Consider the following 55,361-nt stretch of genomic DNA (forward strand, 5'->3'; position numbering starts at 1 on the left):
AGTACCGGCGCCGTCCGCGTCCGCGCCGCCCAGCGCAGCCACACCGGCAGCCACCCCATCGCGTAGTGGGCGGCGGGGCGGCGGCGCCCCTCGTAGTGGTGGTGCAGGAACTCCGCCTTGTACGTGGCCATGTCGACCTCGACCGGGCAGTCGGAGCGGCAGCCCTTGCAGGACAGGCACAGGTCGAGGGCGTCCCTGACCTCCGTCGACCGCCAGCCGTCCGTCACCAGTTCCCCGGCGAGCATCTCGTGCAGGAGACGGGCCCGCCCGCGCGTCGAGTGCTGCTCGTCCCCCGTGGCGCGGAAGGACGGACACATCACGCCCGCCCCCGGCACCGACGTCGTACGGCACTTGGCAACCCCGACACAGCGGCGCACGGCCGCCGAGAAGTCGCCGCCGTCGGCCGGGTAGCCGAACTCCACGTCGACGGGCTCGCGCGGCAGGACGGAGAAGCGCAGGTTGGTGTCGAGCGGGGCCGGGCGGACCAGCATGCCGGGGTTGAGGAGGTCGTCCGGGTCCCAGACGGCCTTCGCGCGCTCGAAGAGCGCCACCGTCTCCTCCCCGTACATCCTCGGCAGCAGCTCCGCGCGCGCCTGCCCGTCCCCGTGCTCCCCGGACAGCGAACCCCCGTGCGCCACGACCACGTCCGCCAGCTCCTCGGAGAAGCGACGGAAGCGTGCGACTCCGGCGTCCGTCAGCAGGTCGAAGTCGATGCGTACGTGGATGCAGCCGTCGCCGAAGTGCCCGTACGGGGTGCCGCGCAGGCCGTGGGCGGTCAGCAGGGCGCGGAAGTCCCGCAGATAGCCGCCCAGCCGGGCCGGCGGCACCGCGCAGTCCTCCCACCCCGGCCACGCCTCCGAGCCTCCCCCAGACTCCGTCCGGGAGGTGCCCCCAGGCATCCGCGTCGCCGTACCGCTCGCGTCCTCCCGGACGCGCCACAGCGTCCGCTGTCCGGCCGGGTCGGTCACCACCAGCGCGTCGACGACGTCCGCCGCCCGTACGACCGCCTCCGCACGCGCGCGTGCCTCCGCTTCCGTGTCGCCGCCGGTCTCCACGAAGAGCCAGGCACCGCCCCTCGGCAGTCCCTCCGTGGACGGCACCAGGTCGACCGCCATGCCCTCCACCGTCAGCGGGCCCAGCGGCAGCAGCCCGGCCGCCGCCTCCGCCGCACCGGCCTCGTCGGCGTAGCCCAGCACCGCCAGCGCACGCGCCCGCGGAGACTCGACCAGCCGTACGACCGCCTCGGTCAGTACGCCCAGCGTGCCCTCCGAGCCGCAGAAGGAACGGGCCACGTCCGCGCCGTGCTCCGGGAGCAGGGCGTCCAGCGCGTAGCCGGAGATGCGGCGCGGGAGGTCGGGGAAGCCGGTGCGCAGGCGGGCCAGGTCGCCGTCGACGAGGTCGCGCAGGCCCTCCGGCGCGCCGGCCCACTCCTGCCCGAGCCGCAGCCGCCGCCCCCGCGCGGTGAGCACGGACAGCTCGCGCACGCTGTCCGCCGTCGTGCCCCAGGCCACCGAGTGGGAGCCGCAGGAGTTGTTGCCGATCATTCCGCCGAGCGTGCAGCGGCTGTGGGTGGACGGGTCGGGCCCGAAGCGCAGGCCGTGCGGCGCGGCGGCGTCCTGGAGGCGGTCCAGGACCAGCCCCGGCTGGACGACGGCCGTACGCGCCTCCGGGTCGAGCGCGACCAGCCGGTTCATGTGCCGGGTGAAGTCCAGCACCACGCCCGTGCCCGTCGCCTGCCCGGCGATCGACGTACCGCCGCCCCGCGCCACGACCGGCACCTCGCGCTCCCGGCACACCTCCAGTACGGCGGCCACGTCGTCGGCGTCCCTGGGCGCGACCACCCCGAGCGGGACCCTCCGGTAGTTCGAGGCGTCCATGGTGGTCAGCGCCCGCGAGGTGACGTCGAACCCGACCTCGCCGCGGACGGTCCTGCGCAGTGCTGCCTCCAGATCGGTCATGCCTCCAGCATGGGCGCTCGTAGCTCCGTACAGGTCCGCACGGCGGAGATCTCGTCTCATCGGACGGACATGTCTTCGTCCCGTTTGGCCGAGGCGATACCCTCCGGCTCGTGGCTGAGATCCAGATTCCTGCTGACATGAAGCCCGCGGACGGTCGTTTCGGCGCGGGTCCCTCCAAGGTGCGGGTGGAGGCGCTGGACGCCCTGGCCGCCACCGGTACGTCCCTGCTCGGCACCTCCCACCGCCAGGCGCCCGTCAAGAACCTGGTCGGCAAGGTCCGCGAGGGCATCCGCGAGCTGTTCCGGCTCCCCGACGGCTACGAGGTGATCCTCGGCAACGGCGGGTCCACCGCGTTCTGGGACGTCGCGACCCACGGCCTGATCGAGAACCGGTCGCAGCACCTGAGCTTCGGCGAGTTCTCCTCCAAGTTCGCCAAGGCCGCGAAGCTCGCGCCCTGGCTGGCCGAGCCGACCGTCGTCTCCTCCGACCCCGGCACCCACCCCGAGGCGCACGCCGAGGCCGGCGTGGACGTGTACGGCCTCACGCACAACGAGACCTCGACCGGCGTCGCCATGCCCATCAAGCGCGTGGCCGGTGCCGACGAGGGCGCCCTCGTCCTGGTGGACGCGACGTCCGGCGCGGGCGGCCTCCCGGTGGACGTCTCCGAGACCGACGTCTACTACTTCGCCCCGCAGAAGTCCTTCGCCTCCGACGGCGGCCTGTGGATCGGCGTGTTCTCCCCGGCCGCGATCGAGCGCGCCGAGCGCGTGCACGCGTCCGGCCGCCACGTCCCGGAGTTCTTCTCGCTGCCGACGGCGATCGACAACTCCCGCAAGAACCAGACGTACAACACCCCGGCGCTGGCCACCCTCTTCCTCCTCGGCGAGCAGCTGGACTGGATGAACGGCCAGGGCGGCCTGGACTTCACCACCGCCCGCACCAAGGACTCCTCGACCCGCCTGTACACCTGGGCCGACGAGTCCAAGTACGCCACCCCGTTCGTCTCCGACCCGGCCAAGCGCTCGCAGGTCATCGGCACGATCGACTTCTCCGACGACATCGACGCCGCCGCGGTCGCCAAGGTGCTGCGCGCCAACGGCATCGTCGACACCGAGCCGTACCGCAAGCTCGGCCGCAACCAGCTGCGCGTCGCGATGTTCCCGGCGATCGACCCGGCGGACGTCGAGGCGCTGACGAAGTGCGTGGACCACGTCATCGAGAAGCTGTAGTCGCGACCACCGCTCCGACGACGGAGGGCGCCCGGCGGATCATCCACCGGGCGCCCTTCGCGCATCGGCGGGACCTCTGCTCCCCGTCGAACGGCTCCTGGCCGTAACGCCCTCGGAAACGACCGACCCGCGAAGGACAGGGCTACTGTCAGACCGCCGTGGGAGGCTTCGTCGATGGAGTCTTCAAAGGTGATCGAGACACTGTGGGACCGGATCCAGGCCCGTGACTGGGCGGGTGTGGCCGCGTTGATCGCGGAGGACGTCGTGGTCGAGTGGCCGATCAGCCTCGAACGCATCGTCGGCCGGGACAACTTCGTCGCGGTGAACCGTGAATATCCGGAGGGCTGGTCGATTCGGGTGCTCAAGGTGGTGGCCGAGGGCGACGAAGTCGTCTCCGAGGTCGAAGTGCCGCACGACAGTCTCGGCGTCTTCCGCGCGGCATCGTTCTGGACCGTCCGTGACGGGCGGGTCGTCCGTGGAACGGAGTACTGGACGAGCCTGGGAGCGGACCCGCGGCCTGAATGGCGGGCGTCCCTCGTCGAACCGATGTAGCGCCGAACGGAGGGCGCCCGGCGGTACGGAGCGGTCGTTCCGGCAGCGTCGAGTCGCTCGGTCACCACCTCGAACACCCCGCGCTGCCTCGGGCCGGGCTTGAAGCTGACACCGTGTGAGGACCTAGCGTTGCCGCCGTGGACGACGGGACGTGGTGGACGGTCGGCGAGCTGGCACAGGCGACCGGGGTGTCGGTGCGGGTGCTGCGGCACTGGGACGCGTTGGGGGTGGTGTCTCCCGAACGTACGCCGAGCGGCCACCGTCGTTACGGCCCCGCGCACGTCACGCGTCTGTACCGGGCGACGGCCCTGCGCCGGACCGGCCTGGGGCTCCGGCAGATCGCCGCGTTGCTGGCCCAGGAGGATCCGGACCCGGCGGCGACACTGCGCGCCCACCTCGACGACGTCGAGGAGGACCTCCGACGGCGAAGCCAACTCCGCGACCGGCTCCGGGCCGCGCTCGAGAGTCCGGAGCCGGACCAGTTGACGAAGGTGATCGAGACCATGACGATGTTCGAGCAGTACGTGCACGGCTACCGTTCCGAGGAGAGCACGCGCCTCGCGGACCAGGCGGACGCCCTCGCCGAGCTGTTGCACGCAGGCATCCGCTTCCGGCCCGGCGAACGGGTCCTGGAGATGGGGTGCGGCGTGGGTGCCCAGACGGTCGCCCTGGCTTCGCGGAGCCCGCACGCGCACTTCGTGTCGGCCGACATCGCCCCCGAGTCGCTGAAGTCGGCCTCGCGCCGCGTCGCCGCCGCGGGCCTGGCGAATGTCGAGTTCGCCGAGAAGGACGTGTTCGCCCTCCCCGAACGGGAGGGCGGCTTCGCCGAGGCGTCCTTCGACCACGTCTTCGTGTGCTTCCTGCTCGAGCACCTGCCCTCGCCGGCCGACGCGCTGCGCCGGCTGCGTCGCCTCGTGCGGCCCGGCGGCACGGTCACGGTGATCGAGGGCGACCACGGCTCGGCCTATTTCCACCCGGACGACGAAGCCGCGCGCGCGGCCATCGCATGCCAGGTCACGCTGCAACGCCATGCCGGCGGCGACGCCCTCATCGGGCGGCGGCTCTTCCCTCTGTTGCACGAGGCGGAGTGGTCGGACATCGCGGTCACCCCTCGCACCGTCTACGTCGACGGCAGCCGGCCGGACCTCGCCGAGAGCTTCACCAGACGCACCTTCACCGCGATGGTCTCCGGTGTCCGGGAGCCCGCCGTCGCGGCGGGGCTGACCGACCCGGACACCTTCGACGCGGGCATCGCCGCCCTGCGGCGCACGGCCGAACCCGACGGAGTGTTCTGCTACACGTTCTTCAAGGCGGTCGCACACCGCCCGACCTGACCGTGGCTCGCACAGGCCCGCCCCTCAGGCCGGCCCCGCCCCGAGGGCGCGGCGGACCGCGTCGGCGCGGTCGCGGATGTGGGCCTTGGCGAACAGGTTGTTGATGTGGGTCTTGACCGTGGCCTCGCTGATGAAGAGCTTCTCCGCGATGCCCCGGTTGGACAGGCCCTGGCCGATCAGGGCGAGGACCTCGCGTTCGCGGGGTGTGAGGTCGTCCGGCAGGGGCTGCCGGGCCGCCTCGCCCGGAGCGGGCGCCGCCGCCCTCGTCCTGGCCGTGGCGAGCAGACGGTTCTGGACCTCGCGGTCGAGTACGGACTGGCCCGCGCCCGCGGCCCGGATCGCCCGGGTGATGTCCTGGCGTCCCGCGTTCTTGGTCAGGTAGCCGCGGGCTCCCGCGCCGAGCGCGCCCAGGATCGAGTCGTCGTCGGCGAAGGTGGTCAGGACGACCACCGCCACCTCCGGGTACTCCTCGGTCAGGCGGCGGGTGGTCTCGATGCCGTCCAGCACGGGCATGCGCAGGTCCATCAGCACCACGTCGACGGGGCCCGCGGCCACCGCCGCCAGGACCTCGGTGCCGTCCGCGGCCGCCGCCACGACGTCGATGTCCCCGGCCAGCCCGAGCACCGCCGCGAGCGGCTCCCGCACGGCGGCCTGGTCGTCGGCGACGACCACCTTCAACCGCGCTGCTCCGTCCGTCTGTTCGCTCATCCCGGAATCACTGCCTCCACCTGCCAGCCGCCCTGGTCCTGCCCCTCGGTGACCGGCCCCGCGCCGACGCTCCCGCCCAGCAGGGCGACGCGCTCGCGCATGCCGATCAACCCCATTCCGCTGCCGACGCCCGGGGTCACCGCGCGGGTGGCGGGCCGGTTGCGGATCCTCAGTGTGATCGACGACGCGGTGAACGTCAGGTCCACCCCGACGTCCCCGCCGGGAGCGTGCCGGGCCGCGTTGGTCAACGCCTCCTGGGCGATCCTCAGCAGGTTCTGGGTGACCTGGGCCGGCACCTCGCGGACGGTGCCGGTGACGGTGACGGCGTCGTGGTGGCCCGCCGACTCGACCATCGCGGTCAGGCTCTCCAGCAGCGGCAGCGCGTCCTCCCGCAGCGCGTGCACGGTCCACTGCGCCTGCTTCAGGCTCTCCTTGACCAGACCGTGCGCCTTGGCGTTGGCCTCCCGGACCTTCTCCAGGTCCCCCGTCTCGAGCAGGGCGTCGGCCAGTTCCAGCTGCATGTTGATGCCGGCGAGGGAGTGCGCGAGGACGTCGTGCACGTCCCGCGCGATCCGGCCGCGCTCGGTGAGGACGGCGGTCCTCGCCTCCGCGCGGGCGGCGCGTTCCGCCGACTCGGCGGCCGAGAGCGCCGACCGTACGGCCTGGCGCTGGGTGCGGTTGAGGATGCCGACCACGACCGGGGCGCCCGTGGTGAGGCCGAGCACCCAGGGCAGCTCCGGGTTCCCCGGGCCGAGGTGGAAGTACAGGACACCGGCGCAGAGCAGGGAGCACGCCCCCGCGAGGGCGAGGGCCCGCCCGGTGCCGAGCCGGTATCCGACGTGTCCGGCGACGAAGTAGGCGAACAGGTAAGTCGTCCCGCTGTCGCCGACCCCGAGCAGGGCGGCCGCCGCGACGATGCCGGACGAGAGCCAGGCGAGCGCCAGCCGTGGGGGAACCCTGCTCTCGGGCACTCCCCTGGCCAGCAGTGCCGCGGAGTTGACCACGAAGAGGACGGCGACCGCCAGGCCCTGGCCGCCGAGTCCCATGGGCCGGATCGTCACGGCTCCCACGGCGACGACCGCGAGGCTCAGGCCCCACTGCACCCGCGGGTCCTGACCGGGGACCGGACGCGGGTCCGCCCCCGGGTGCGGGGGCGGAGGGTTCTCGGTGGCGGACACCGGCAGAACATAGCGCACGGTCAGGCCGTACGGTCGAGGACGGGCGCCGCGGAGGCGGCCGAAGCCCCGGTCACGGCCCGGGTGCGGCTGCGCACGTAGATCGTGGCCACCCGCGTGACCACCTCGGTGACCGCCATCAGGACGAACGCCGCCACCCAGGCCTGGTCGCTCGTGATGTGGTGGTCGATGCTGAACCGGGCGACGTCGTCGGCGCCGCCGCCGTGCTCGACCCAGACCTGGAAGCCCATGCGGGCGCCCATGCCCAGCACCCAGAGGACCGCCGACACGGCGCCCGCCTTGATCATGAGGTGCCCGTCGAGGGGCCGGATCCGGGTGTAGACGCCACCCGCGACGCCGAGCGCGGCGCCCACGGCCGTGAGGGCCGCGATCAGGACGAGGTCGTTGCCCGCGGTCGGAACGGAGTCCAGGTACGAGTACGCCACGACGGCCACGATCCCCAGCGGGATCAGGAAGGTCCCGCGGTCGAGCCGGCCTTCCCGCAGCTGACGGAAGACGACCAGAACGAGGGCGATGTCGGTGATCCACTCAGTCGTTGTCATGCCCTCAAGGCTCCTGCGGCCAGGGCCGCGACACCTGGACCCACGGGTGGAGCCGGGGGTGGAGATCCACCGCTCCCGCGGTCTCCACCCCCGGCCCGGACGCCCTGGGCGCTCCTACCGGCTCAGTCGCTGGAACCTGCGTACCGCCAGCGGCAGGAAGACCATCGTCAGCACCACCGGCCACACGCCCGCCATCAGCAGCGCGTGCTGCTCCACCCACGAGTCGCCGCCGCCGACCGGTGTGCCGAACAGCTCGCGGGCGGCCGCCGCCGTGGAGGAGATCGGGTTCCACGCGGCCACCCAGCCCAGCCAGTCGGGCATGAGCTGCGGGGCGACGAAGATGCTGGAGATCATCGTCAGCGGGAACGCCACCGCGAACAGGCCGCCGGCCGCCTCCGGGTTGGGCACCAGCAGGCCGAGCCACACCCCGAGCCAGATCAGCGCGAACCGCAGCCACAGCAGCAGCCCGAACGCGGCCAGGAATCCCCAGCCGCCGTCCGGACGCCAGCCCATGGCCAGCGCCGTCAGCACCAGGATCGTCAACTCGGCGCAGGCGACGACGAGATCGGTCACCCCGCGCCCGGCCACCACCGCCGAGGACGCCATCGGCATGGAGCGGAACCGGTCGACGACGCCCTTGGTGGAGTCGTACACGACCACGGTCGCCGTGTTGATGAAGCCGAACGCCATGGTCATCACGAACATGCCCGGCATCAGGAAGTCCTTGTAGTCCCCGCCGCCCGGCACGGTCATCGCGCTGCCGAAGACATAGCCGTAGAGGAGGACGGACAGGATCGGGAAGCCCAGCTGCCAGGCGATGTTGACGGGCTGGCGCTGGTAGTGGGTCAGGCCGCGGCGGACGATGTTGCCGCAGTCGGCGAGGAGCCAGTAGAGGCGGCCGTGCTCGGGCGGGGCCGTCGCCGGGCCGGTGGCGCTGTCGACCTCGAGGGTGCTCATGCGGGCACCGCCTCCTTCTCCTTCTCCGCGTGCCGCGCGGGCTCCGCGCTCGTGCGGTGGCCGGTCAGGCGCAGGAACACGTCGTCGAGGCTCGGCCGGCGCAGGCCGATGTCCTCGACGGCGACACCCTCGTCCTGAAGGGTGCGCGCCACCTCGGTCAGGGCCGCCACCCGGTCGGCGACCGGGGCGTGCACGCGCAGCGCCTCCTCCTCCACCTCCGGTTCGCCCTTGCAGACCCGGGCGACCGTCCTCACCACCCCGGGGATCTCGGCCCGGTCGGCGACCACGACCTCGATCCGGTCGCCGCCGACCCGGTTCTTCAGCCCGTCCGGGGTGTCGTCGGCGATGGCCCGGCCCCGGTCGATGACGGTGATGCGGGAGGCCAGCTTGTCGGCCTCCTCCAGGTACTGCGTGGTCAGCAGGACCGTCGTCCCGTCCGCCACCAGCGCGCGGACCGACTCCCAGACCTCGCCGCGGCTGCGCGGGTCCAGGCCCGTCGTCGGCTCGTCCAGGAACAGGACGGACGGCGCGAGGATCATCGACGCGGCGAGGTCCAGGCGCCGGCGCATGCCGCCGCTGTACTTGCCCACGCCCCGGTCGGCGGCGTCGGTCAGGTCGAACCGCTCCAGCAGCTCGACCGCGCGGGCCCGGGCACGCCGGCCGCCCAGGTGGAACAGGCGCCCGAACATCTCCAGGTTCTGCCGGCCGGTGAGCACCTCGTCCACGGCCGCGTACTGGCCGGTGAGGCCGATCCGCGCCCGCACCTCACGCGCCTGCCGGGTGACGTCCAGTCCGGCCACCTCGGCACGTCCCGCGTCCAGCCGGACCAGCGTGGACAGGATGCGCACGGCGGTGGTCTTGCCCGCGCCGTTCGGCCCGAGCAGGCCGTGCACGGTGCCCTCGCGGACGGTCAGGTCGAAGCCGTCCAGGGCGTGTTTGCCGCCGTACCTCTTCTCCAGACCCTCGGCCCGTACCGCGTGCTTCTCACTCATGGGTCCCAGTCCCCCTCTCACTCCCTTACTGAGTACACCGTACCCGATTGCGCGTACGACGTACGCAGTTTTTGTCCGCAGACCTAGACTGGCCCCATGGCAAGCGGTACGGAGACCAGTGGCAGCGGCGACATCGGCCGCACCCTCGACCTGTTGTGGGACACCGGCCGGCGGCCCAGCCGGGGCCCGCGGCCGGGCCTGACGCTGGAGCGGATCGTGGAGGTCGCCGTCGAGGTCGCGGACCGGGACGGTCTCGGCGCGGTCTCCATGCGCCGGGTCGCCACCGAGCTGGGCACCGGCACGATGTCGCTGTACCGCTACGTCCCCGGCAAGGGCGAGCTGCTCGACCTGATGCTGGACCGCGTGCAGCGCCCGTCCGAGAACCCGGCCGACCTGGGCGACGGCGGCTGGCGCCCGGCGCTGCACGCCCTCGCCCACGCCGCGCTCGCCCTCCACCGCCGCCACACCTGGCTGCTGGAGGTCAACCAGTCCCGCCCGATCCTCGGCCCCTCCGCCCTGGACGGCATGGAGAAGGTGCTCGCCCGGATCAGGCCGATGGGTCTGACCGACCCCGAGCTGGTCTCGGCGGTCGTCATGGTCGAGGGCTATGTCGTCGGTGCCGCCCGCACCCAGGTGTACCAGGAGGAGGCGGAGCGCAGGTCCGGGCTGACGGACGCGGAGTTCTGGGCGGCCCAGGAGCCGGCGCTGGTGAAGGCCATGACGAGCGGGCGGTACCCCGTCCTGGCCTCCCTCTCCGAGGACGCCTTCGGCACCGGGTTCGACCACTTCGAGTTCGGGCTCCAGCGCATCCTGGACGGGCTGGAGGTCCTGGTGGCCTCGCGACGGGCGGCGAACGCCGACGCCGACGCCGCGGGGAACGGCTCAGCGGCGCCGGAAGACCCGGCGTAGGCCGAACAGGGCGGCGAGCGCGACGAGCAGCCCCACCGCGCCGACCTTCAGCGTGTCCCCGCCCGGACCGCCGGAGTCCGCACCCGAGGCGTGGGACCCGGAACCCGATCCGCCGCCGGAGTCGCCACCGTCCTGCCCGGGCACGTCCTCGGCCTTCACGGGGCTGTTGACCCCCTCCATGCCGAGCAGCAGCTTCTTGCCGTCGGTGGTGTAGGTGGCGGACTCGCCCTGCCCCAGGGGCACGCCGATCCGCCCCTTTCGCTGGATCTTCCCGCCGTTCCAGTCGTACCAGATGCCCCCGAGGTACCCGCGCACGGCGAACTGCTCGCCGTCCGGGGAGAACGCCGCGTCGGTGGCCCACAGGTCCACAGGAACGGTGGGCTTGAAGACGTTGGTGCCGGAGGACGACAGCTTCGCCGGGCCCTCGTACAGGTGCCCGCCGTCCTCGTTCTTGTCGATGAGGTAGACCCGCCCGGTCCTGGGGTGGACCAGCATCGACTCCGCGTCGCGGGAACCGTCCGCGTACTTCACCACGTACTGCGTCGCCTTGACGGTCTGGTCCTTCAGCTCCGTCGGCTCGGGCAGCTCGTAGATCCACACGTACGGCCAGGTCACGCCGTCGTTGTCCCCGATGTCGCCGACGAAGATCTTGTTGCCGGGGCCGATGCCGATCGCCTCGACGTCGCGGGGGGTGCCGACGCCGGACAGCGCGACGCGGGCGACGGTCTCGCCGGTGGCGCCGTCGACGGCGTAGAGGTACGGGCCGGTGTCCTGGTCGTTGTGCGTCCAGTAGATGCCGGGGTGCAGGCGGGACGCGGCGAGGCCGCTGGACTCGGTGATGCGCGGGTCCTTGATCGTGAACCCGTCGCTCCCGGCGGGCCCTTCACCCCCGTCCGCCGCCGAGGCGGGCACGGCGAACGCCCCCACGAGGAGGGCCGAGGCGAGGAGGGCGAAGGGTCGGCGCATGCGCCAAGCCTGCCATCCCGCGCGGGCGTTCACGTCGGCGGTCACCCTGCCGGTCACCCTGCGTGGTCGGGCTCACATCGCGTCGACCAGGCCGATCGTCCATGATGAGCGGATGCTCAGGTTCATGTTCGTCGGTGACTCCATGACGATCGGGAGCGCCGGCGAACACACGTGGCGCTACCGGCTGTGGCAGCACCTGCGCGACTCCTACGGCCGCCCCTTCACCTTCGTAGGCCCGCGCGAGACCCTCCACGACCAGGTGACGGACGCCCCCACCTCGTACGCCTACGCCGACCCCGGCTTCCCCCGCGCCCACCTGGCCGGCTGGGGCGAGGGCTGGCACCACATGACGCCGCTGATCGGCGAGACGGTGCGGTCCTGCCGCGCGGACGTGCTCCTGGTCTCCCTGGGCCTGATCGACCTCGGCTTCTACACCAACGCCGAGCAGACCGCCGCCAACGCCCGCACCTTCGTGGCGAACGCGCGCGCGGCGAACCCGCGTGTCCGCACGGCCGTGATGCCGGTGCTGCACAACATCCGGGTGGACGCCGACGAGACCTTCGCCGAGCAGGTCGCCCACTTCAACGAACTTCTCGTGAAGACCGTCACCGACCTCGACGACCCGCGCTCCCCGCTGCTGCTCGTACCGCCGCCGGTGCCGTGGGACTTCCACACGGACACCTACGACGGCACGCATCCCAACGAGAGCGGCGAGCACCGGATCGCGCAGGCGTTCGCCGAGGCGATGGGCGAGGAGTGGGGGCTGGGCGGGCCGTACACCGCCGCCTCGTAGGAGCCCCCCCCGCCTTGGCATATGCGTGTCCTCCCGTGTCCCGGTCGCCGTGCGTATCGTTGTACCGCGCGGCTGCTCCCGCCCGTGGGACAGCCGGGGAGGAGTGCCACGATGACCGTCGTTGACGACAGGATCGACATGGCCGACGCCAACACCCAGCGCCTGGACGAATGGTTCGAGCGACTGGAGCGGATGCCCGTCCCCGAAGGATTCCGGGTCGAGATCGTCGGGGGCAACGTCCACATGACACCGCAGCGCAGCACCCACCACAAAATCATCCGCCGCATCGAACGAGCCGTCGAAGACCGCTTCGGCATGGACGTCGAACTCCTCTCGGACGTCCGTATCGATTTCCCGGGACCGGGTAACGCTTTCTGCCCCGACGTGGCCAAGCTCCGCGACGGGGCCGAGCAGGACGAAACGGGCCACTGGCGTTACCAGGACGTCGAGTTCGTAGCCGAGGTCATCTCCAAAGGCACCGCCGCCAACGACTACGGCCCCAAGAAGCTCGCCTACGCCACCGCAGAGGTCCCCCTCTACCTGATCGCCGACCCCTACCAGGGCCGCTGCCACATCTTCACGCACCCCAAGGACGGCGACTACACGACCGAGACCCGCGTCGCCTTCGGGCAGGAGCTGGACCTCACCGGCACCGTCCTCGGCCTCACCCTCAGGACCGACACCTTCCCCCGCGACTGACCGCCCGCGCCCGCTTGCCTGGAGCGCACTCCAAGTCGTTGGCTTGGGGACCATGAAGTACACGCAGCTCGGACGCACAGGACTCAAGGTCGGCCGGCTCGTCCTCGGGACGATGAACTTCGGTCCGCAGACGGACGAGGCCGACAGCCACGCGATCATGGACGCGGCGCTGGACGCCGGCATCAACCTCTTCGACACCGCCAATGTCTACGGCTGGGGCGAGAACAAGGGCCGTACCGAGGAGATCATCGGCAACTGGTTCGCCAAGGGCGGCAACCGGCGCGACAAGACCGTCCTCGCCACCAAGGTGTACGGCAACATGGGCGCCGACGGCGAGGCGTGGCCCAACCACGACAAGCTGTCCGCCGTGAACATCCGGCGGGCGGTGGACGCCAGCCTCAAGCGGCTCCAGACCGACCACATCGACCTGTACCAGTTCCACCACATCGACCGCGCCACCGGCTTCGACGAGATCTGGCAGGCGATCGACACCCTGGTCCAGCAGGGCAAGGTGCTCTACGCGGGGTCGTCGAACTTCCCCGGGTACAAGATCGCGCAGGCCAACGAGACCGCCGCCCGGCGCGGCGGGACCATCGGGCTGGTCAGCGAGCAGTGCCTGTACAACCTGGCCGAGCGCCGCGCCGAGATGGAGGTGATCCCGGCCGCGCAGGAGTACGGCCTCGGCGTCATCCCGTGGTCGCCGCTGCACGGCGGACTGCTCGGCGGGGTGATCAAGAAGGAGGTCCAGGGCGGGCGCCGCGCCTCGGGACGCGCGGCCGACACCCTGGCCGATCCGGCGAAGCGGGCGCAGATCCAGGCGTACGAGGACCTGCTCGACAAGCACGGTCTGGAGCCCGGCGAGGCCGCGCTGGCCTGGCTGCTGACCCGGCCCGGCGTGACCGGCCCGATCGTGGGTCCGCGCACCGCCGAGCAGCTCGCGTCGGCGCTCAGGGCCGTGGAGCTGGAGCTGTCGGACGAGCTGCTGACCGGACTGGACGAGATCTTCCCGGGTCCGGGGCCCTCTCCGGAGGCCTTCGCCTGGTAGCGGGGTGCGGTGGTGAGCGGGGCGGCGGCCGCCGCACGGGCGGGTCAGCCGAGGGCCGCCGCCAACGCCACCACCACGAGCATCAGCACGAGCACACCGGCCATGATCCGGTTACGGGTCTTCGGGTCCACGCCCCCGAGCCTAACCGGAGGCGCCGAGCGGGCTGCGGGCGACCGCCTCGTAACGGGGCTGCTCGCCGGGGACGCCGGAGTGCGGCAGGTTGCTGCGGACCAGCGCCAGGTCGGTCACCATCCAGGCGGGTCCGGTGAAGCCGGAAAGCGCCTCGACGTAGGGGCGGGCGTCGAGGGCCTGCCTGCTGCGGGCCAGCGTCAGGTGGGGCTTGTAACGCCGGTGCTCGCCCATCGGGACGCCCGCCTTCCGCCCCGCCGACTCGGCACGGTCGGCCAGCAGCCGCAGGGTCGCGAGGCCGCCCTCCGCGCCGGCCCACAGTGCCCGGCCGCGCCCGAACTGACCGCCGCCGCGCAGCGCCAGCTCGAAGGGCGGGGTGCGGTGGGCCGCCCGCTCCAGCCGGGCCGACAGGCCGGGCACGAGGTCGTCGTCGACCTCGCCGTAGAAGGCGAGGGTGAGGTGCCAGCCGGGGCGGCCGGTCCAGCGCAGCCCGTCCGCACCCGGCAGTCGGCGCAGCGCGGCCACCTCGTCGGCGAGGGAGGCGGTGACGTCCTCGGGGGGCAGCACGGCGGCGAACAGTCTCATGCCGCCAGCCTCGCAGAGCCCCGGGGCCCGGTCCTCCGGATTTCCGCCCCTACGCCACCGGTGCCAGCGCCTCCTGCCGCTCCCGCGGCACGAAGCGGACCTGGGGGTGGCCGCGGTGCCAGCCGACGGACAGGCGCAGGTTGCCGACGCGGGCCAGGACCAGGCCGATGACGAGGGCGGCGCTCGCCGCCACCGCGCCGCCCGCGGCGAAGCCGGCCCGGGCGCCGTAGGTGTCGGTGACCCAGCCGACGATCGGGGCGCCGATGGGCGAGCCGCCGAGGAAGACCATCATGTACAGGGCCATCACGCGACCCCGCATGGCCGGGTCGGTGGACATCTGGATGCTGGTGTTGGCGGTGACGTTGACCGTCATGCTGAAGAGGCCGATCGGGACCATCAGCAGCGCGAAGAGCCACAGTTCCGGTGCCGTCGACGCCACGATCTCCAGGGCGCCGAAGCCGAGCGCCGCCGCGATCAGGACGCGCAGCCGGGCCGTGCCGCGGCGGGCGGCGAGCAGCGCGCCGGCCAGCGAGCCGACGGCCATGAGGGTATTGAAGAGGCTGTACGCCCCGGCGCCCGCGTGGAAGACGTCGTCGGCGAAGGCGGACAGGAAGACCGGGAAGTTGAAGCCGAACGTGCCGATGAAGCCGACCAGCACGATGGTCCAGATCAGCTCGGGGCGGCCGGCGACGTAGCGCAGGCCCTCGCGCAGCTGGCCCTTGCCGCGCGGGGTGGGCCGGCCGGCGTGCAGCTCGCGGGCGCGCATCAGCAGCAGGCAGCTGAGCGGCGCGACGAAGGACAGCCCGTTGGCGAGGAACGCCCAGCCGGTGCCCACGCCGGTGATCATCAGACCGGCGACGGCGGGGCCGACCAGGCGGGCGGACTGGAAGTTGGCCGAGTTCATGCTGACCGCGTTCTGCAACTGGTCGCGGCCGACCAGCTCGGAGACGAAGGTCTGGCGGGCCGGGTTGTCCATGACGGTGGCCAGGCCCATCGCGAAGGCGGCGAGGTAGACGTGCCAGACCTGGACGTGTCCGCTGAGGGTGAGGACGGCGAGGGCGAGCGCGGTCAGCGCCATCGCGGACTGGGTGACCAGCAGCGTCGGCCGCTTGGGCAGGCGGTCGACGAGGACGCCGCCGTAGAGGCCGAAGAGCAGCATCGGGAGGAATTGCAGGGCGGTGGTGATGCCCACGGCGGCCGAGGAGCCGGTGAGGCTGAGCACCAGCCAGTCCTGGGCGATGCGCTGCATCCAGGTGCCGATGTTGGAGACGACCTGGCCCATGAAGAACAGGCGGTAGTTCCTGACCTTGAGGGAGGCGAACATCGACGTCTTGCGACGGGCGGCGGGGCCGGTCGGATCGTCCGGGACGGCCGGGACGTCGGGGCCGTCGGGTGCGGGGGCGGAAGCTGCTCCGGATCCCGTACTCAAAAGGGTTCGCCTCCTCGCGAAAACTGCTTACCGGTGTGCGAGCTTCTCCAGCACGGGGGCGGCGGCGCGCAGTTTCGCCCACTCGTCCTCGTCGAGGCCCTCGACGAGCGTGGCCAGGAACGCGTTGCGTTTGCGGCGGCTCTCCTCGAGCATCACCACGGCCTGCTCGGTCTGCGTGACGACCTTCTGGCGCCGGTCCTCGGGGTGCGGCTCCAGCCGGACCAGGCCCTTGGCCTCGAGCAGCGCCACGATGCGGGTCATCGAGGGTGGCTGGACGTGTTCCTTGCGGGCCAGCTCGCCCGGGGTCGCGCTGCCGCAGTTCGACAGGGTGCCCAGCACCGACATCTCGGTCGGGCTGAGCGACTCGTCGACCCGCTGGTGCTTGAGCCGACGGGACAACCGCATCACGGCGGAGCGCAGGGAGTTCACGGCGGCGGCGTCGTCGCCATGCTTGAGGTCCGGCATGTTCCTTAGCGTAACTCATTAGTCTCGCGAAATACCACCGCACCGTCGTCCGCGTGCCCGTGACGCCCGCCACTGAAACCCACAGTTCACCCGTACGAGTGAGTCGTTTCCGGAAATCGGAGCGTCACCGGGCGGGCCGGGGCGACCCTCGTGCTCATGGGGACCAGCGTGCTCAGCCTGCGGATGGACGGGGAGCTGCTCGACCGGCTCCGGGACCATGCGGCCAAAAGAGGAATGAGCGTCCAGGACTATGTCGTCCGGACGCTCATTCGCAATGACTTCGACGAGCGGTTCCAGTCCGCCGTGGAGGAGACGGAACGGTTCTACGGGGTCACCTGAGGCGGCCCCGCGGGCCTCACGTCAGGCCCAGGGCCGGCATCAGGTAGTAGAAGGCGAAGACCGCCGACACCACGTGCATCGCCACCGGCACCTCGCGGCCCCGTCCGGCCGCCAGGCGCAGCACCGAGAAGGTGATGAAGCCCATGCCGATGCCGTTGGTGATCGAGTAGGTGAACGGCATCATCAGCATCGTCACGAAGGCCGGGATGGCGATGGTGAAGTCGGACCAGTCGATCTCCTTGATCGAACCGGCCAGGATCAGGAAGCCGACCGCGATCAGCGCGGGGGTCGCCGCCTGCGACGGGACCATGGTGGCGACCGGCGTGAGGAACAGCGCCAGGGCGAACAGCCCGCCGGTGACGATGTTGGCGAAGCCGGTGCGGGCGCCCTCGCCGACGCCGGCCGTGGACTCCACGAAGCAGGTGGTGGCCGAGGCGGAGCTGGCACCGCCCGCGGCGACCGCGACGCCGTCGACGAACAGGACCTTGCTGATGCCCGGCATCTGGCCCTCGCCGTCGGTCAGCTTCGCCTCGTCGCTGATGCCCATGATCGTGCCCATCGCGTCGAAGAAGCACGACAGCAGCACGGTGAAGACGAACAGCACCCCGGTCAGGATGCCGACCTTCTCGAACCCGCCGAACAGGCTGACCTCGCCGACCAGTCCGAAGTCCGGCGTGGCGACCGGGTTGCCGGGCCACTCGGGGGTGGTCAGGCCCCAGGAGGGGATGTCGGTGACCGCGTTGATGATCATCGCGACGCCCGTCATCACGACGATCGAGATGAGGATGGCACCCGGGGTCTTGCGGACGATCAGCGCGAGGGTCAGCAGCACGCCGAGGACGAAGACCAGGACCGGCCAGCCGTGCAGGTGACCGCCGGTGCCCAGCTGGATCGGGACCGTGGTCTGGGCGGCGTCCGGCATCCGGGTGATGAAGCCGGAGTCGACCAGACCGATGATCATGATGAAGAGGCCGATGCCGATCGCGATGGCCTTGCGCAGGCTGTAGGGCACGGCGTTCATCACGCGCTCGCGCAGACCGGTGGCGACCAGCAGCATGACGACGAAACCGGCCAGCACCACCATGCCCATGGCGTCCGGCCAGGACATCCGCGGGGCGAGCTGGAGGGCGACGACCGAGTTCACGCCGAGGCCCGCGGCCAGCGCGATCGGGACGTTGCCGATGACACCCATCAGGAGGGTGGTGAAGGCCGCCGTCAGGGCGGTCGCGGTGACCAGCTGACCGTTGTCGAGCTGGTGGCCGTACATGTCCTTGGCGCTGCCCAGGATGATCGGGTTCAGCACGATGATGTAGGCCATCGCGAAGAAGGTGGCGAAGCCGCCGCGGATCTCACGGGGCAGGGTGCTGCCGCGCTCGGAGATCTTGAAGTAGCGGTCGAGGCCGTTCTGCGGGGGCCGCCGGTCTTCCGGCGACTCGGGGGACGGGGGGACCTTGGCGGTGGCCGAGGTGGACATGCGGGACCTCATGCACCAACAGGTTCCCCCACGGCCTTGTCGGTGTTCCTATTGGTGTTTTCTACGAATGAAAGCGGTCAGAGACAAACGGGTTCAGTATGAACGTATGAGCCACTGATCGCTATCTCCGCGCGTAGACCCGCGTCGTTCCCGAGTGGCGCCGCGCCGTCCACCTGTTCGCACCCTCCTCGTAAGCTGTACGCATGACGAAGTGGACACCCACGCACGAGGCGCCGGAGCCCCTGGAGGGCCCCGTGGTCCCGACCATCGTCGGCGGCACCATCCTCTGGTTCGTCCTCTTCCTGGTGCAGCTGCCCTTCTACGGCTGGTTCGACGACCACGGGCACGCCTGGTGGGTGTGGACCTGCCTGGCCGGGGCCGGCCTCGGCCTGATCGGCATCTGGTACGTCCGGGGACGCGACGCCGCGATCAAGCGGGACGCGGCCGCCGCCGCGCAGGAGTAGTACCAGGGCAGCACATCCCGCCGGTACGCCTCGTACCCAGGTCGGATCTTCTCCGCGCCCGGTGGGTGGAGCCGTATGTCCGCACGTACCGTCGGATCCATGACGCATCTCGACGCGGACAGACTCGACCCGGAGCACCCCGCGCGTCCCGCCGGCCCGCCTGCGCCCGTGACCGGTCTCACGGCGGCCCAGGTCGCCGAACGGATCGCGCGCGGCGAGATCAACGACGTGCCGGTGCGCAGCAGCCGCTCGCTGGCCGACATCGTCCGCGCCAACGTCTTCACCCGGTTCAACGCGATCATCGGCGTCCTCTGGGTGATCATGCTGATCGTCGCGCCCATCCAGGACAGCCTGTTCGGGTTCGTGATCCTCGCCAACACCGGCATCGGCATCGTCCAGGAGTGGCGGGCGAAGAAGACCCTCGACTCGCTGGCCGTGATCGGCGAGGCCCGCCCGACCGTGCGCCGGGACGGCAAGCCCGCCGAGGTCGGCACCTCGGAGATCGTGCTGGACGACGTCATCGAGATCGGGCCCGGCGACAAGGCCGTCGTCGACGGGGTGTGCGTCGAGGCGGACGGGCTGGAGATCGACGAGTCGCTGCTGACCGGTGAGGCCGACCCGGTGGTCAAGCAGCCCGGCGACCAGGTCATGTCGGGCAGCTTCGTGGTCGCCGGCGGCGGCGCCTTCCGGGCGACCAAGGTGGGGCGCGAGGCGTACGCCGCCCAACTCGCCGAGGAGGCCTCCCGGTTCACGCTGGTCCAGTCGGAGCTGCGCTCCGGCATCTCCACGATCCTCAAGTACGTCACGTGGATGATGGTCCCGACCGCAATCGGCCTGATCCTCAGCCAGCTCCTCGCCAAGGACAACGAACTGGACGACTCGATCGCCCGCACCGTCGGCGGCATCGTGCCCATGGTCCCCGAGGGCCTGGTCCTGCTCACCTCCGTCGCCTTCGCGATCGGCGTCATCCGCCTCGGCCGCAAGCAGTGCCTGGTCCAGGAGCTGCCCGCCATCGAGGGGCTGGCCCGCGTCGACACGGTCTGCCTGGACAAGACCGGCACCCTCACCGAGGGCGGCATGGACGTGACCGGCCTGCGCCTGCTCGGCGGCGCCGACGAGGGGTACGTCCGCACCGTCCTCGGCGCCCTGGGCCAGGCCGACCCGCGCCCGAACGCCTCCCTCCAGGCGATCATCGACACCTACCCGGCGGACGGCGCCGCCGGAGCCTGGCGGTCCACGGGGTCACTGCCCTTCTCCTCCGCCCGCAAGTACAGCGGCGCCGCGTTCGACGAGGGCGACGGCGCCCCGCGTACGTGGCTGCTGGGCGCCCCGGACGTGCTGCTCGCCGAGGACGACCCGGCTCTCGCCGAGACCGGGCGGCTCAACGAGCAGGGTCTGCGCGTCCTGCTGCTGGCCCGCGCCGGCCGCGCCCTGGACGACGCCCGGGTCGCCGAGGGGGCCGAACCCACCGCCCTGGTCGTCCTGGAGCAGCGGCTGCGCCCGGAGGCCGCCGACACCCTGCGCTACTTCGCCGACCAGGACGTCCGCGCCAAGGTCATATCCGGCGACAACGCCGTGTCGGTCGGCGCGGTCGCCGCCAAGCTGGGGCTGTCCGGAGCCACCGTCGACGCGCGCCGGCTGCCCGCCGAGCGGGAGGAGATGGCCGGGGCGCTGGACGAGGGCACGGTGTTCGGGCGGGTCACCCCGCAGCAGAAGCGGGACATGGTGGGCGCCCTCCAGTCACGGGGCCACACGGTCGCGATGACCGGCGACGGCGTCAACGACGTCCTCGCCCTCAAGGACGCCGACATCGGCGTCGCGATGGGGTCGGGCTCGGAGGCGACCCGGGCGGTCGCGCAGATCGTGCTGCTCAACAACAGCTTCGCCACGCTGCCCTCCGTGGTGGCCGAGGGCCGCCGCGTCATCGGCAACATCACGCGCGTGGCGACCCTGTTCCTGGTCAAGACCGTGTACTCGGTGCTGCTCGCGATCCTGGTGGTCTGCTCCCAGGTGGAGTATCCGTTCCTGCCCCGCCACCTCACCCTGCTCTCGACGCTCACCATCGGCGTCCCCGCGTTCTTCCTGGCCCTCGCCCCGAACAAGGAACGGGCCAGGCCCCACTTCGTACGGCGCGTGATGCGGTACGCGATCCCGGGCGGGGTGGTGGCCGGCGCGGCGACCTTCGTGACGTACCTGGTCGCCCGGCAGCACTACACCGGCCCGGAGGCGCTGGACGCGGAGACCAGCGCGGCGACGCTGACGCTGTTCCTGATCTCGATGTGGGTCCTCGCGATCATCGCCCGGCCGTACACCTGGTGGCGGGTGCTGCTGGTGGCCGCGATGGGACTGGGCTTCGTGATCGTGCTGGCGGTGCCGTGGTTGCAGGACTTCTTCGCGCTGAAGCTGGTGGGCGTGACGATGCCGTGGACCGCCGTCGGCATCGCGGTGGCCGGTGCGGGCGTACTGGAGCTGGCGTGGCGGTGGGTGGACCGGAGGCTTCCGGTGTGACGCCGGAGCCGTCCGGTCGTTCGTGGTCTCGTTCGGAATTCAAGGAGTATGGAGGTCGCCGACCCATGTGATCGGAGACATGCTCCTGATGAAGCTTCGTGAAAAGAAGACCGCCGACTCGCAGTCGCAGTCACGCAAAGGAGAGCTGGCGGCCCAGTTGTCGGCTCCGGTACGGGCCTTCATGGCGACCGAGGCGGGCAGCGCCGGACTGCTCCTCGCCGCCGTGGCGGTTGCCCTGGTATGGGCGAACTCCCCCTGGTCGGAGGCGTACACCGCCCTCTGGGGAACGGACGCGTCCGTCACCGTCGGGGACGCCCGGCTGTCGATGGACCTGAGCCACTGGGTCAACGACGGGCTGATGGCCCTGTTCTTCTTCGTCATCGGTCTGGAGGTGCGCTACGAGGTCTCCGTGGGCTCGCTGAACGACCGGCGCCGGATCGTGATCCCGGGCCTGGCGGGCATCGGCGGCATGCTCGTCCCCGTCGTGCTGTACCTGGCGATCGCGCCCGGGGGCGAGGCCGCGCGGGCCTGGGGCGTCGTCATCGGCACCGACACGGCGTTCATGCTGGGCGCGCTCGCCGTGGTGGGCCCGCGGTTCGTCACCCAGCTGCGGGTCTTCCTGCTCGCCATCACCGTCATCGACGACATCGTGGCCGTCACGGTGATCGGCGTGGTCTACTCCGGCAGCATCAACGTGCCGGAGCTGATCGCCGCGCTCGTCCTCGGCGTCGTCCTGTCCGCGCTGACCCGCTTCGGCGTCTGGCAGGCCGCCCCGTACGTGCTGATCGTCCTCGTGATGTGGCTGGCCACCCTCCACGCCGGCCTGCACGCCTCCATCGCCGGCATGCTCGGCGGCCTCCTCATCCCCGCCCGCAAGCCCTCCCGGGAGGGGGTGGAGCAGGCGGCACGGCTCTTCCGCGCCTTCCGCCAGTCGCCCCTCGCCGACGTCGGCAAGACGGCACGCAAGGGACTCCAGCAGGCCGTCTCCGTCAACGAACGGCTCCAGACGGTCCTCCACCCCTGGTCCAGCTATCTCATCGTCCCCGTGTTCGCCCTGGCCAACGCCGGGGTCGACCTGCGCGACGGCGTCCTGACCGACGCGCTGGGCTCCTCCCTCACCTGGGCGGTGGTCGTCGGTCTCGTCGGCGGCAAGCTCCTCGGCATCTGGGGCGGCGCCGCCCTCGGCACCCGGTTCGGCATCGGCAGGCTCCCGACCGGGGTGGCGCCGGGTCACGTCCTGGGCGGCGGCGCGCTGTCCGGACTCGGGTTCACCGTGTCCCTGCTGATCGTCGGGCTCGCCTTCCAGGATCCGGAGGCCCGCGCCCGGGCGACCGTCGGCGTACTGCTCGCGGCGGTGTTCGCGACCCTCGCCGGCTGGGTGGTGTTCCGGCTGGCCGCCAGGCTGAAGGGCCAGACCGACGCCGACCTGCCCCGGTACCTGGACCGCCCGGTGGATCCGCAGCGGGACCACATCCTCGGTCCCCCCGACGCGCCCCTGACCCTGGTGGAGTACGGCGACTTCGAGTGCCCCTTCTGCGCGCACGCCACCGGCGTCACCAAGGAACTGCGGCAGCGCTTCGGCGACCGGTTCCGCTACGTGTTCCGCCACCTGCCGCTGACCGACGTCCACCCGCACGCCGAACTCGCCGCGCGGGCCGCCGTCGCCGCCGAGGCCCAGGGGCGCTTCTGGGAGATGCACGACCTGCTCTACCAGCACCAGGACGAACTCGAGTACGAGGACACCGCCGGTTACGCCGCCGACCTCGGGCTCGACGTCGAGCGGTTCCTGCGCGACCTCGCCGCCGAGGAGACGGCCGTCCGGGTCCGCGAGGACGCCGCCAGCGCCGAGGCGAGCGGGGTCCGCGGCGCACCGACGTTCTTCGTCGGCGACCGCAGGCACACCGGCCCCTACGACGCGCAGTCGCTCGCCCGCGAACTGGAGGCGCTCACCGACGCGCCCTCCGGGGCCGGGCGGGAGTCCTCGGGCTGACCGGCCGCGGCCCGGGTCAGTCGAACCAGCGGTCCCGGGCCAGTTCGTCGGTGCGCGACTCGTCCTCCAGCAGCGCCGCCACCTCGAAGCGGCGCGGCCACTGCCCCGCCGCCCAGGCGAGGCCCGCGGCCACGCCCTCCAGCGTGGCCGCGTGCAGGACCCCGTCGTCGGTCAGACGCCAGTCGATCTCCACGCCGTCGACGACCAGCTCGTCGTGCTCCACGTACGACGCGGGGGTCCGCGACCCGAGCAGCACCCGCACCGGCTCCGGCACGTCGTGCTCGGCGCCCTCGGAGTCGACTCGGCCGGTGACGGACTCGCTCAGCCGCCGCACCTGGAACAGCTCGGCCAGTTCGGCGGCCCGCGCCGGGCGGACCGGCAGCAGCGGCACGCCGGACGTGAAGGGCAGCAGGTCGGGCGAGTCGACCACCACGGCGTCGGCGGCGTCCACCACGCGCACCTCGCCGTCGGCCACGGCCCGCACCTCGTCCGGCAGGGTCACCCGCTCCGGGTCCAGGTCGGCCAGCGCGCCGTACAGGGCGTGCAGTTGGGCGGCCGTGACCGGGCGGTCGGGGTCGGCGAGGCGGTCGAGGAGCTCGGCCGCGCCGCCGGGCTCGTCGAGGAGCGCGGCGACCGAGGTGCGCACGCCCAGTGCCCGCAGCACCTGCTCGTCCTCGAAGCCGGTCGCGTCGGCCTCGTCGTACAGGCCCCGCAGCAGCGGGTCGCCGCCCGCGGCGCGCAGGCCGGCCGGGCGGCGTCCGCCGAGCACCGGGTGGCCGCGCAGCCACCACGCGGTGTAGGGCCGTACGACCTCGTGGGTGCCGTCGGGCAGCAGGACGCGCACCGGCTGGACCAGCGCGTCGCGCAGCGGCGGCCGGGACAGCAGGGCGAGGGCCTCGGGCCAGCGGTCGTCGGCCACGAGGTCGAGGTCGCGCACGGCGGTGATCTCGGTGGCGACCGGCGGCACGGGGCTGTCCGGGAAGCGGTCGAGGACGTCCTCGCTCCACACGTCCACGGCGTCGAGCAGCCCCGCGTCGTCCGGCTCGGCGAAGTCGCCCTCGCGGGGCTCCAGTTCGTCGGGGTCCAGGACGACGTCGGTGGCGCGGACGAGGGCGAAGGTGACCAGGACGCCGCAGGCGGCCAGCGGGTCGGGACCCCACTTCTCGGCGAGTTCGGCGTCCACGGCGGCGAGTTCGTCCTCGCGCATGACGCGGGCGAACGGGCCGCCGGGGAAGACGAGTTCGCCGGCCGGGGAGAGTTCGCCGTCCTCGTCGGGCAGGGCGAGGGCGCCCAGCCAGGGCTCGTCCCCGGCGTCGAGCCCGGCGTCGCGGACCAGGCCGAGGACGGTGTCGGCCAGTTCCTCGGCGTCGAGTGAGTCCTCCTCCCAGTTGACGCCGCCCTCGTCGTCCAGGGAGGCGGCGACGGCCGCCCGGACCTGCGGGGTGGTGAGCACGGCACGCGGGGTGGCCGGGAGGGCGCCGAGCTTCTCGAGGAGGGGGTGCGCGGCGTCCGGGTGGGCGACCTTCAGGCCGAGCCGGGTGAGGACCTCCGGGTCGAGGGAGGCGGCCTCCGAGGAGGGCAGCAGCACCTGCCGGGGCCCGATGGTCGTCCGCCCGTCCGCAAGGGGCACCGGCAGCCCGGACAGCCGGTCCGGGTCGACCCCGGCGAGGCTGTCGTAGAGCCGCCACCACCAGCCGGGCGCCTTCTCCAGGCCCGCCAGCCGGTCGACCGCGTCGGTCAGCGGCACCCGGGCCACGCCCAGCGTGCGCAGTTCGGCGCGGCGTTCCAGACCGGCGGGCAGCAGCGTCGGCAGCACCTCGGCCAGCACCCGCACGGTGTCGGCGCCCGCGCCCTCCACCACCTCGGCGTCGCGCGGCCGCAACGACTCCGGAAGATCGTCCTCCGCGTCCGGGCCGCCGGAGGGCAGGGCGGGCGGCAGGAAGGAGGTGCGCGGCAGCCGGTCGAGGATCGCCTGCCGCAGCGCGCCGTCCAGTTCGCCCCGGCCCAGCGCGCCGGGCACCAGGCCGATGAGGCCGGTACCGACCGGCCGCCAGTCGGCGAGCAGCCCGGCGTAGGCGTCGGCGGCCCGTTCGGTGAGGAAGTCGGTGAGCGGTCCGGGCGCGGTGTGCCGGCGGGTCGCGTCCAGCGGGAAGGACGCGATCAGCAGGGCGGGCACGCCGAGCGGTTCGTCGCTGGGGGTGGGCGCGTGGACCACCGGGCTGGTGCGGGGCCGATCGGGCGCGCCGTCGGCGTCGACGGGCACCGCCCAGGTCACGGACCAGTGCGGACGCAGCCGCTCCTCGACCGGCCGGTCGGCGAGCAGGTCGGGGGTGAGCGGGCCGTGCGCGGCGGCGGTCCGCCAGCGGGTGACGCCCTCGCGGGAGTCCTCCACGACGGTCAGGGCGTCCTCGGCACGGCGGGAGAGGGTGCGCACCTCGTCCCCGGCCTCGATCACGACCTCCGCCAGCCCCGGCAGGGCCAGCAGCAGGGCGTCGTCCACGGCGTGCAGGAGCCGTTCGGCGAGGTCGGCGGCGGCCGTGTCGCGCAGCGGCAGGATGACGGCCGTGTCGTACGGCGCGGGTGCGCTGCCCTCGGCGGGGAACGGCAGCCGCAGCAGCGGTACGTGCCCGTCGCGCCGCCGGATCTCGTCGCCCAGGCCGGGGCTGTGCCGGGCGGTGTCGGCGGCCAGGTCGCGGGCCTCGGCCAGGGACCAGCGCACCCCGCCGTGCCGTCCGACGACGGCGGGCTCGTCGGTGACGGCCAGGACGGCGGCGAAGCCCACCCCGAACCGGCCGACCGAGCCGTCCCCCGCGTCCCGCTTGGCGGAGGCGCGCAGCGTGGACAGCGACTCGACGCCGGTCGCGTCCAGCGGGGCGCCGGTGTTGGCGGCGACGAGGACACCGTCGCGCAGGGTCAGCCGGAGCCGGCCGGGCACGCCGGCCCGCGCGGCGGCGTCGGCGGCGTTCTGCGCCAGCTCGACGACCAGCCGGTCGCGGTAGCCGCCGAGGACGAGGTCCTCCTCCGCGTTGGCGTCCTCACGGAACCGGGCCGGGCTCGTCGCCCACGCGTCCAGCACCCCGCGCCGCAGCCGTGCCGTACCGAACGGATCGGCACCCTCGGCGGCAGGCCGTACGAACATGCTCACGGTGACTCTCCTCATCGACGGACCACGAAGGTACCGCCCCGGCCGACGGCGCACCCATGACGCAGGCCTGCATCATCCAGCCCGTCCTGGGGGTACCCCCTCTGGGGGAGTTTGAGGACGAGGCCGTCAAGGCCGAAGGGGGGTCCGGGGGCGCAGTCCCCGGGGACGCGAGCCACCACGCACCCGCACCAGACGACGCACCGGCACCCTACGAATGCCCCAGCTCCGCCAAGGCCACGTCCTCGGCCACCGGCACCGAGCCGGAGTCCGCGGCCGGCCGCAGCGGGAAGGGGTCCACCCGCGTCTCGTCGATCACCGGCGGAGCCACCCGCGGCGGCTTCGGCATGACCGCCGCCTCGGAGTGCCCGCCGCACCCGTAGGCCAGCGAGACCACGTGCCCGTCCGCCGGGGAGAACTCGTTGGCGCACACCCCGAAGGCCTGTCCGAGCGAGCCGCCGATGCGGGCGAGGAAGCCGCAGCTGACGCAGGAGGCGGGCGCCGCCTGGGCCATCGCGGTCTTGGGGCCGTAGCCGTCCTCCCAGCGGTCCGCGGCGACGTGCAGGCCGTACCGGGACAGCACCCGGGTGCGGCGCAGGCCCAGCTCCTCGGCGACCGCCGAGATCGTGCCGCGGGCCGGGACGGTGGACAGCTCGGCGGGCGGCCCGGCGGTCACCTCGGCGTCCTCGGCCTCGACCAGGTCGGCCATCTCGTGGGAGACGGCGGAGTTGGGCGGCGGCTCGTCCTCGCCGGTCCAGCCGGGCTCGAGCCGCAGGTCCTCCGCGTCGGTGGGCAGCAGGTCGCCCGGCCCCATGTCGCCGGGGCGCAGCCGCTCGCTCCACGGCACCCACTCGGGGGCGAGGAGCGCGTCGGGGCCGGGCAGCAGCACCGCCTCGTCCACCGTGACGATCTTCGCGCGGGAGGCACGGGCCACCGTGACGGCCCAGCGCCAGCCCCGGTACCCCATCTCCTTGCAGGCGAAATAATGGGTGACGACCCGGTCGCCCTCCGACACCATGCCCTCGTGCTCGCCGACGACGCCGGGTGCGGCGGCCTCCTCGGCCGCGGTCCGGGCGAGGTCGACGGCCTCGGCGCACAGACGGTCAGGGGTGCGGCTTCGCGTTGTCGCTGCGCTCACAGGTATCGCTTCTCTCCATACGCCGTCTCACGAGTGCACCGCTGTGTGCGAGGGGCGGACGGAGCGGACCTGCGGACCGCGTCGACGTCCGCGCCCGATCGCGCTCGGGCGCACCTACGTCATCCATTCTGCGGGATGGCCGTACGGCGCGCGGCCGAGAACGTTCGCCACGGCGCGCTACGCACGCTACCTGCTCATGTGCCCTGGGCCTACACCGACGGGAGTTTCGGCGGGGTACGACCGGACGATCCCGGGTGGCGCGGGCGCCGTCGTCACCCGACTCGATCACCGCCATCCGTGCCGTATCGACGCTACAGCCGCCGCTGACGGGGCACTATGACGGGGTGGCAGCCGCACGGACGGAGTTCAAGCGCGGGAGCCGTGGGCGCGGCCCCGGCTCCCGGTTCCGTGCGGTCGGCCGGGCCCTGCGCCTGCCGGTGACCGGCACGGCGCGCGGCATCCGCCGGGCGACGCACGCGCACGGCGCCGGCGAGTCGGGCCTCGGCAAGCTGATCGAGCTGCACGGGGTGAACGGTGCCGGCGACGTGATGATCACCGTCGCGCTCGCCTCCACCGTCTTCTTCTCCGTGCCCACCGACGAGGCACGCGGGCGGGTCGCGCTGTACCTCGCCATCACCATGGCGCCGTTCACGCTCCTCGCGCCGGTGATCGGCCCGCTCCTGGACCGGCTGCCGCACGGCCGCCGCGCGGCGATGGCGTGCGCGATGGCCGCCCGGGCGCTGCTCGCGCTGGTGCTGTCGGCCGCGGTCGTCACCGGCGGCATCGAGCTGTACCCGGCCGCGCTCGGCGTGCTGGTCTCCTCGAAGGCGTACGGCGTGGTCAGGAGCGCGGTGGTGCCGCGGCTGCTGCCGCCCCGGGTCTCCCTGGTGAAGGCGAACTCGCGGGTCACGCTGTGCGGACTGCTGGCCACCGGTGTCGCGGCGCCGATCGGCGCGGGGCTCCAGCAGGTGGGGCCGCGGTGGCCGCTGTACGGCGCCTTCCTGATCTTCGTGGCGGGCACCGTGCTGTCGTTCACGCTGCCGCGGAAGGTGGACTCGGCGCGCGGCGAGGACCGGGCGCTGCTCGCCGCGGACGAGGGACACCTGCCGGGACCGCTGCGCGGGCGGGGCAAGCGTCCCGGCCTGCGCACGGTGGGCCCGGCGGTGACCCACGCGCTGGCCGCCAACGCGGCCATCCGCTGCCTGACCGGCTTCCTGATCTTCTTCCTGGCGTTCCTGCTGCGGGTGCACCCGATGACCGGCCAGAGCGCGGCGGTGTCGCTGGGCATCGTGGGCGTCGCGGCCGGTGCGGGCAACGCGCTGGGCACGGCGGTCGGGGCGTGGCTGCGCTCCCGGGCGCCGGAGGTCATCATCGTCACGGTGGTCGCCGTCGTGCTGGGCGCGGCGGTGGTCGCCGCGGTGTTCTTCAGCGCCTTCCTGGTGGCGTGCCTGGCGGCGGTCGCCGGGTTCGCGCAGGCGCTGGCCAAGCTGTCCCTGGACGCGCTGATCCAGCGGGACGTGCCGGAGCAGGTGCGCACGTCGGCGTTCGCGCGCTCGGAGACGCTGCTCCAGGTCTCCTGGGTGCTCGGCGGCGCCGTCGGCATCGTGCTGCCGCTCAACGGCACGCTGGGCCTGTCGGTGGCCGCCGCGATCATCGCCGCCGGGTGGCTGACGACCGTACGGGGGCTGCTCGACTCGGCGCGGCACGGGGGCAGGACTCGGCCGAGGGTGGCGTGACCACGCCACGCCGTACCCAGGTGGGGGGCGGGGCGGGAGCGCCGTATAGCCTTCCGCCATGACCACGTTGCCCCGCGGCACCGCCGCTCTCGGACACCGCGTTGTGCGACGCCGCCGCGCCGTCGCCGCCGTAGGCGCCGTGTCCGCCGGACTTCTCCTGCTGTCCGCCTGTGACGAGCCGACCCCGATCTCGACGATCACGGTCGGCAGCGACTCGGTGAGTTCCCAGGCCAGCTGCGGCGGCAAGGGCAAGACCCTGTCGGCCGACGAGATCACCGAGTGCCTGAAGGACAAGGACGCCAAGTCCATCAAGGTCGACCAGGACGAGACCGTGCGCTTCGGCGTGGACCCGGAGATCGCCGACCAGCACTGGACGATCCTGATGAACGGTCAGCAGCTGGTCGAGGACAGTGACAAGACCTACCGCACCGTGCCGGGCAGCGTTTTCTTCAACGAGCAGTACGGCGCCCAGGGCGACTCGACGAACGTCGCCGTCGCCGCGCGGGACGGCAAGGACGAGAGCCAGAACATCACCGGTGTGTGGGTCTTCGAGCTGAAGAAGGACTGACCGCCCACGTCCTCCGTGCACCTCCTCGTAGCCACCGCGGTCCCCGCCGAACGGGACGCGGTGGCCCGGGCGTTCCCGGCGCGGGGCGCGGAGGTGCGTCTTCCCGGGATCGTCCTGCACCGGCTGCCGGACGGCTGGGACCTGCTGGCCGCCGGGGTCGGCCCGGCCCGCGCCGCCGCCTCCACGGCCGCCGCCCTGACCGCCGCGGCCCTCGACGGCACGCCGTACGACCTGGTCGTCTCGACCGGCATCGGCGGCGGCTTCGTCCCCGAGGCGCCCGTCGGCTCACTCGTCGTCGCCGACGCGATCACCGCCGCCGATCTGGGCGCCGAGACCGCCGACGGTTTCCTCCCCGTCACCGAACTGGGCTTCGGCACCGTCACCCACCACCCGCCCGCCGGCCTCGTCGCCGCCGTCGCCGGCGCGACCGGTGCCCGCGCCGGCACCGTCCTGACCGGGTCCACCGTCACCGGCACCGCGGCCCGCGCCGGCCTGCTGCGCGAACGCCACCCGGGCGCGCTGGCCGAGGCGATGGAGGGCTTCGGCGTCGCCGAGGCCGCCGCCGCGCACGGCGTGCCGGTGCTGGAACTGCGCGCGGTCTCCAACCCGGTCGGCCCGCGCGACCGCGCCGCCTGGCGCATCGGCGAGGCGCTCGCGGCCCTGACTGACGCCGTCGGGAAGCTCGCACCCGTCCTGGAGAGTTGGAAACCGCATGAGCGTTGACACCCTGCACATCGCGTACTCCCCCTGCCCGAACGACACCTTCGTCTTCGACGCCCTCGCCCACGGCCGCGTCCCCGGCGCCCCCGCCCTCGACGTGACCTTCGCGGACATCGACGTCACCAACGGCATGGCCGAGCGCGGCGAGCTGGACGTGCTGAAGGTGTCCTACGCCGTACTGCCGTACGTCCTCGACGACTGGGCCCTGCTGCCCTGCGGCGGCGCGCTGGGCCGGGGCTGCGGCCCGCTGGTGCTGACCCGGGAGGCCGACGCCGACCTGCGGGGCCGCACGGTCGCGGTCCCCAGCGAGACCTCCACCGCCTACCTGCTCTTCCGCCTCTGGGCGGCGGACACGGTGCCCGGCGGAGTGGGCGAGATCGTCGTCATGCCCTTCCACGAGATCATGCCGGCCGTGCGGGACGGCAAGGTGGACGCGGGCCTGGTGATCCACGAGGCGCGCTTCACGTACCAGAACTACGGGCTGCACAAGCTCGCCGACATGGGCGAGCACTGGGAGCGAACCACAGGGCTGCCGATCCCGCTCGGCGCGATCATCGCGAAGCGCTCGCTGGGCGCACCGGCGCTGACCCGGCTCGCGGACGCCGTACGCGCTTCGGTCCGCGCGGCCTGGGACGACCCGGAGGCGTCCCGGCCGTACGTCATGGAGCACGCGCAGGAGATGGACCCGGCCGTCGCCGACCAGCACATCGGGCTGTACGTCAACGAATTCACCGCCGACCTGGGCGAGGACGGCTACGCGGCGATCCGGGGCCTGCTGACCCGCGCGGCGGCCGAGGGCCTCGTACCGGCCCTCGGCCCGGACGCGCTGGCGTTCCCCTGACCCAGGGGGCGGATCAGACGTCGAGCTGGTCCGCGACCGCGCGGAGCAGCCCGGCGATCTTCTTGCCGGCCGTCTTCTCGGGATAGCGGCCGCGCTCCAGCATCGGCGTGATGTTCTCCAGGAGCGTCGTCAGGTCCTGCACGATCGAGGCCAGCTCGTCCGGCTTCTTGCGCTGCGCGGCCGCGACCGAGGGGGCCGGGTCGAGGAGGGCGAGCGACAGGGCCTGGTCCCCGCGCTGTCCGGCGACGACACCGAACTCGACGCGCTGTCCGGGCTTCAGGCTCTCGACTCCGGCAGGGAGGACCGAGGAATGGACGAAGACGTCACCGCCGTCGTCACGGGAGAGAAAGCCGAAGCCCTTCTCGCTGTTGAACCACTTGACCTTGCCGGTAGGCACGTCTGTCCTCGTCCTCGTACTCGTCGGGAAAACTGCTCGGAAACATGCTCGGAAACGGCTCTTGATAGCACTTGGGCGGGTCGTCCTGACCCGCCGGTACCCAGGCTAATGGTGATCGGGCGGGTGACAAGACGTCCCCCGGCTGTTCTCCAGACCTGGGAACTACCCTGGTCGGGTGCGTGAACAAACCCAAACGAATTCCGCCGCGCCCGGTGACCGGTTGATCCGCGCCGGTGCGATCGTCTTCTTCGCCGGCGCCGTGGCCACTCTGGTCACGGTGGCCCCGCTGCTGCTGGGCACGACGCCCTTTCCCACCTACATGTTCGGGCTGAGCATGCTGATGGGAGTGGGCTTCCTGGTCGCCGGTGCCGGGGTGCTGCGGTCGATCGCCGCCGGGCGGCGTCAGGCGCGGGCCGCGTCGAGTGCCTCGGCGTCGCCCTCGCCGTCCCGGTAGGCCGCGAGCCACCGCGGGAAGTCCGTGAGGCCGGTGAGGACCACGTCCGCGCCGGCCGCGCGCAGCTCGTCGGCGTCGCACGGGCCGCTGGCCACGGCCACCGAGCGGGCCCCGGCGGCGCGGGCTCCGCGTACGTCGCCGACGTGGTCGCCGACGTAGACGTCCGCGTCGTGCTCGCGCAGGGCGACGGCCTTCTGCTCGGCCCACAGTCCGCCGATGACGGCGTCCGGCTCGATGCCGAGGTGGGCCAGGTGCAGCTTGGCGTTCGGCTCGTACTTGGCGGTGACGACGAGCGCCCGCCCGCCGGCCTCGCGCACGGCGGCCACCGCCTCGCGGGCGCCGGGCAGCGCGAGGGTCGGCTCGATCGCGTACGCCGGGTAGATCTCCCGGTACAGGTCGGCGACGGCGTCGATCTCCCCGGCGGGGAACCAGTGGGCCAGTTCCTCGGCCAGCGGGGGTCCGAGCCGGGTGACGGCCAGGTCGGCGTCGACGTACGTCCCCGTGCGCGCGCTCAGTTCGAGGTAGCAGGCGCGGATGCCGGGCCGTGAGTCGATCAGCGTCATGTCGAGATCGAAGCCGACGGTGGGCGCGGTGGGCGCGGGGCGCGTCGAGGAGGACATGGCTCCCATTGTGCCGGGCCGTCGGCGCGCCCCGTCGGCCGCGGTGGCGCTCCCGCTGGGGGCGGCCGGTCTCCGGGGCGGTCAGCGTCGGGGGGCGGCCGCGGGGCAGTCAGCGTCGGAGGGCAGCCGCAGGGCAGTCAGCGTCGGGGTGGCCAGCGCCAGGGGCGGCCAGCGCTGGGGGGGCAGCCGCAAGGCGGTCAGCCTGGGCGGCGGCCAGCGTGGGGCAGCCGCAAGGCGGTCAGCCTCGGAGGGGCAGCCGCAGGGCAGTCAGCCCCGGGCGGTCAGCCTCGGGGCGGCCAACGTTGGGGGCAGCCGCGGGCCAGTCAACGTCGTAGGAGCAGCCGCAGGGCAGTCAGCCCCGGGCGGTCAGCCTCGGGGTGGCCAGCCCTGGGGGCAACCGCGAGGCGGCCAGCGTGGGCGGCGGTCAGCCTGGGCAGCGGCCAGCGTGGGGGCAGCCGCGGGGCAGTCAGCGTCGGAGGAGCAGCCGCAGGGCAGTCAGCCCCGCGCGGTCAGCCTCAGGGCGGCCAGCCCTGGGGGGGGCAACCGCGAGGCGGTCAGCCTGGGCGGCGGTCAGCGTGGGAGGAGCAGCCTGGGGCAGCCGCGGGGCGGTCAGCCTCGGAGGCGGCGGGAGCGCCAGAGGAGGTAGAGGGCGGTGGCCACGGCGGCGCCGCGCAGGACCCAGGGCCAGGTGTCGGCGACGGCCTCGTTCAGGTGGCCCTCGGTGATCTCGTCGCCCCAGCGCTTCTGGGTGCGGCCCCACAGCCAGACGGCGCCCGCTGCGGCGACCGTGCCGGGCAGGCCCAGGACGGCCCACTTCGACTGGGCCGGGGTCAGCCGGCGGGAGAGGTAGGCGATCAGCCAGCCCAGGCCCAGGGGGACGAGGTTGCCGAGCACCGCGCCGGCGAGCAGGAGGGCCGCGGCGAGCAGGAGGAGGGGGTTGTTCCAGCCGCCCTCGGGCCACAGGCGGGGCAGGCGGCGGCCCTCCCGCTTCCCCGCGGGCACGGCGACGGGCTCCTCGGTCTCCTCCAGGGAGGCCTTCGGCCCGGTGGCGTCCCGCTTCTCCGCGTTCTCCACCTCGTCCGGCGCACCCGGCGGTTTCCGGAGCAGCTCCGGGATCTCGACGCCGCCGACGAACCCGGGGACGCTGTCGCCGAGGCCCGTACCGGCGAAGGGGCCGTCGTCGACCCGCCACCAGTCCGGCCGGCCCTCGCCCACGTCGCCCAGTTCCCGCGCGCTCGCCAGGTGGGGCGGGGAGGCGCCCGGACGGGCGGCCGGCGGTTCGGGTGCGGGGCGGCGCCGGCCCTTGCGCCGCTCGGCGTCGCGGGGCCCGGGGTCCCGCTGCTCGGGCACCGCCGTGGGGGCCGGTGCCTGGTCCCGTACGCCGCTGGTGCCGCCCGCCGCGGTGACGATGTCGTCGGGCTCGCCGAGCCGGTCCAGGATGCGGCGGACGGCGGCGGGACTGTCCACGGTGGTCTTCGCCCGGTGCCGGTCGATCTCGTTGCGCAGCTCCGACACCAGCCGCATGCGGGTGGCCGACGGCAGCTGCCGCTGCTGGGCCACGTCGCCGACACGGCTCAGATACTCGAAGACGACCTGGTCGCTCTCGATCCCCACGTTCCCCTCCGGGGCGGTGCGTTGCGGTATCCGTCGTACCCCGTCGGACGAAGGTACCGAATCCCGCGCGTCCGGCCGACGGCACCGCGCCCGCGCACACACACCTCCGCCGTCGCACCCACCCGCTAACGTGGGCAGGATGAGCACCGAGGAGAAGTCCGCGGCCCCCCGGTCCCTGGCGGAGGCGCTCCGCGTCAGGGAGGACGTCTCGCTGGCCGCCCTCCTGCGCAGCCGTCCCGACCTCATCACTCCCGTGCCGACCGACCTCACCCAGCTCGCCACCCGTGCCGGCACCCGTGCCTCGGTCGTGCGGGCGCTGGAGCGGCTGGACCGGTTCGCGCTCCAGACGGCCGAGGCGCTGGCCGTGGCGCCGGACCCGGCGTCGTACGGCGAGCTGCTCGCCCTGATGGGCGGCGACGAGGAGGATCCCGTCGTCGCGGCCGCGCTGCCCCGGGCCGCCGCCCTGCTGCGCGAGCAGGCGCTGGTGTGGGGTGCCGACGACCGGCTGCGGCTGGTGCGCACCGCCCGTGAGCTGCTCGCGCCGTCCCCGCAGCACCCGTCCCCGACGGGGCTCGGCCCGACCGTGCGGGAGGCGACGGCGGGGATGTCACCGGGCCGGATCCAGGAGATCCTCACGGCCGTCGGCCTGCCCTCGACCCACGACTCGGTCTCCGCCGTGTCCGCGCTCGGCGCCCTGTTCGCCGACCGGCGGCGGATGGCGGCGCTGCTCGCCGAGCTGCCCGGGGAGTCGCGGGAGGTGCTGGCCCGGCTGATGTGGGGGCCGCCGTACGGCCAGGTCACCCACGATCCCGCCGCGCACCTGCGGGCCCTCCTCGACCGGGGCCTGCTGCTGCCGACCGCGCCCGGCACGGTCGTGCTGCCCCGCGAGGTGGCCCTGCATCTGCGCGCGGGCCGGGCGCACCGTACGCCTGAGCCGGTGCCGCCGCCGGTGGAGGCGGCCGCGTCGCACCGTCCACAGGTTGTGGACGCCACCGCGGCCGGGCAGGCCCTGGCGGCGCTGGCGACCGTGGCGGAGCTGCTGAAGGAGTGGGACGAGGGCGGCCCGGCGGTGCTGCGGGCGGGCGGTCTGAGCGTGCGCGACCTGAAGCGGACCGCGGTCGCCCTGGACGTGCCGGAGCCGGTCGCCGCGTTCTGGGTCGAGCTGGCCTACGGCGCCGGGCTGATCGCCTCCGACGGCGAGGCCGACGAGCGGTACGCGGCGACCCCGGCGTACGACGAGTGGCGCGAGCTGCCGCCGGCCGAGCGCTGGGCGCACCTCGCGGCGGTGTGGCTGACGGCCACCCGGACGCCGGGCGTGGTCGGCGGGCGGGACGCGAAGGACCGCACGCTCTCGGCGCTGGGCCCGAACCTGGACCGTTCGGCGGCGCCGGAGGTGCGGCACCGGGTGCTGGCCCTGCTGGCGGGGCTGCCCGAGGGGGCGTCGCCCGCCGAGGAGTCGGTGCTGGCCCGGCTGCGCTGGGAGCGCCCCCTGCGCGGCCCGCGGGGGGAGCAGCGTGAGGCGGGGAGCACGCGGGACGAGGATCTGCGCGGCCGGATCGCCCGGTGGACGCTGTCCGAGGCCGAGCTGCTGGGCGTCACCGGGCGCGGTGCGCTGGCGGCGCCGGGGCGGGCCCTGATCGGCGCCCCCGAGGCGCCCCGTCCGGCGGCGGAGGCGCAGGAGTCGGAGCCCGAGGGTCCGGGCGACAAGCTCCCCGTCCACCACCACCGCATGCCGCCGGTGGCCGCTCCCCCGACCGCCGCCGAACGGGCCGCCGCCACCGCGGCCGCCGCCCGGCTGCTGGCGCCGCTCTTCCCCGAGCCGCTGGACCACGTGCTGCTCCAGGCCGACCTGACGGCGGTGGCGCCGGGGCCGCTGGAGCGCGGCCTTGCCGACGTGCTGGGGGTGCTCGCGGACGTGGAGTCCAAGGGCGGGGCGACGGTCTACCGGTTCACGCCGGGCTCGGTGCGCCGTGCGCTGGACGCCGGGCAGAGCGCCGCCGACCTGCACACGTTCCTCGCCCGGCACTCCCGTACGCCGGTGCCGCAGCCCCTGACGTACCTGATCGACGACGTGGCCCGGCGGCACGGGCGGCTGCGGGTGGGCGCGGCCTCGGCGTACGTGCGCTGCGACGACGACGCGACGCTGGACGAGATCCTCGCCGACAAGCGGGCCGCCGGGCTGGGCCTGCGCCGGCTGGCGCCCACCGTGCTGGCGGCGCAGGCCGACCCGGCGGCGCTCCTGGAGGGGCTGCGCGCGATCGGGTTCGCGCCGGCCGCCGAGTCCGCCGCCGGTGACGTGCTGATCGCCCGCGCGGACTCGCACCGCACCCCGCCGCGGGCGGCGCCCGAGCCGGTCCCGGACGGTCCCCCGGCCCCCGACGACACGCTCCTGTCGGCGGCGGTCCGGGCCGTGCGGGCCGGTGACCTGGCCGCCACGACTCCGCGCAAGCCGGGCCCCGGCGGGGAGGGCGGCGGCGAGGACGCGGCGCCGGACGGCGCGCTGCCGCGCACGGGCGCCGCGGAGACGCTGGCCACGATGCAGGCGGCGGTCCTGACCGGCGAGGCGCTGTGGATCGGCTACGTGAACGCCGAGGGCGCCGCCAGCCAGCGCGTGATCGCGCCGATCCGGGTCGAGGGCGGCTTCGTCACGGCGTACGACCACACGGCGGACGAGGTGCGCACCTATCCGCTGCACCGGATCACGGGCGTGGCCGAGCTGGCCGACGACGAGGGCTGAGCGAGCGTCGCGGGCGGTGCCGCTCTTTCGGGTGTACGGCGTGATCCATGCACGCCACGCCGGGTGATTCGCACCTGAGAGGGAGCTTTTTTCATAAACCGCATCGAGCCGCCGGGGCTCGGGCAGCCACCGGGTGTCCTGCACCGAAGCGAAAGGAAGAGCCCGATGCGCACTGCAGTTCGCCGTCTCGCCACCGTCCTGGCCTCCACCGCGACGCTGGTCGCCGCGTTCACCGCCGAGGCCGCCGCGGTCGGCATCGACCTCGGCGGGGGCCTCACCCTCTGACCCGACCCCTTCCGCGACCTCGCGGCGGGCCGGGTCCAGGTCCCCCGGCCCGGCCCGCCGTCCTCCCCGGCACCACCTCTGAGAGGCCCCCCATGCGCGACAGGACCGACGACCCCCTCTGCTCCAGCACCCACCCCACCGCCCGGTCCACCGCCCGGTCCGCCGTCGCCGTCTCCGTGGCCGCGCTGATCACCGCGGCGGCGCTGCTCGGCGCGCTCGCCCCGAAGGCCGCCGCGCTGGAGGGGCCGCTCATCAACGACATCAGCATCGCTCTCCAGTAGGCCCGGCCCCGCGATCAGGCACACTTGACGTTTGGCCGAGCCGTCGTCCGGCCGTACGCACGCGAGAGGGTGCCGCCCGTGAATGGTCCGCTGATCGTCCAGTCCGACAAGACCCTGCTCCTGGAAGTCGACCACGAGCAGGCCGCCGACTGCCGTCGGGCCATCGCGCCCTTCGCCGAACTGGAGCGGGCGCCGGAGCACATCCACACCTACCGGGTGACGCCGCTGGGCCTGTGGAACGCGCGGGCGGCGGGCCACGACGCCGAGCAGGTCGTGGACGCGCTCGTCGAGTACAGCCGTTACCCGGTGCCGCACGCGCTGCTCGTCGACATCGCCGAGACGATGGACCGCTACGGCCGCCTCACCCTCTCCAAGCACCCCGCGCACGGCCTGGTCCTGACGACCACCGACCGGCCGGTCCTGGAGGAGGTCCTGAAGTCGAAGCGGATCGCGCCGCTGGTCGGCACCCGCATCGACGCCGACACGGTGGCCGTGCACCCCTCCGAGCGCGGGCAGATCAAGCAGACGCTGCTGAAGCTGGGCTGGCCGGCCGAGGACCTCGCCGGGTACGTCGACGGCGAGGCGCACCCGATCGACCTGGCCGAGGACGGCTGGGCGCTGCGCCCGTACCAGAAGCAGGCGGTGGAGAACTTCTGGCACGGCGGCAGCGGTGTCGTCGTGCTCCCCTGCGGCGCGGGCAAGACGCTGGTCGGCGCGGGCGCGATGGCGCAGGCCAGGTCGACGACGCTGATCCTGGTCACCAACACCGTCTCCGCCCGGCAGTGGAAGCACGAGCTGGTCAAGCGCACCTCGCTGACCGAGGACGAGATCGGCGAGTACAGCGGCACCCGCAAGGAGATCCGGCCGGTCACCATCGCCACGTACCAGGTGCTGACGACCCGCCGGAAGGGCGTCTACCCGCACCTGGAGCTGTTCGACTCCCGGGACTGGGGGCTGATCGTCTACGACGAGGTGCACCTGCTGCCCGCGCCGGTCTTCAAGTTCACCGCCGACCTCCAGGCCCGGCGACGCCTCGGCCTGACCGCGACCCTGGTCCGCGAGGACGGCCGCGAGTCGGACGTGTTCTCGCTGATCGGGCCGAAGCGGTTCGACGCGCCGTGGAAGGAGATCGAGGCGCAGGGCTACATCGCGCCCGCCGACTGCGTGGAGGTCCGGGTCAACCTCACCGACTCGGAGCGGCTCGCGTACGCCACCGCCGAGACGGAGGAGAAGTACCGCTTCTGCGCGACGACCGACACCAAGCGGAAGGTGACGGAGGCCATCGTGCGGCGGTTCGCCGGGCAGCAGATCCTCGTCATCGGCCAGTACATCGACCAGCTGGACGAGCTGGGCGAGCACCTGGGCGCGCCGGTCATCAAGGGCGAGACGTCCAACGCCCAGCGGGAGAAGCTCTTCGAGTCCTTCCGGCAGGGCGAGATCAGTGTCCTCGTCGTGTCGAAGGTCGCGAACTTCTCGATCGATCTGCCGGAGGCGACGGTCGCCATCCAGGTGTCGGGCACGTTCGGCTCGCGGCAGGAGGAGGCCCAGCGTCTGGGCCGGGTGCTGCGGCCGAAGGCCGACGGACACCAGGCGCACTTCTACTCGGTCGTCGCCCGCGACACCCTCGACCAGGACTTCGCCGCCCACCGTCAGCGCTTCCTGGCGGAACAGGGCTACGCCTACCGGATCATGGACGCGGACGACGTCCTGGCGGAGGGAAGCTGAGCCGACCGGTGCCGGTCGTCATCCGGCAGGGAGCGTGAACACCAGCAGCAGTACGCACAGCGGCGGCAGCACCGAGACGGTCGCCAGCAGGGCGCGCGGCACCGACCAGCGCTGCGTCCTCGGGAGCAGCCAGGCGGTGCACCAGGTGACGAAGGTGACGAGCCCGCCGGGGACCAGGAGGACCATGACCAGGGTGAGCGTGGTCGTCAGCGCCTTCGAGCAGTCGTCGGGCCCGCAGCTGTCGGTGGCCATCGGCGACAGCATGCCGAAGAGCAGCGCCGGCGGGACCAGGAGCACCAGGGCCAGCGTGGCGGCCGTCGGCGCCACCCAGGCACGCCGGTCCCGGTCGGTCGGGGCGGGCAGGGGCCGCGTCGTCGTGTAGGGCTGTGGGGTCATGCGGCCAGCCAAGCCGCGCGGCCGGCCGCCGCGCACCGGCGCGGGTACTCAACCGGTGCGGACCGGCTACTCAGACCGGGCGCCGGGCGGACGACGGCCGGGCGGCGGCGCGGGGGTCACCGGCGGCGGACGCCTGCCTCCTCGCCGTACTCGCCGAGGATGACCACGTCGAAGGCGGCGCCCGCGAACACCCGCACGGCGCGCACCGCGTCGCCGAGCCGGTGCCGGTGGCTGCCGGCCACGGGCGTGGCACCGGACGCGCGGCCCGGTGCCGGGGCGGGGGAGATGGTTGCTGCGCTCATGTCTCCATGGTGCGACTGCGCACCCCCGCCCGGCATCGGTCTTCGGACCCAATCCCCGCCCGCTCCGCTACGACCGTGGAGGGAGCGCGTCCCCCAGCGCGGATGACCCGATCCCCTAGGGGTCGCACACCGGGCGGAGAAAAACGGTTGGCCCGCACCTCCCCCGCTCCCCTAGAATCTCCGCTCTTGCCCGCCTCCCCACGGAGTGCCCGCCCGTCTCCCACCGCCACCCTCAACCGAGGCCCTAACGGGCCGCAGTGATTTTTCCGTCCGGACGGAAACCGGTCGGTCCGTCGCGCGCCGACAGCGCGCCCACCACACCGCAGGTCATCCGGAGGCACCCCCTTGTCCACGCCCGTCCACGACGACCCCCTCTCCAGGGAACGCTCCCACCTGGCCGCGTCCCGTTCCGCGCTGCGCGCCATGCGCGAGGACGTCGAGTCCCTCGACATCACCGACGTGACCGCGAACTGGGTCAACGCCGCGGTGCTGGAGGCGCAGATCGAGCAGCGCATCAAGGCGCTCGCCGACCTCAGCGAGACCCCGCTCTTCTTCGGCCGCCTCGACTACCTGCACGCCCCGGGGGCCGAACAGGCCGAGGGCGGCGAAGGGGAACGCTTCTACGTCGGGCGGCGGCACGTGCACGACGCGGACGGCGACCCGATGGTGATCGACTGGCGGGCGCCGGTCTCGCAGCCGTTCTACCGGGCGTCGAAGAAGGACCCGCAGGACGTCTCGCTGCGCCGCCGCTTCGGCTACACCGCCGGGGACCTGACCGCGTACGAGGACGAGCACCTCCTCGACCCGGCCGAGGCGGCGACCACCAGCAGGCTGCTCCAGGAGGAGATCGAGCGGCCCCGCGTCGGACCGATGCGGGACATCGTGGCGACCATCCAGCCCGAGCAGGACGAGATCGTGCGCGCCGGCCTGGCCGGCTCGGTCTGCGTGCAGGGCGGTCCCGGTACCGGGAAGACCGCCGTCGGCCTGCACCGGGTCGCCTACCTGCTGTACGCGCACCGAGAGCGCCTGGCCCGCACCGGCACGCTGGTCATCGGCCCGAACCGGTCCTTCCTGCACTACATCGAGCAGGTCCTCCCGGCCCTCGGCGAGCTGACGGTGCGCCAGGCGACCGTCGACGACCTGGTGGCCCACGTCGAGGTGCGCGGCACGGACGAGGCGGCGACGGCGGTGATCAAGGGCGACGCGCGGATGGCGGAGGTGCTGCGCCGGGCCCTCTACTCCCACGTGGTCCCGCCCACCGAGGGCGTCGTCGTGGTGCGCGGCTCGCGCCGCTGGCGGGTGCCGGTGTACGAGCTGGAGGAGATCGTCCGCGAGCTGCTCGCCCGCGACATCCGCTACGGCGCCGCCCGCGAGGCGCTGCCGCAGCGGATCGCGCACGCCGTGCTGGTGCAGATGGAGCGGGCGGGCGAGGCGCCGGACGACCGGGTGCAGAACGCGGTGGCGCGCAACGCGGCCGTGAAGGCGCTGGTGAAGTCGGTCTGGCCGCAGGTCGACCCGGCCAGGCTGGTCCTGCGTCTGCTCGCCGACGCGGACTTCCTCGCCGAGCACGCCGAGGGGATCCTGACCGGGGACGAGCAGAAGGCGGTGCTGTGGGTGAAGCCGGCCCGCTCGGTGAAGTCCGCCAAGTGGTCGCCCGCCGACGCCGTACTGATCGACGAGGCCACCGACCTCGTCGAGCGCACCCACTCCCTCGGGCACGTGGTCCTCGACGAGGCGCAGGACCTGTCCCCGATGCAGTACCGCGCGGTGGGCCGGCGCTGCACCACCGGCTCGGCGACCGTCCTCGGCGACCTGGCGCAGGGCACCACGCCGTGGGCGACCCGGAGCTGGGCGGAGGCACTGGGGCACCTGGGCAAGGGCGAGGCGGTGGTCGAGGAGCTGACGGCCGGTTTCCGTGTGCCGACGGACGTCATCGCCTACGCGTCCCGGCTGCTGCCGCACATCGCGCCGGGGCTGACGCCGGTCGCGTCGATCCGCGAGAACCCGGGCTTCTTCGACATCCGTACGGCCGCCGACGCGGGCACGGCCGACGTGCTGTCCGCCTGCCGTGAGCTGCTGGAACGGGAGGGCTCCGTCGGCCTGATCGCCGCCGACGCGCGGGTGCCGGAGCTGGCGGCGGCCCTGGCGGCGGCCGGGATCGGCCACGTCGGCCCCGGCGAGGAGACCACGCACGCCACCCGGCTGACCCTGGTACCGGCCTCGCTGGCCAAGGGCCTGGAGTACGACTACGTGGTCCTGGACGAGCCGCGGGCCGTGGTCGACGGCGAGCCGGACGAACGGACGGGGCTGCGCCGCCTGTACGTGGCGCTGACCCGAGCGGTGTCGGGACTGATCGTGACCCACGGCACGGGGTTGCCGCCGCAGCTGGCCTGACCACTCCAGCTGCGTTCAGTCGTGCGCCGAGGTACGGGAGGACGCCGGCCGGCGCTGGCCGGGTGCCTCCCCCACTCTCGGCTTCACTCGAGCGGGAGGTGCCCCCACCGCCCACCCGTGCCGCCCTGGGGGCACCTCCCAGGCCGTTCAGGCACTGGGGGAGGCACGACTGCCCGCAGCTGGAGGGGGCGGCTACGCGCCCAACACTCGCCGCCACTCCGCAACCGCGTCCGCCGACACCGGCCCGTCCCACCCCGCGGGCCGCGCCGCCCCGCCGATGTGGAACCCGTCGATCCCCGCGTCCAGCAGCCCCGGCACGTGGTCGAGCCGCAGTCCGCCGCCCACCAGCAGCTGCTGCTCGTACCCCGGCTCACCGCGCCGCCGCGCCTCCGCGAGCAGCACGCTCAGGCCCTCGTCGACGCCCCCGGCCGCGCCCGCCGTCAGATACGTGTCGAGGCCGGGGAAGTCCGCGAGCTGCTTGCGCAGCGCGTCCCGGTCCGCGGCCCGGTCGATCGCGCGGTGGAACGTCCACCGGCACCCGTCCAGCACCTTGGCGATCTGCTCCACCGCCCCGAGGTCCACGTCGCCCTCCGCGTCCAGGAACCCCAGCACGAACTGCGTGGCCCCGGCCTCCCGCAGCTCACCGGCGACGCGTGCCAGCCGCTCGACGTCACCGGCGGCGAAGCCGTCCGCGAGCCGCAGCATCACCCGTACGTCGATGTCGACGGCGGCGCGGATCGTGGCGACGGTCGAGGCCGACGGGGTGAGTCCGTCGGCCGCCATGTCGGTGACCAGTTCGAGGCGATCCGCGCCTCCGGCCTGGGCGGCGACCGCGTCCTCGGCGTCGAGGGCGATCACCTCCAGGACTGCACGCTTGCTCATGGGACCCCATTCGTCGGCCTGCTACAGGTCTAGTCCAATCCAAGACTACGCGCCCGACGGCGGGCCCGGGGCCCCGCGTCGCCGCTCAGCCGCCGAAGATGTTCAGCTCCTTCGCCTCCACCCCGGCCAGCTCGTAGCCCGCCGCTCCGTCCAGCGGGCGGCCCGCGTAGAGCCGTACGAGGGTGGGGCCGTCGCCGATGTAGCGGCCCGGCGGCCGCTCGCCGCCGGCCTCGCCCAGCTTCAGGGGCTCGTCGAGTTCGTCCAGGTCGGCGTGGAGCGGCACGTGACCGCGCGCCCGGGTGATCGCGCCGAGCAGCGCGAGTGCCTCCGGCAGCCCGCGCCCCGTGTACGCCCCGGGCTCGCCGAAGGCGACCCGTACGTCACCGGCGTGCACCCTCCCCCACTGCCTCAAAGGCGTGGGGGGACCCCCATGCCCAGGGCGACGGCGTCCAGCCTGCCGTCCGACCGGGCGATCACCGCGCCCGCCTCGGTCATGCCGCGTTCCAGTTCGTCGACGACGCGGGCGTGGCTCCAGTCGGCGCGTTCGGCGATGTCCCGGTCATTGGACTCGGGCGAGAAGACGCCCTTCTCGAAGCGCCGCTCCACCACCCGGATCAGGGCGCTGGAGCAGTGCGCCAGCACGTCGCGCACGGTCCAGCCCGGACACGCGGCCACCGGCAGCGCGAAGTCCGCGTCCGGGCGGGAGCGCAGCAGGGGCACCAGTGCGTCGCGTTCGAGGGTCAGCAGCCGGCCGGGCAGTTCGGGGTCGCGTGCGTCGTGCTGGTCTGCGGGAGTCGTCATGGACTCCACGTTAGGGGCCCAGCAGGTCCTTCAGTTCGGCGTCGAAGAGAAGGGCCGGGTCGAAGCCCATGCCGGTGTACTGGCCGGCGAGTTCCAGGGAGAGGACGCCGTGCAGCCGGGACCAGAAGGACAGGGCGCGGTGGAGCACCGGGGAGGGTGCCGGGTCGTCGCCCGCCCACTGCCGGTGGTCCTCGAGGTGCGCGTCGAACGCGTCGGCGGTGCCGTCCGAGGGCGATGCGGACGGCAGCGCGGCACAGGCGCCGACGATGACCGCCATGGTCTCGGCGGCGATCTCGGTGACGTCGTCGGGCGCCCGGTAGCCGGGGACGGGGGTGCCGAAGATGAGGAGGTAGCGCTGCGGGTCGTCCAGGGCCCAGGCGCGCAGGGCGTGCGCGAGACCGGCCAGGCCGGCACCGGCGTCGGCGGCCGCCCGGAGGGTGTCGGCCTGGCTGCGGTAGGCGTCCCGGATGAGTTCCGTGATCAGCTCGTCGCGCCCGTCGAAGTAGCGGTAGAGCGCGGGCCCGCTCATGCCCATCCGCTTGGCGATCGCGTTGAGGGAGAGCGCGGAGGCGCCCGCCGTGGCGATCTGCTCCCAGGCGTGTTCCTTGATCTCCGCGCGCACCTGGGTGCGGTACCGCTCGCGCGGGGTGCTGGTACGCGCCTCGGGCATGGTCCGTCCGCCGCCTCTCGGCTCTCGTCCGGCCCGACCGGCCGGAATTCCCACAGGGCGGTTAGAAGCTATCACGAACATTATCTGGGAGAATGCGTCCATGCCCGCCCGAACCGGTCCCGCCGAGTCCGCCGACCTCGACGCCCTGCGCTCCCGCTTCGCCCGCGCCCTGGCGGGGGCCACCGCTCCCGGTGCCGCGCCCGGCACGCGAGCCGCCGCCGTCCCCGACCCCGCGCCGTACGCCGACAACCTCCTCGCCCGCTGGCAGGAGCCCCAGCGGCGCTATCACACCCTCGCGCACCTCACCGCGGTCCTGGATCACATCGACGTCCTCGCGGAGCACGCCGACGACGTGGACGCCGTACGCCTCGCCGCCTGGTTCCACGACGCCGTCTACCTGCCCGAGCGGTCGGAGAACGAGGAGCGCTCGGCCCGGCTCGCCGAGCGGGCGCTGCCCGAGGCCGGGGTCCCGGCGGAGCGGACCGCCGAGGTGGCGCGGCTGGTCCGGCTCACCGAAACCCACGCCCCGGCCGCCGACGACCGCGACGGGCAGGTGCTGTGCGACGCGGACCTGGCGGTCCTCGCCTCGCCGCCGTCGGCGTACGCGGCGTACACGGCGGCCGTCCGCGAGGAGTACCACTTCGTCCCGAACGACGCCTTCCGCGCGGGCCGGGCCGCGATCCTGCGCCAACTCCTCGGCCTGCCCGGTCTGTTCCACACCCCGCACGGACGGCGGGAGTGGGAGGCCACCGCCCGCCACAACCTCACCGGCGAGCTGGAAATGCTGTCGCTCCCGGACACCCCCGGCCCCTAGCCTGCCCCGCATGCGAACACTGGGCGGGGAACAGGTGGAAGAGGCCGTCGCGGGCGCCGTGGCGCTGCTGCGGACGGCGACGGACCGGGACTGGCGCGCGACCCGGGCCGGACGGCTCGACTGGGACTGCCGGTACACGGCGGAGCACGTCGCGAGCGACCTCATCGCCTACGCCGGGCAGCTCGCCGGACGCGCCACCGAGGCGTACGTGCCGTTCGAGATCACCCTCGACGAGGGCACCGGCAACGAGGACGTGCTCCAGGTGATCGAGACGACCGGCGCGCTGCTCGCCGCCGCCGTCCGCACCACCCCGCGCGAGGTCCGGGCCTTCCACCCGTACCCCTTCCGCGGCGCGGACCGCGAGGGCTTCGCCGCGATGGGGATCACCGAGGTGCTCCTGCACACGCACGACATCGCCGAAGGCCTCGGGCTGAGCTACGAACCGCCCGCCGAGCGGTGCGCGGACCTCCTCGCCCGGCTCTTCCCGCACGTGAGGCCCGACGCCGACCCCTGGCGCACCCTGCTGTGGGCCACCGGGCGCGGCGACCTGCCCGGACGGGCCCCCGTCACCGAGTGGCGCTGGCGCAACAACCTGGTGGTCCCGGCCGAGCGGCTCACCCTCCAGGGCCTCACGCCCGCCGCCGCCACCGACCTCGCCGCGGGCGGCGACGGCGGCTTCGCGTGGATCGACGGCGGGCCCTACCAGGGCACCCGGGACGCCGCCGGAATGCTGGTGAAGGCCTACGAGACGGGGGTCCACCGCCCGGTGTGGGGGGTCTTCGTCCTGGTCCGGCGCGAGGACGGGCGCGCGGTCGGCGGCATCGGCTTCCACGGGGTGCCGGACGAGAAGGGCCGGGTGGAAATCGGCTACGACCTCGCCGAGGCGGCCCGGGGCAACGGCTACGCGACCGAGGGACTGCGGGCGCTGACCGAGTGGGCGCTGGGCCGGGAGGCGGTGACCTCCGTGCGCGCGACGACCGAGCCGGAGAACACCGCGTCGCAGGCCGTCATCGCCCGCGCCGGGTTCGTCCGGATCACCGGGGACGGCGCGGAGGACGGCGACGGCGGCGAGGGCGGCGGGCAGTTCGTCTACGAGCTGCGCCGCTGAGCATCCGGGGCGGCGGAGCGGGACGCGCCCTTGCGGCGGCGCAGTCCCGCCCCGTGCAGCAGCCGCACCACCTCGCGGCTGCTGACCTCCAGCGCGCCGGCGGACACGGCGTCGGCGTACCGCCGGGCGGGCAGGTCGTAGTGGTCGCGTTCGAAGGCGCGGCGCGGCACGCCCAGGGCCTCGGCGAAGGCGTGCAGTTCGGCGTAGGAGACGTCGCTGACCAGGTGCGACCAGAGGCGGCCGTGGCCCGGCCAGGTCGGCGGGTCGATGTAGACGGTCACCGCAGGGTCCTCACGACGCGGCACCGCCGGAGGCCGCGCCCAGCGAGCCGACCGCCGCGACCTTCACGCCGGCCTTGCCGCACACCCAGTGCGGGTCGGGTCCCAGCTCGGGCTCGACGTCCAGCGCGTGCGGGTCGCCGGAGCCGCACACCGGGCACAGCGGCCAGCGGCCGTACCGCTCCAGCAGGGCGTCCTGCACGTCCTGCGCGACCAGCCCGGCCACGAACTCCACGCCCTCCGGCCACTGCTCGACCCACCAGCGCCGCTGCACGACGGACTCCTCGACCAGCGACACGACGTCCGGTTCGGCGACCTCGCCCGCCACCAGGTCGGCGAGCACGAGGGCGCGGGCGGCGTGCAGCGCCTGCTCCAGGGGGCTGATGGGGTTCATGCACCCATTGTGCGCACTCTTGACCCGCGGACCGAAACGAAAATATCTTTCATGAGTGACCGATGAAGTGAAGGAAACTTTCGCCAGTGCCTCCGGGGGCCGCCGGGCCACCGGTGGCGGGAGCGCACCGCCCGCGCCCGCCGCGCTCGCGGCCAAGGTCCGCACCCTGGCGCCGTCGATGACGCGGTCCATGCAGCGGGTCGCCGAGGCCGTCGCGGGCGACCCGGCCGGCTGCGCGGCCCTCACGGTCACCGGCCTGGCCGAGCTGACCGGCACCAGCGAGGCGACCGTCGTGCGCACCGCCCGGCTGCTCGGCTACCCCGGCTACCGCGACCTGCGCCTCGCGCTCGCCGGGCTCGCCGCCCAGCAGCAGTCCGGCCGCGCGCCCGCCATCACCACCGACATCGCGGTCGACGACCCGATCGCCGACGTGGTCGCCAAGCTGGCCTACGACGAGCAGCAGACCCTCGCGGACACGGCCGCCGGTCTCGACACCGTCCAGCTCGGCGCGGCCGTCGCCGCCCTGGCCGCCGCCCGCCGCACCGACGTGTACGGCATCGGCGCCTCCAACCTGGTCGCCCAGGACCTCACCCAGAAGATGCTGCGCATAGGGCTCATAGCCCACGCGCCGGGCGATCCGCACCTCGCCGTCACCAACGCGGTGCAACTGCGCGCCGGGGACGTGGCGCTGGCGATCACGCACTCCGGCTCGACGGGGGACGTCATCGAACCGCTGCGGGTGGCCTTCGAACGCGGCGCGACCACCATCGCCATCACCGGCCGCCCCGACGGTCCCGTCACCCAGTACGCCGACCACGTGCTGACCACGTCCACCGCGCGGGAGAGCGAGCTGCGGCCGGCGGCGATGTCGTCGCGGACCAGTCAGCTGCTGGTGGTGGACTGCCTGTTCGTGGGGGTGGCGCAGCGGACGTACGAGGCGACCGCGCCGGCTCTGGCGGCGTCCTACGAGGCGTTGGCGCATCGGCACGGGGCGCTCCGCGGGGGCGCGGGGGACCGTAGGGCTTGAGCTTTGTGAGTGGCTGCGGGCCGCGTGTGGCTGGTCGCGCAGTTCCCCGCGCCCCTAGGTATCTACAGACACCGGAAGTTGAAAAGAGCCGCATCTCCATGACATCCACCCCCCATCACCCCGATCTGCGTTCGCAGTTGGAGACGTTGGCCACCGAGGCGTTCCGGCCGGAGCTGGCCGAGATCGATCAGTTGCCCACCCTCGACATCGCGCGGCTGATGAACGGCGAGGACGCCGCCGTGCCCGCCGCCGTCGGTGAGCGGCTGCCCGAGATCGCCGCCGCGATCGACGCCGTGGCCGCCCGGATGGCGCGCGGCGGGCGGCTGGTCTACGCGGGCGCCGGTACGGCCGGCCGGCTCGGCGTGCTGGACGCCTCGGAGTGCCCGCCCACCTTCAACACCGGCCCCGGGCAGGTCGTCGGCCTGATCGCGGGCGGCCCGGACGCGATGGTCACCTCCGTCGAGGGCGCCGAGGACTCCCCGGAGATGGCCCGCGCCGACCTGGACGCCCTCGCGCTCACCGCCGAGGACACGGTGGTCGGCGTCTCCGCCTCCGGTCGCACCCCGTACGCCGTCGGCGCCGTCGAGCACGCCCGCTCGCTCGGCGCCCTGACCGTCGGCCTCGCCTGCAACCGGGGCAGCGCCCTGGCCGCCGCCGCGGAGCACGGCATCGAGGTGGTGACCGGGCCCGAGCTGCTCACAGGATCGACGCGGCTGAAGGCGGGCACGGCGCAGAAGCTGGTCCTGAACATGCTGTCGACGATCACCATGATCCGGCTCGGGAAGACGTACGGGAACCTGATGGTGGACGTGCGCGCCTCCAACGAGAAGCTGCGGGCCCGCTCGCGCCGTATCGTCGCGCTCGCCACCGGTGCCGCCGACGACGAGATCGAGCGCGCCCTGACGGCGACCGACGGCGAGGTGAAGCACGCGATCCTGGTCCTGCTGGCCGACGTGGACGGCCCGACGGCCGCCCGCCTCCTGACCGAGTCCGGCGGCCATCTGCGGGCGGCGCTGACGGCGGCACACGGCTGACCGCCCCGTCCGTCCCGTCCGGCCGGATGCCCGGGGCCGTCGGCGCCGTGTGCGATTCTGAAGGACATGAACCACGCCCAGCTGACCGCCCTGGGCCGCGCCCTGCGTCTCCTCGGTGAGCACGGCGAGGCCCTGACCGCCGACACGCCGGAGACCAAGCTGCACGAGGTCCGCGCGGACCTGAAGCGCGCGCTGGACCAGCTGGAGGAGAGCGTCACGACGACGGCCCCCAGCACCCGCTGCCCCGAGCACCCGAACGGCCCGGTCGACAAGGCCGCCCCCGACCTGTGCCTGCTGTGCGAGACCCGCCGCCGCACCGCCCGCCGCGCCGAGTACGGCGGCGGACCGCCGGCGTCCCGGCCCGCCGAGCCGGTCCAGTCCCGCTACGGCGTCCGGGGCGACCGCCCGCAGCCCCAGCAGCGCTGGCTGCCCGAGCTGTGGAACGGCCAGACGTGGCAGCTGTGCGGCACCCCGCGCCGCGACCGCCGCGAGGCCGAGCTGTACATCGCGGCCCAACTGCGCGGCCCGCACGCCGCGATGGCCTACCGGCTCGTCCACGAGTTCACCGACTACGAGGTGCTGCGGGTGTGGGGCACGCCGGTACGCGTGGACACCGAGCCGATGGGCGGGCTGTGACGTGGTGAGACGCAACGACCAGCGCCGTGCGGCCCTCGTCGACGCGGCGATCGAGGTGCTGGCCGAGCAGGGCGCCCGGGGGCTGACCTTCCGGGCGGTGGACACGGAGGCGGCCGTCCCGCCCGGCACCGCGTCCAACTACTTCACCAACCGCGACGACCTGCTCACCCAGGCGGGCGCCCGGGTCTACGAGCGGCTGCACCCCGGCGAGGCCGCCCTGGCGCGCCAGCGCACGGCCCCCCGCGACCGCGACACCTACGTGCGGCTGATGCGCGAACTGGTCGACCGGGTCGCCGGGTTCCGCACCGGCTACCTCGCCCTGCTCGAACTGCGCCTGGAGGCCACCCGGCGCCCGGAGCTGCGCGCGGTGCTGACCGAACGCGTCCGCGAGGACGTCGCCGCCAACGTCGCCCACCACGAGGCGTCCGGCCTCCCCGGCGACGCCATGGCCGTCAAGCTGCTCATGCTCGCCCTGAACTGGCTGATCGTCGAACGGCTCACGCTGCCGGACGTGTTCACCGAGGAGGAGCGGGACCAGCTGGTGACGGCGGCGGTCGAACGCATCGTCGCGCCGGACGGACCGGCCCGGGACTGATCCCGCCGCCGGGTCAGATCTGGTTCTCGCCGCCGTCGACGTACCAGTTGGCGCCGAGGACGAAGCTGCTCTGGTCCGAGGCGAGGAAGGCCACCACGGCGGCGACCTCCTCGGGTCGCCCCATCCGGCCGATGGCGGTTTCCCCGGCGAGCTTCGTGTGGACGGTGGGCGCGTTCGACTCGCCGAAGAGGTTGGTGATCCCGGGGGTGTCGACCGGGCCGGGTGAGATCGCGTTGACCCGCACGCCCCGGCCCTTGAGCTCGTTCGCCCAGCCCCGCGCGAAGGTCCGGACGGCGGCCTTGGAGGCGGCGTACAGGCTGAACGCCTCCGCGCCGTTGTCGGCGGCGGTGGAGGCGTTGAGGATCACCGAGGCGCCGTCGTTGAGCAGCGGCAGCGCCTTCTGCACAGTGAAGAGGGTGCCCCGCACGTTGACGCCGAAGATCTCCTCGTACCGCTCCGCGGTGATCTCCTCCAGCGGCACGAGCGAGGCGGTCGCCGCGTTGGCGAAGACCACGTCGAGCCCCCGGCCGCGGGCGCGGACCGCGTCGTAGAGCCGGTCCAGGTCGGCCGGGTCCGAGACGTCACCGGCCACCGCCGTGACCCGCTCCGCACCGATGATCTCCACGGCCGCGTCCAGCGCGGTCTTGCGCCGCCCGGTGATGAACACGTGCGCGCCCTCGTCCGCCAGCCGCACCGCACTGGCCAGGCCGATCCCCGTGCCGCCGCCGGTGACGACGGCCGTCCTGCCTTCGAGCTGTCCCATGGTCAAAGACCTCCACAGATTCGGTACCGTTCGGTACTGAAATCGACCGTAGCACATCCGTACCGATCGATACGGAAGGAGTAGACTGAGGCTATGGAGACGCGACAGAAGGGGTCGATCGGCCGGCCGAGGGGATTCGACGCCGACGAGGCTCTGGAGAAGGCCATGCGGGTCTTCTGGGAGCAGGGCTACGAGGGCGCCAGCCTCACCGACCTGACCGGCGCCATGGGCATCACCCGCACCAGCATGTACGCGGCCTTCGGCAACAAGGAGGACCTGTTCCGCAAGGCGCTCGAGCGCTACGAGGAGGGCCCCGCCTCCTACGTCGCCCGCGCCCTGCGGGAACCGACCGCCCGCGAGGTGGCGACCGCGTTCCTGAGGGGTGCCGTCCAGGTCAGCACCCGCCCCGACTGCCCGTCCGGCTGTCTGGGCGTCCAGGGCTCACTCGCCGCCGGCGAGACCGGACGCTCCGCCCGTGATCTGCTCGCCGACTGGCGCGAAGGGGGCGTCGGCCAACTCCGCGACCGGTTCCGGCAGGCCGTCGACGACGGCGACCTGCCGCCCGGCACGGACCCCCTGCACATCGCCCGGTATCTCATGACCTTCGCCAACGGCATCTCCGTACAGGCCACCGGCGGCGCCACCCGGGAGGACCTCCAGCGGGTGGCCGACACGGCCCTGCGCACCTGGCCGCCCGCGTGATCCGTCAGGCGCCGACCGGGCCGGCCGCCGCCAGGGCCTCCGCCACCGCCTGCCGCAGCGAACGGCCGGTGATCCGGCGGTTCTCCCCGCCGGCCAGGTGTGCCGCGGCACGGCCCACCCAGTCCGGATCGCCGAGGAGCTGAAGCCTTCCCTCATCGGTGAGCTGCCGCAGCAGGGCCTCGAGCCGGAGCACGTCGACCGCCCGGTAGGGGCGCTCGTGCTGGTCGAAGCGCAGTTGGTGGTCCTCGTAGGGGTGGCGCAGCGTCATGTGCAACCAGCCGCCGTCACGCGAGGCGACCATGCCCCTCAGCGTGTACAGGCCCCTGGTGTTCGTGTTCCAGGGGTTCTTGCCCCAGGTGATCCTGATGCCGTTCATGATCCTGGACCACGGCACCAACCGCCCCTCGGAGCCCGGCTCGTGCTGGTGCAGCCCTTCCGGGCGGAACTCCACCCAGTGGGCGCCGGCCTGCGTGGCGTCCCCGACCCGCCAGCGGCCGTCGGTCGGTTCCAGCGGTCCCAGAGACGCACGGTCCTCCCCCATGCGGTCATTGAACCACGCGGACGGCGACGCCCTCAGGGGTGCGCACTCTCGCGGTTCGTCCCGCGCGGCCGCGCCCTCAGCAGTCTCCTTCCGGGCCGACGCCCGGACCGCGTTCGTCGAGGGTCTCAGCCGCGGCCGCGTCTCAGGCCGAGGTGGACGGTGACCGCGGTCAGCCCGGCCACGCCGTACGCCAGCCACCAGCCCCCGGCCCGGTAGTCGGCCGCCGCCCCTTCCTCCTGCGCCTTCCTCTGCTGCTCGTACGTCCGCGTACCCGCCGAGCGGCTGTCGGTGAAGTCGTACAGGTCGCACGTCTCCCCCGGCTTCATGGGCCCCGAGCGCTCCGCGTCCCCGTACTCCTGGATGATGCCGTCGCACCGGGGCGTGCCGCCGGCGGTCGCCGCCTCGGTGAGGAAGTACCCGCCGACGACGACCGGGACGGCGAACAGGCCCAGCAGGAGTCCTCGGAAGCTCACGCCTCCGGGTCCACCAGCGGCAGCGGCGCGAACTCCTGGCCCTCCCAGAGGCGTCGGGAGGTCTCGTTCGGATACGGCGCCACGGCCGACTCGGCGTCGAAGACCCGCACGAGGCGCTGTCGCGTGTCGTACGCGGGCCAGCCCGGGTCGCCGGTGCGGGCGAAGGCCGTCCAGGCGGCGCGGAAGCCGGACGACAGGGCCAGCGCCTCCGCGGACGGCTCCGCGCCGCCGAACTGGAGCAGTGCCAGGTCCGCCTGGAAGGTCCCGAAGAGGAGCGGGATGTCCAGGGCGTGGCAGGCACCCAGGGCTCCGTCGAAGGCGGGGGCGGGCCAGGTGAGTTCGTAGACGTGGGACCGGCCGCCGCCCGCGAGGTGGGCCTCGGCCAGGTGCAGCGACGGCATCGCGAACAGCCAGTCGGTCTGGACGCGTTCGTAGAGGTCGTTGGCCGACGCGTCCGGGAACGCGGCGCGGTAGGCGGCCTCGCCGCCCGGGGCGTACAGGCGCAGGGCGGCGCTCGCGCGGTCCTCGCCGATCTCGCCGAGCTTGCCCGCCATGGCGGTGAACAGGCGGTTCTCGTCGCGGTTGTGACCGGCGATCAGCTCGACGTCGCGGGCCGCGCCGGCGGCGAGCGCCTGCCAGGGCGTGACCGGCAGGAACTCGCCGTCCACGACGGGCGCGTACGGGGTGACCGTGGGCGCCGCCCGGCCCCAGCGGGGGACGTTGCCCGGCATCTTCGGGGCGAGGGCCTGGCCCGCCTTGACGAGCTGGTCCGGAGTGAGGTCCGCGAGGTCTTCGACGGTCGGGCGCAGGCCCAGCTCGGCGGCGAGGGCGGCCCCGAAGTCGGCGGCGAGTTCCGGGGAGAAGAAGGTGCCCGGCACGCTCTGGGCGACGGCCCGCCGGAAGAGTCCGGCCGCGCGGGGCATGGCGAGCAGGGCCGCCACGGAACCGGCGCCGGCCGACTCGCCGAAGACGGTGACCTGGCCGGGGTCACCGCCGAAGGCGGCGATGTTCTCCTGCACCCAGACCAGCGCCGCGATCTGGTCGAGCAGGCCCCGGTTGGCGGGGGCGCCCTCGATGTGGGCGAATCCCTCCATGCCGAGGCGGTAGTTGAGGGTGACGACGACGAGGTCGCCGTCGGCGGCGATACGGCGGGCGTCGTAGGCGGGGCTGCCGGAGTGGCCCATCTTGTAGGCGCCGCCGTGGATCCAGACCATCACCGGGCGGTGGGCGGCCGGGTCGGGGGCGGGCGTCCAGACGTTGACCGTCAGCCAGTCGTCGGCCCCGGGGACGTCCGAGGGGCCGGCGGCGCCCGCGACGCCGAGGTCCTGCGGGGGCGGCGGGCCGAAGGCGTGTGCGTCGCGTATGCCGTCCCAGGGGCGGGGGCGGCGCGGGGCGGCGAAGCGGGCGTCCCCCACCGGGGGCTGGGCGAAGGGGATGCCGCGGAAGACGGTCAGGCCGTCCTCGGTCCGGCCGCGCACCGCGCCGGAGGAGGTGCGCACCACGGGTTCCACTGACTCGGCAGGTCCAGGGATCGTCATCCTCCGGACCCTACGCCGTGGTGCGCACCGCGCTCAGCTGAGGGTCTTCAGCGATGCCGCGTCGTACGGGGCGAGTTCGTCGAAGCGTCCGCCGAGGACCTTCTCGGCCCACCGCGGGTCCTGGAGCAGCGCGCGGCCGACGGCGACGAGGTCGAACTCGTCGCGCTCCATGCGGTCGAGGAGGTTGTCCAGGCCCCGGACGGAGGCGCCCTCGCCCTGGAAGGCCTTGTCGAAGTCGCCGTCGAGGCCGACCGAGCCGACGGTGATGGCGGTCTTGCCGGTGAGCTTCTTGGTCCAGCCGGCGAGGTTGAGGTCCGAGTCCTCGAACTCCGGGACCCAGTAACGGCGGGTGGAGGCGTGGAAGGCGTCCACTCCGGCCGAGGCGAGCGGGGCGAGGACGGCCTCCAGCTCCTCCGGGGTCTCGGCGAGACGGGCGTCGTAGGCCTCCTGCTTCCACTGGGAGTAGCGGAAGATCACGGGGAAGTCCGGGGA

Annotated in this window: 54 protein-coding genes and 1 pseudogene (2 of these 55 cut by a window edge); 27 read left to right on the forward strand and 28 right to left on the reverse strand. The window is 73.5% G+C overall.

What is annotated here, in order from left to right; translation table 11 throughout:
* On the reverse strand, positions 1–1,958 hold the 5' portion of the coding sequence (locus Sco07f_RS26365) for an FAD-binding and (Fe-S)-binding domain-containing protein (RefSeq protein ID WP_108989387.1). It extends 937 nt beyond the left edge of the window; 1,958 of the gene's 2,895 nt are visible here — the first part of the coding sequence; it begins with the start codon at positions 1,956–1,958; the stop codon falls past the left edge of the window.
* Positions 1,959–2,068: 110 nt separating this feature from the next.
* Here Sco07f_RS26365 and serC point away from each other — a divergent pair, with 110 nt between their 5' ends.
* From serC to Sco07f_RS26380, 3 genes are all read left to right on the forward strand, one after another.
* Positions 2,069–3,187: a phosphoserine transaminase gene (serC, locus tag Sco07f_RS26370; RefSeq protein ID WP_087790534.1), complete on the forward strand. Its 1,119-nt coding sequence runs from the start codon at positions 2,069–2,071 to the stop codon at positions 3,185–3,187.
* A 174-nt stretch (positions 3,188–3,361) separates the two neighbouring features.
* Positions 3,362–3,739: a nuclear transport factor 2 family protein gene (locus Sco07f_RS26375; protein ID WP_087790533.1), complete on the forward strand. Its 378-nt coding sequence runs from the start codon at positions 3,362–3,364 to the stop codon at positions 3,737–3,739.
* A 137-nt stretch (positions 3,740–3,876) separates the two neighbouring features.
* Positions 3,877–5,073, forward strand: a complete 1,197-nt coding sequence (locus tag Sco07f_RS26380; RefSeq protein WP_108989388.1) for a methyltransferase domain-containing protein — start codon at positions 3,877–3,879, stop codon at positions 5,071–5,073.
* Positions 5,074–5,097: 24 nt separating this feature from the next.
* Here Sco07f_RS26380 and Sco07f_RS26385 read toward each other — a convergent pair whose 3' ends face one another.
* The 5 genes from Sco07f_RS26385 to Sco07f_RS26405 form a co-directional block, all read right to left on the reverse strand.
* Positions 5,098–5,781: a response regulator transcription factor gene (locus tag Sco07f_RS26385; protein ID WP_054103603.1), complete on the reverse strand. Its 684-nt coding sequence runs from the start codon at positions 5,779–5,781 to the stop codon at positions 5,098–5,100.
* Positions 5,778–6,977 (reverse strand): sensor histidine kinase, encoded by a 1,200-nt coding sequence (locus Sco07f_RS26390; RefSeq protein WP_054103602.1) that lies wholly within the window; start codon positions 6,975–6,977, stop codon positions 5,778–5,780. The genes Sco07f_RS26385 and Sco07f_RS26390 overlap by 4 nt, the downstream gene beginning before the upstream one ends.
* A gap of 2 nt (positions 6,978–6,979) precedes the next feature.
* Positions 6,980–7,519 (reverse strand): hypothetical protein, encoded by a 540-nt coding sequence (locus tag Sco07f_RS26395; RefSeq protein WP_087790529.1) that lies wholly within the window; start codon positions 7,517–7,519, stop codon positions 6,980–6,982.
* A 114-nt stretch (positions 7,520–7,633) separates the two neighbouring features.
* Positions 7,634–8,476 carry an ABC transporter permease gene (locus Sco07f_RS26400; protein WP_108989389.1) on the reverse strand — a complete coding sequence of 281 codons (843 nt, stop codon included), beginning with the start codon at positions 8,474–8,476 and terminating at the stop codon, positions 7,634–7,636.
* On the reverse strand, positions 8,473–9,468 hold the full coding sequence (locus Sco07f_RS26405) for an ATP-binding cassette domain-containing protein (protein WP_054103601.1): 996 nt from the start codon (positions 9,466–9,468) through the stop codon (positions 8,473–8,475). Before Sco07f_RS26405 ends, Sco07f_RS26400 begins: the two co-directional genes overlap by 4 nt.
* A gap of 96 nt (positions 9,469–9,564) precedes the next feature.
* Here Sco07f_RS26405 and Sco07f_RS26410 point away from each other — a divergent pair, with 96 nt between their 5' ends.
* Positions 9,565–10,377: a TetR/AcrR family transcriptional regulator gene (locus Sco07f_RS26410; protein ID WP_087790527.1), complete on the forward strand. Its 813-nt coding sequence runs from the start codon at positions 9,565–9,567 to the stop codon at positions 10,375–10,377.
* Here Sco07f_RS26410 and Sco07f_RS26415 read toward each other — a convergent pair.
* A complete protein-coding gene (locus Sco07f_RS26415; protein WP_167468232.1) occupies positions 10,351–11,343 on the reverse strand; it encodes a WD40 repeat domain-containing protein in 993 nt (330 codons plus the stop codon). The genes Sco07f_RS26410 and Sco07f_RS26415 overlap by 27 nt on opposite strands.
* 112 nt (positions 11,344–11,455) lie before the next feature.
* Here Sco07f_RS26415 and Sco07f_RS26420 point away from each other — a divergent pair, with 112 nt between their 5' ends.
* The 3 genes from Sco07f_RS26420 to Sco07f_RS26430 all read left to right on the forward strand — a co-directional run bounded on the left by Sco07f_RS26420 (position 11,456) and on the right by Sco07f_RS26430 (position 13,880).
* The gene (locus tag Sco07f_RS26420) at positions 11,456–12,136 is read left to right on the forward strand and encodes a GDSL-type esterase/lipase family protein (protein ID WP_108989390.1); all 681 of its coding nucleotides are present in this window, start codon (positions 11,456–11,458) and stop codon (positions 12,134–12,136) included.
* 111 nt (positions 12,137–12,247) lie between these two features.
* Positions 12,248–12,835, forward strand: coding sequence for a Uma2 family endonuclease (locus tag Sco07f_RS26425; protein WP_108989391.1), 588 nt, complete (start codon positions 12,248–12,250; stop codon positions 12,833–12,835).
* Between the two features lie 52 nt (positions 12,836–12,887).
* Positions 12,888–13,880: an aldo/keto reductase gene (locus Sco07f_RS26430; RefSeq protein ID WP_108989392.1), complete on the forward strand. Its 993-nt coding sequence runs from the start codon at positions 12,888–12,890 to the stop codon at positions 13,878–13,880.
* 141 nt (positions 13,881–14,021) lie between these two features.
* On the opposite strand, the gene thpR is transcribed toward Sco07f_RS26430, so the two are convergent.
* From thpR to Sco07f_RS26445, 3 genes are read right to left on the reverse strand one after another with little or no spacing between them, the layout of a single operon-like run.
* Positions 14,022–14,594, reverse strand: coding sequence for an RNA 2',3'-cyclic phosphodiesterase (gene thpR / locus Sco07f_RS26435; protein WP_108989393.1), 573 nt, complete (start codon positions 14,592–14,594; stop codon positions 14,022–14,024).
* Positions 14,595–14,643: 49 nt separating this feature from the next.
* The gene (locus tag Sco07f_RS26440; RefSeq protein ID WP_007450856.1) at positions 14,644–16,023 is read right to left on the reverse strand and encodes an MFS transporter; all 1,380 of its coding nucleotides are present in this window, start codon (positions 16,021–16,023) and stop codon (positions 14,644–14,646) included.
* A 27-nt stretch (positions 16,024–16,050) separates the two neighbouring features.
* On the reverse strand, positions 16,051–16,488 hold the full coding sequence (locus Sco07f_RS26445; RefSeq protein WP_007450858.1) for a MarR family winged helix-turn-helix transcriptional regulator: 438 nt from the start codon (positions 16,486–16,488) through the stop codon (positions 16,051–16,053).
* A 150-nt stretch (positions 16,489–16,638) separates the two neighbouring features.
* Between Sco07f_RS26445 and Sco07f_RS26450 the strand changes: the two genes are divergently transcribed.
* A complete protein-coding gene (locus Sco07f_RS26450) occupies positions 16,639–16,827 on the forward strand; it encodes a hypothetical protein (protein WP_042826401.1) in 189 nt (62 codons plus the stop codon).
* 16 nt (positions 16,828–16,843) lie between these two features.
* Here Sco07f_RS26450 and Sco07f_RS26455 read toward each other — a convergent pair whose 3' ends face one another.
* Entirely contained in the window at positions 16,844–18,301 is a 1,458-nt protein-coding gene (locus Sco07f_RS26455) for an NCS2 family permease (RefSeq protein ID WP_108989394.1), read from the reverse strand.
* 203 nt (positions 18,302–18,504) lie between these two features.
* Here Sco07f_RS26455 and Sco07f_RS26460 point away from each other — a divergent pair, with 203 nt between their 5' ends.
* The 3 genes from Sco07f_RS26460 to nhaA all read left to right on the forward strand — a co-directional run bounded on the left by Sco07f_RS26460 (position 18,505) and on the right by nhaA (position 23,263).
* Positions 18,505–18,765, forward strand: coding sequence for a DUF2530 domain-containing protein (locus Sco07f_RS26460; protein WP_007450878.1), 261 nt, complete (start codon positions 18,505–18,507; stop codon positions 18,763–18,765).
* Positions 18,766–18,864: 99 nt separating this feature from the next.
* Complete coding sequence (locus Sco07f_RS26465) at positions 18,865–21,273, forward strand: cation-translocating P-type ATPase (protein WP_108989489.1); 2,409 nt, start codon at positions 18,865–18,867, stop codon at positions 21,271–21,273.
* Between the two features lie 88 nt (positions 21,274–21,361).
* Positions 21,362–23,263, forward strand: a complete 1,902-nt coding sequence (gene nhaA, locus Sco07f_RS26470) for a Na+/H+ antiporter NhaA (RefSeq protein WP_174855414.1) — start codon at positions 21,362–21,364, stop codon at positions 23,261–23,263.
* Positions 23,264–23,279: 16 nt separating this feature from the next.
* Here nhaA and Sco07f_RS26475 read toward each other — a convergent pair whose 3' ends face one another.
* Both Sco07f_RS26475 and Sco07f_RS26480 read right to left on the reverse strand, forming a co-directional pair.
* Positions 23,280–26,423: a sacsin N-terminal ATP-binding-like domain-containing protein gene (locus tag Sco07f_RS26475; protein ID WP_174855415.1), complete on the reverse strand. Its 3,144-nt coding sequence runs from the start codon at positions 26,421–26,423 to the stop codon at positions 23,280–23,282.
* Between the two features lie 193 nt (positions 26,424–26,616).
* Positions 26,617–27,543, reverse strand: coding sequence for a DUF3027 domain-containing protein (locus Sco07f_RS26480; protein WP_108989396.1), 927 nt, complete (start codon positions 27,541–27,543; stop codon positions 26,617–26,619).
* 344 nt (positions 27,544–27,887) lie between these two features.
* Between Sco07f_RS26480 and Sco07f_RS26485 the strand changes: the two genes are divergently transcribed.
* The 4 genes from Sco07f_RS26485 to Sco07f_RS26500 are packed head-to-tail and all read left to right on the forward strand — an operon-like array spanning position 27,888 to position 31,408.
* Positions 27,888–29,279 (forward strand): MFS transporter, encoded by a 1,392-nt coding sequence (locus tag Sco07f_RS26485; protein ID WP_042826403.1) that lies wholly within the window; start codon positions 27,888–27,890, stop codon positions 29,277–29,279.
* Positions 29,280–29,337: 58 nt separating this feature from the next.
* Positions 29,338–29,847, forward strand: coding sequence for a hypothetical protein (locus tag Sco07f_RS26490; protein WP_007450887.1), 510 nt, complete (start codon positions 29,338–29,340; stop codon positions 29,845–29,847).
* A gap of 15 nt (positions 29,848–29,862) precedes the next feature.
* Positions 29,863–30,570 (forward strand): futalosine hydrolase, encoded by a 708-nt coding sequence (locus Sco07f_RS26495; protein WP_108989397.1) that lies wholly within the window; start codon positions 29,863–29,865, stop codon positions 30,568–30,570.
* On the forward strand, positions 30,560–31,408 hold the full coding sequence (locus Sco07f_RS26500) for a 1,4-dihydroxy-6-naphtoate synthase (protein ID WP_108989398.1): 849 nt from the start codon (positions 30,560–30,562) through the stop codon (positions 31,406–31,408). Before Sco07f_RS26495 ends, Sco07f_RS26500 begins: the two co-directional genes overlap by 11 nt.
* A 13-nt stretch (positions 31,409–31,421) precedes the next feature.
* Here the strand turns inward: Sco07f_RS26500 and Sco07f_RS41135 are convergent, their stop codons facing one another.
* Complete coding sequence (locus tag Sco07f_RS41135; RefSeq protein WP_003974650.1) at positions 31,422–31,805, reverse strand: cold-shock protein; 384 nt, start codon at positions 31,803–31,805, stop codon at positions 31,422–31,424.
* 175 nt (positions 31,806–31,980) lie between these two features.
* On the opposite strand from Sco07f_RS41135, the gene Sco07f_RS26510 reads away from it, so the two are divergent.
* Complete coding sequence (locus Sco07f_RS26510) at positions 31,981–32,259, forward strand: hypothetical protein (protein ID WP_007450700.1); 279 nt, start codon at positions 31,981–31,983, stop codon at positions 32,257–32,259.
* Here the strand turns inward: Sco07f_RS26510 and Sco07f_RS26515 are convergent.
* Together Sco07f_RS26515 and Sco07f_RS26520 are read right to left on the reverse strand one after the other, a co-directional pair.
* A complete protein-coding gene (locus Sco07f_RS26515) occupies positions 32,208–32,879 on the reverse strand; it encodes an HAD family hydrolase (protein ID WP_108989399.1) in 672 nt (223 codons plus the stop codon). The genes Sco07f_RS26510 and Sco07f_RS26515 overlap by 52 nt on opposite strands.
* Before the next feature lie 609 nt (positions 32,880–33,488).
* On the reverse strand, positions 33,489–34,493 hold the full coding sequence (locus Sco07f_RS26520; protein ID WP_087790517.1) for a hypothetical protein: 1,005 nt from the start codon (positions 34,491–34,493) through the stop codon (positions 33,489–33,491).
* Between the two features lie 139 nt (positions 34,494–34,632).
* Here Sco07f_RS26520 and Sco07f_RS26525 point away from each other — a divergent pair, with 139 nt between their 5' ends.
* The 3 genes from Sco07f_RS26525 (at position 34,633) to Sco07f_RS26540 (ending at position 39,521) form a co-directional block, all read left to right on the forward strand.
* Positions 34,633–37,230 (forward strand): helicase C-terminal domain-containing protein, encoded by a 2,598-nt coding sequence (locus tag Sco07f_RS26525; protein ID WP_108989400.1) that lies wholly within the window; start codon positions 34,633–34,635, stop codon positions 37,228–37,230.
* 377 nt (positions 37,231–37,607) lie between these two features.
* Complete coding sequence (locus tag Sco07f_RS26535) at positions 37,608–37,796, forward strand: hypothetical protein (RefSeq protein WP_108989401.1); 189 nt, start codon at positions 37,608–37,610, stop codon at positions 37,794–37,796.
* 78 nt (positions 37,797–37,874) lie between these two features.
* Positions 37,875–39,521: a DNA repair helicase XPB gene (locus Sco07f_RS26540; RefSeq protein ID WP_007450742.1), complete on the forward strand. Its 1,647-nt coding sequence runs from the start codon at positions 37,875–37,877 to the stop codon at positions 39,519–39,521.
* Between the two features lie 18 nt (positions 39,522–39,539).
* On the opposite strand, the gene Sco07f_RS26545 is transcribed toward Sco07f_RS26540, so the two are convergent.
* Entirely contained in the window at positions 39,540–39,917 is a 378-nt protein-coding gene (locus tag Sco07f_RS26545; RefSeq protein ID WP_108989402.1) for a hypothetical protein, read from the reverse strand.
* A gap of 116 nt (positions 39,918–40,033) precedes the next feature.
* A complete protein-coding gene (locus tag Sco07f_RS26550) occupies positions 40,034–40,219 on the reverse strand; it encodes a hypothetical protein (RefSeq protein WP_007390268.1) in 186 nt (61 codons plus the stop codon).
* Positions 40,220–40,564: 345 nt separating this feature from the next.
* Here Sco07f_RS26550 and Sco07f_RS26555 point away from each other — a divergent pair, with 345 nt between their 5' ends.
* A complete protein-coding gene (locus tag Sco07f_RS26555; RefSeq protein ID WP_108989403.1) occupies positions 40,565–42,613 on the forward strand; it encodes a HelD family protein in 2,049 nt (682 codons plus the stop codon).
* Positions 42,614–42,805: 192 nt separating this feature from the next.
* On the opposite strand, the gene Sco07f_RS26560 is transcribed toward Sco07f_RS26555, so the two are convergent.
* The 3 genes and pseudogenes from Sco07f_RS26560 to Sco07f_RS26570 form a co-directional block, all read right to left on the reverse strand.
* Positions 42,806–43,495: a copper homeostasis protein CutC gene (locus Sco07f_RS26560; protein WP_108989404.1), complete on the reverse strand. Its 690-nt coding sequence runs from the start codon at positions 43,493–43,495 to the stop codon at positions 42,806–42,808.
* 85 nt (positions 43,496–43,580) lie between these two features.
* Positions 43,581–44,296: pseudogene (locus Sco07f_RS26565) on the reverse strand (maleylpyruvate isomerase family mycothiol-dependent enzyme).
* 10 nt (positions 44,297–44,306) lie between these two features.
* Positions 44,307–44,966, reverse strand: coding sequence for a TetR/AcrR family transcriptional regulator (locus Sco07f_RS26570; protein ID WP_007450755.1), 660 nt, complete (start codon positions 44,964–44,966; stop codon positions 44,307–44,309).
* A 100-nt stretch (positions 44,967–45,066) separates the two neighbouring features.
* On the opposite strand from Sco07f_RS26570, the gene Sco07f_RS26575 reads away from it, so the two are divergent.
* Both Sco07f_RS26575 and Sco07f_RS26580 read left to right on the forward strand, forming a co-directional pair.
* Positions 45,067–45,780, forward strand: a complete 714-nt coding sequence (locus Sco07f_RS26575; protein WP_007450761.1) for an HD domain-containing protein — start codon at positions 45,067–45,069, stop codon at positions 45,778–45,780.
* A gap of 10 nt (positions 45,781–45,790) precedes the next feature.
* Positions 45,791–46,888, forward strand: coding sequence for a GNAT family N-acetyltransferase (locus tag Sco07f_RS26580; protein ID WP_108989405.1), 1,098 nt, complete (start codon positions 45,791–45,793; stop codon positions 46,886–46,888).
* Here the strand turns inward: Sco07f_RS26580 and Sco07f_RS26585 are convergent.
* Positions 46,870–47,169: a DUF4031 domain-containing protein gene (locus Sco07f_RS26585; RefSeq protein ID WP_087790508.1), complete on the reverse strand. Its 300-nt coding sequence runs from the start codon at positions 47,167–47,169 to the stop codon at positions 46,870–46,872. The two genes, Sco07f_RS26580 and Sco07f_RS26585, sit on opposite strands and share 19 nt — an antisense overlap.
* Positions 47,170–47,179: 10 nt before the next feature.
* Positions 47,180–47,560: a DUF8819 family protein gene (locus Sco07f_RS26590; protein WP_007450759.1), complete on the reverse strand. Its 381-nt coding sequence runs from the start codon at positions 47,558–47,560 to the stop codon at positions 47,180–47,182.
* A 55-nt stretch (positions 47,561–47,615) separates the two neighbouring features.
* Between Sco07f_RS26590 and Sco07f_RS26595 the strand changes: the two genes are divergently transcribed.
* The 4 genes from Sco07f_RS26595 to Sco07f_RS26610 all read left to right on the forward strand — a co-directional run bounded on the left by Sco07f_RS26595 (position 47,616) and on the right by Sco07f_RS26610 (position 50,852).
* Positions 47,616–48,587: a MurR/RpiR family transcriptional regulator gene (locus Sco07f_RS26595; protein ID WP_042826375.1), complete on the forward strand. Its 972-nt coding sequence runs from the start codon at positions 47,616–47,618 to the stop codon at positions 48,585–48,587.
* A 98-nt stretch (positions 48,588–48,685) separates the two neighbouring features.
* A complete protein-coding gene (gene murQ / locus Sco07f_RS26600; protein ID WP_054103584.1) occupies positions 48,686–49,621 on the forward strand; it encodes an N-acetylmuramic acid 6-phosphate etherase in 936 nt (311 codons plus the stop codon).
* 66 nt (positions 49,622–49,687) lie between these two features.
* Positions 49,688–50,257 (forward strand): hypothetical protein, encoded by a 570-nt coding sequence (locus Sco07f_RS26605; RefSeq protein WP_108989406.1) that lies wholly within the window; start codon positions 49,688–49,690, stop codon positions 50,255–50,257.
* Between the two features lies 1 nt (position 50,258).
* A complete protein-coding gene (locus Sco07f_RS26610) occupies positions 50,259–50,852 on the forward strand; it encodes a TetR/AcrR family transcriptional regulator (protein WP_108989407.1) in 594 nt (197 codons plus the stop codon).
* Between the two features lie 13 nt (positions 50,853–50,865).
* Here Sco07f_RS26610 and Sco07f_RS26615 read toward each other — a convergent pair whose 3' ends face one another.
* Entirely contained in the window at positions 50,866–51,615 is a 750-nt protein-coding gene (locus Sco07f_RS26615; protein WP_007388709.1) for an SDR family NAD(P)-dependent oxidoreductase, read from the reverse strand.
* Between the two features lie 93 nt (positions 51,616–51,708).
* On the opposite strand from Sco07f_RS26615, the gene Sco07f_RS26620 reads away from it, so the two are divergent.
* Positions 51,709–52,317, forward strand: a complete 609-nt coding sequence (locus tag Sco07f_RS26620) for a TetR/AcrR family transcriptional regulator (protein ID WP_007388723.1) — start codon at positions 51,709–51,711, stop codon at positions 52,315–52,317.
* Positions 52,318–52,321: 4 nt separating this feature from the next.
* Here Sco07f_RS26620 and Sco07f_RS26625 read toward each other — a convergent pair whose 3' ends face one another.
* The 4 genes from Sco07f_RS26625 to Sco07f_RS26640 all read right to left on the reverse strand — a co-directional run.
* The gene (locus tag Sco07f_RS26625) at positions 52,322–52,858 is read right to left on the reverse strand and encodes a hypothetical protein (protein ID WP_108989408.1); all 537 of its coding nucleotides are present in this window, start codon (positions 52,856–52,858) and stop codon (positions 52,322–52,324) included.
* A gap of 125 nt (positions 52,859–52,983) precedes the next feature.
* Positions 52,984–53,331, reverse strand: a complete 348-nt coding sequence (locus tag Sco07f_RS26630; protein WP_087790501.1) for a hypothetical protein — start codon at positions 53,329–53,331, stop codon at positions 52,984–52,986.
* The gene (locus Sco07f_RS26635) at positions 53,328–54,869 is read right to left on the reverse strand and encodes a carboxylesterase/lipase family protein (protein ID WP_108989409.1); all 1,542 of its coding nucleotides are present in this window, start codon (positions 54,867–54,869) and stop codon (positions 53,328–53,330) included. The genes Sco07f_RS26630 and Sco07f_RS26635 overlap by 4 nt, the downstream gene beginning before the upstream one ends.
* A gap of 33 nt (positions 54,870–54,902) precedes the next feature.
* Positions 54,903–55,361, reverse strand: partial view of an NADH:flavin oxidoreductase gene (locus Sco07f_RS26640; RefSeq protein ID WP_054103580.1) — the end only. Its footprint extends 672 nt past the window's final position; the window shows 459 of its 1,131 coding nt (coding positions 673–1,131); its start codon lies off the right edge, out of view — the gene reads right to left on this strand; its stop codon occupies positions 54,903–54,905.

The sequence above is a fragment of the Streptomyces coelicoflavus genome, assembly GCF_003112555.1.
GTDB classification, from domain to species: domain Bacteria; phylum Actinomycetota; class Actinomycetes; order Streptomycetales; family Streptomycetaceae; genus Streptomyces; species Streptomyces coelicoflavus.

What these genes read in the sequence shown, in the direction of transcription:
- Sco07f_RS26375 (WP_087790533.1), top strand. Translation starts at nt 3,362, where the DNA reads ATGGAGTCTTCAAAGGTGATCGAGACACTGTGGGACCGGATCCAGGCC.
- Sco07f_RS26385 (WP_054103603.1), bottom strand. Translation starts at nt 5,781, where the DNA reads ATGAGCGAACAGACGGACGGAGCAGCGCGGTTGAAGGTGGTCGTCGCC.
- Sco07f_RS26405 (WP_054103601.1), bottom strand. Translation starts at nt 9,468, where the DNA reads ATGAGTGAGAAGCACGCGGTACGGGCCGAGGGTCTGGAGAAGAGGTAC.
- Sco07f_RS26445 (WP_007450858.1), bottom strand. Translation starts at nt 16,488, where the DNA reads ATGCCGGACCTCAAGCATGGCGACGACGCCGCCGCCGTGAACTCCCTG.
- Sco07f_RS26490 (WP_007450887.1), top strand. Translation starts at nt 29,338, where the DNA reads ATGACCACGTTGCCCCGCGGCACCGCCGCTCTCGGACACCGCGTTGTG.
- Sco07f_RS26430 (WP_108989392.1), top strand. Translation starts at nt 12,888, where the DNA reads ATGAAGTACACGCAGCTCGGACGCACAGGACTCAAGGTCGGCCGGCTC.
- nhaA (WP_174855414.1), top strand. Translation starts at nt 21,362, where the DNA reads ATGAAGCTTCGTGAAAAGAAGACCGCCGACTCGCAGTCGCAGTCACGC.
- Sco07f_RS26620 (WP_007388723.1), top strand. Translation starts at nt 51,709, where the DNA reads ATGGAGACGCGACAGAAGGGGTCGATCGGCCGGCCGAGGGGATTCGAC.
- Sco07f_RS26395 (WP_087790529.1), bottom strand. Translation starts at nt 7,519, where the DNA reads ATGACAACGACTGAGTGGATCACCGACATCGCCCTCGTTCTGGTCGTC.
- Sco07f_RS26415 (WP_167468232.1), bottom strand. Translation starts at nt 11,343, where the DNA reads ATGCGCCGACCCTTCGCCCTCCTCGCCTCGGCCCTCCTCGTGGGGGCG.
- Sco07f_RS26500 (WP_108989398.1), top strand. Translation starts at nt 30,560, where the DNA reads ATGAGCGTTGACACCCTGCACATCGCGTACTCCCCCTGCCCGAACGAC.
- Sco07f_RS26550 (WP_007390268.1), bottom strand. Translation starts at nt 40,219, where the DNA reads ATGAGCGCAGCAACCATCTCCCCCGCCCCGGCACCGGGCCGCGCGTCC.
- Sco07f_RS26545 (WP_108989402.1), bottom strand. Translation starts at nt 39,917, where the DNA reads ATGACCCCACAGCCCTACACGACGACGCGGCCCCTGCCCGCCCCGACC.
- murQ (WP_054103584.1), top strand. Translation starts at nt 48,686, where the DNA reads ATGACATCCACCCCCCATCACCCCGATCTGCGTTCGCAGTTGGAGACG.
- Sco07f_RS26410 (WP_087790527.1), top strand. Translation starts at nt 9,565, where the DNA reads ATGGCAAGCGGTACGGAGACCAGTGGCAGCGGCGACATCGGCCGCACC.
- Sco07f_RS26525 (WP_108989400.1), top strand. Translation starts at nt 34,633, where the DNA reads ATGAGCACCGAGGAGAAGTCCGCGGCCCCCCGGTCCCTGGCGGAGGCG.
- Sco07f_RS26575 (WP_007450761.1), top strand. Translation starts at nt 45,067, where the DNA reads ATGCCCGCCCGAACCGGTCCCGCCGAGTCCGCCGACCTCGACGCCCTG.
- Sco07f_RS26580 (WP_108989405.1), top strand. Translation starts at nt 45,791, where the DNA reads ATGCGAACACTGGGCGGGGAACAGGTGGAAGAGGCCGTCGCGGGCGCC.
- Sco07f_RS26455 (WP_108989394.1), bottom strand. Translation starts at nt 18,301, where the DNA reads ATGTCCACCTCGGCCACCGCCAAGGTCCCCCCGTCCCCCGAGTCGCCG.
- Sco07f_RS26515 (WP_108989399.1), bottom strand. Translation starts at nt 32,879, where the DNA reads ATGTCCTCCTCGACGCGCCCCGCGCCCACCGCGCCCACCGTCGGCTTC.
- Sco07f_RS26475 (WP_174855415.1), bottom strand. Translation starts at nt 26,423, where the DNA reads ATGAGGAGAGTCACCGTGAGCATGTTCGTACGGCCTGCCGCCGAGGGT.
- thpR (WP_108989393.1), bottom strand. Translation starts at nt 14,594, where the DNA reads ATGAGACTGTTCGCCGCCGTGCTGCCCCCCGAGGACGTCACCGCCTCC.
- Sco07f_RS26460 (WP_007450878.1), top strand. Translation starts at nt 18,505, where the DNA reads ATGACGAAGTGGACACCCACGCACGAGGCGCCGGAGCCCCTGGAGGGC.
- Sco07f_RS26400 (WP_108989389.1), bottom strand. Translation starts at nt 8,476, where the DNA reads ATGAGCACCCTCGAGGTCGACAGCGCCACCGGCCCGGCGACGGCCCCG.
- Sco07f_RS26465 (WP_108989489.1), top strand. Translation starts at nt 18,865, where the DNA reads ATGACGCATCTCGACGCGGACAGACTCGACCCGGAGCACCCCGCGCGT.
- Sco07f_RS26560 (WP_108989404.1), bottom strand. Translation starts at nt 43,495, where the DNA reads ATGAGCAAGCGTGCAGTCCTGGAGGTGATCGCCCTCGACGCCGAGGAC.
- Sco07f_RS26625 (WP_108989408.1), bottom strand. Translation starts at nt 52,858, where the DNA reads ATGGGGGAGGACCGTGCGTCTCTGGGACCGCTGGAACCGACCGACGGC.
- Sco07f_RS26420 (WP_108989390.1), top strand. Translation starts at nt 11,456, where the DNA reads ATGCTCAGGTTCATGTTCGTCGGTGACTCCATGACGATCGGGAGCGCC.
- Sco07f_RS26635 (WP_108989409.1), bottom strand. Translation starts at nt 54,869, where the DNA reads ATGACGATCCCTGGACCTGCCGAGTCAGTGGAACCCGTGGTGCGCACC.
- Sco07f_RS26605 (WP_108989406.1), top strand. Translation starts at nt 49,688, where the DNA reads ATGAACCACGCCCAGCTGACCGCCCTGGGCCGCGCCCTGCGTCTCCTC.
- Sco07f_RS26425 (WP_108989391.1), top strand. Translation starts at nt 12,248, where the DNA reads ATGACCGTCGTTGACGACAGGATCGACATGGCCGACGCCAACACCCAG.
- Sco07f_RS26535 (WP_108989401.1), top strand. Translation starts at nt 37,608, where the DNA reads ATGCGCGACAGGACCGACGACCCCCTCTGCTCCAGCACCCACCCCACC.
- Sco07f_RS26590 (WP_007450759.1), bottom strand. Translation starts at nt 47,560, where the DNA reads ATGAACCCCATCAGCCCCCTGGAGCAGGCGCTGCACGCCGCCCGCGCC.
- Sco07f_RS26615 (WP_007388709.1), bottom strand. Translation starts at nt 51,615, where the DNA reads ATGGGACAGCTCGAAGGCAGGACGGCCGTCGTCACCGGCGGCGGCACG.
- Sco07f_RS26570 (WP_007450755.1), bottom strand. Translation starts at nt 44,966, where the DNA reads ATGCCCGAGGCGCGTACCAGCACCCCGCGCGAGCGGTACCGCACCCAG.